Here is a 57,671-nt window from a genome sequence, read left to right on the forward strand (position 1 = left end):
TGTCGGTCTAGACAAAAGCTATCTAAGTCAGCCGGCGCGCCAGCTCAGTGGTGGTCAGCTCCAGAGGATTTGTATCGCCCGCGGTCTGCTTTTAAAGCCAGATATTCTCATCTTTGATGAGGCTCTAAGTGGACTGGATCCCATTGTTCAAGGCAGGTTATTGCGCCTCCTGTATGATTTATGGGAGAAATACCAGCTGACCTATCTTTTCATTTCTCATGACTTTAAGCTGAGCTACGCTCTCTGCCATCGGATTTTGGTCATGGCAGACGGGGAAATCGTCGACGAGATAAAGGACTTTGAGCTTCCTATCCAGGCTCATCACCCTGTGACAAAAAAATTGATAGGCGACAAAGGACATTTCAGCTGACGAATATCTTAACTAGCTGATCTATTTTAAAATTAAAAATAAAGGAACATATATGAAACGTACTTTTGAAACGAGAAAACTTTACTTCGGCTTTCCAGTCTTCTTTTTAGGCTATAAGGATGATGTGCACGGCTATAATATTTCAACCTCAAGCTCGGTTTATTCCTTGGGCAGTATGATGGTTATTGCCATGCGTACCAAGGGGAATGCCATTACAGAGATTACCAAGCACCAGCAATTCACTGTCAATGTCCCTGAGAAGGATTTGACCAAAGAGTCTGAAATTGCTGGCTTCAACAGCCGCAAGGACAAGTTTGCCCTGACCGGTCTTAGCTACACAATCGGCGAGACCGTGGATGCTCCGCTGGTAGACCAATGCCCTGTATCCATTGAGTGTCAGGTGCTGGATATGGTCGAATGCGGTGCCTTGACCAATGTCATCGCCCGTGTCACTCGGCGCGTGGTAGATGAAGACTTGATTGATGAGCATGACGCTTTCCGCAGCGACCGTTTTTCTCCTATCAGCTACATGGGAGATGGAGATGGCCGGCTTTACCGCTATTTCAGCGACGAGTCAGTCAAGATGGGCTCTATCATCAAAGAAATCCGCAAACAAGAAGAAAAATAAAGAAACCGCTGAGATTCCTACTATCTCGGCGGTTTAGTTTTTTATCACAAGCTTTTCTTCTAGGCCAAATTTCTCTAGGAAACGGCCTTGCTCTTCTTGGATTTGCGGAGTTGGATTTTTGATGCCCATGACCAGTTCTATCATTTCTGGATGGACTTCACGCACCAGCTGACCCAGAGCCCAGATAGCCGTAGCGACATGAATCGGATTTTGCCCCTTGTCGATAATTTCCAGCATTTTGGGAATGGCAGAGCGATCATTGGCATTGGCCAGAGCGATGATGGCATTGCGCTGCAGGATGTTTTTTCCCCGCCAGCTGCCGGCCACATGACCGAATTTCTCCTTAAACTGACCGTTGGAAAGCTCCAAGAAAGGCAGGAGCTCCGGATGAGAAAGGTCGGGGTCAATTTCTGTTGCGAGCGGATTGTCCAAGCCTTTATTATAAGGACAGCAGATTTGGCAGATATCACAGCCATAGATGACCGTCTTAATCTTCTTGCGAAATTCCAGATCCATGACGCCCTTGTCCTGAGTCTGAAAGGACAGACAGCGCTTGGCATTCATGCTGCCATCGCCAATCAGGCAGGAAGTAGGGCAGGCTGTCACGCAGCGATTGCAGTCTCCGCAGCCGTAGTCGACAGGCTGATCAGGCTCGATGTCCAGATTGGTGATGAGCTCTCCCAAAAACATATAAGAACCAAATTCCTTGGAGATGACCAAGCCGTTCTTGCCGATAAAGCCGATTCCTGCTCTTTGGGCTACAGCAGTATCGACCAAGGCGCCCGTGTCCACCATGCCCTTGTACTCAAAGTCGGCAGTCAACTCCTCGATTCCTCGTGCCAGCCGGTCCAGCTTGTCCTGCAGGACATAGTGGTAGTCTAGTCCCCAGCTGTTAGGGGTGAATTTGCCCCGCTTGTAGGTTGTTTTCTGAGGCTGCTGCTTGAGCTTGTGGGGGTAAGCGACTGCGATAGAGATGATGGTCTTGGCTGAGGCTAGACTCAGCTTAGGCTTAATCCGCTCCTCAATGTTCTTATGTTCAAATCCTGAATTTCGCCCTTCGTCTACAGCCAAGCGCAGCGACTTCTCCAGATAGTCAAAATCATCCGCTGTCGTAAAGCCAATCTTAGAAATCCCGATTTCTTTTGCTAAGTTAATAATTTCTTCTTTGATGTTCATCCTTACTATTATAGCGGAAAAATGCCAACTTGGCGAATGATTGAGAAAGGGCTGCCTCCTATATAGATATACCAATATTTTATAAGACTTCCTAATCCTGTAGCCTATATGATATAATGAAATGTGGAAATTTTTTATAGAAAGTTCCGCAAAGTTTAGGGAATTTTTTTAATAAATGGGAGTTATAATATGAAAAAGAGATATTATGAATTTTTGAATGTTCTTGTTACGGATTGTAATCCAATCAGAAACTTAGATTTTTATAAGGCTGGTTTAATTGAGTTGTTTTTTATCTCACTGGTATCTATCGTTTCGATTTTCTTACGCGGTGAGATGCATGAGCGGAGCATGATGGTCATGCATTTTACTATCGTTCACGCGCTTATTTTGTTCCTGGCCTTTTTACTCTTCCAAAAGTTTTTTGATACCAAGGTGCTGCAGGTCGTTCCGACCAGCTCTTACCTATTTCTTCATTTTGAATTGCTTTTTTGGGGTTCCATCTTTTTTGGTGAGAACTACTTAGCATTTTTTATGATTTTTATCATACTCAGCTTGTCTTATCAGCTGATCAATTTGCTCTATCAGATGGTAATCGTTTCAAAATTGAGATATTTTGAACAGAAACAAAAGATCAATATTTTGCAGATTCATGCCATCGTCCTGTGCTGCCTGTCAGCAGCAGTAGCAGTCATCACTCGCTTGTTTATGCTGTCAGGAATCTATATGATTATTGCCTTAGTAGGCTTGAGCATCGCATTGACGCCCTTGTATCTATTGGGCTATGCACAAGTTTTCACAGGCTGGAGAAATCAAGTGCCTGAAAAATGGTAGAATTGAAGGGGATTATCTGTCTAGTCTTGAATACGTTTGGTTTCCTCCAATACGTTTGTTGAGAAGATTAGAGTATATGCATTTTAATCAGTAAGGTAGAGAAATAATTTCTCTGCCTTTATTTTTTTACAAATTTGAAAGCGCTTCATTGACAAAGTCTGCCAGATAGTTTATAATATAATAACAGTATAGAAAATGGCAAGGAAGCCTGATTTGATCGCAATGAAGCGAGTGTTTCAGAATCAAAGGGGTTTTCTATGCCATTTTTTTGCGCACTATTATTTTTTATGGAGGATTGTTTCTATGCGGACAAAAGGAATTGTGCTGCTTTGTAGTTTGGCTTTGCTTCTGGGAGCTTGTCAAGCGGGGAATAATAAGACGACGACTGAGTCATCCTCGGCTAAGACGGAGACAACAGATAAGGACAAGGCTAAGACTTTGGATAAGGGCGTCTGGGAAGACAAGCTTTATGCCCGTCTGACCAAGCTCATCAAGGAAAATGGGAACACCAGCTCTACCTATGATAAAAATAAAAAACCTTATGCCGTCTTTGACTGGGACAATACGACAGTCATTAACGATATTGGCGAAGCAACCTTTACCTATCAAATTGAAAATCTGGCCTTTAAGATGACGCCGGAAGAATTTGACCAAGCAGTGCGGACCAATATACCGAGCGACGATTTTGTTGAAGATTTCCATAATAAAGATGGTGAGCCAGTGAACATTGACAAGATTGCGGCCGACTTGCTTTCTGACTACACGGCTATTTATAATAGCTATAAGGGAATGCAAGGGGACAAGTCTCTGGAAGAAGTCAAAAAGACCGATGAATACCAAGACTTTGCTGCTAAACTCCGCTATCTTTACGAAGCGATTGGTGACACCTTCAGTTCGGATATTAGCTATCCATGGGTGACCTACCTCTATGCAGGTATGACTTCTGAAGAAGTTCAAGCCCTATCTGAAAAGTCTATTGACAAAGCTCTTGAGGACAAGCTGACTTCTGAAACTTGGGAAAGTCCTGAAGGCTTGAAAGGTGAGTCAGGCCAAGTCACTGTAACCTTTAAGCGCGGTGTTCGCTCAGTCAAGGAAATGCAAAATCTCTACAAGACTCTGATGGCCAACGGCATTGATGTCTATATCTGCTCAGCGTCTTATATCGATGTGATTATCCCTTATGCTAGCAATTCTAAGTATGGCTACAATATTCCTAAAGAAAATGTCACTGCTATGCGCCTGAAAAAGGATGATAAGGGTGTGATTCAGCCAGAATACGATACCAATTATGCTCAGACTCAAGGTGAGGGCAAGACAGAAACCATCAAGAAGTTGATTGCTGTCAATCATGACAATCAAGAACCAATCCTGATTGCTGGTGACAGTAATGGCGACTATGCTATGCTCAAGGACTTCCCTAAACTGCAAATGGGTATCATCTTCAATCTTCTGAGAGATCCTAGCAAGGGAATCGGTCTTTTGCAAACCAAGGCAATTGAAACTTACGGCCAAGAAGATGCCCTTTACTATCTGCAAGGCCGTGATGAAAATAAAGGTGTACTGCTCAATGGCAGGGAAACTATCAAACTAGATAGTAAGGAAGCCCAGCTCAGCAAATAGCGGGCAGTTCCCTGTCATAGAGAGGAATGGATGCAAAATATGAAAAAAATCATGTTTGTCGGTCCAGTCGGAGTGGGTAAGACTACTCTGACCCAGCGACTGAAAGGCTTGGAGCTAAGCTACTTTAAGACTCAGGCTATTGAGTTCTATGATGCCATCATTGACACGCCTGGAGAATTTCTCCAGCATCGTAAGTATTATAATGCTCTGAACGTGACAGCAACAGAAGCTGATGTGATTGGTCTATTGGTGGCGGCTTCCAATCAGATGCAGACCTTTCCTCAAGGCTTTTCTTCCCTCTTCAATAAAGAAGTGATTGGCATTGTCACCAAGATTGATATGGCTGAACAGCCGGAGCAAATCGAAAAAGCACGACGGCAGCTGAAAGCGGCTGGAGCCAAGGAAATTTTTGAAATATCAGCGACGGAAAATGAAGGAATTGACCGTCTCCAGGCTTATCTGGAGTCAGACTAGGGACGAAAAGCCGAATATGGTATACTAGATTCTAACAAGGAAACGAGGAAGGAATGTCTATTTATGAAAGTAGAGCACGGGGGAAATGCGGCAGCTTTGGCTGAGGAATTGGGTTTTTCTCTAGAAGACTGTCTGGATTTCAGTGCCAATATCAATCCTCTGGGGATTTCTCAAAAGCTGAGGGCTTGTCTGACCGAGTCCATTGATTGGCTGGTTCATTATCCAGACATCAGCTACAGCCACTCCAGAGAGCTTTTGGCACATCATCATGGACTAGAAAAGGACAATGTCCTGCTGGCAAATGGTGCGGTAGAAGTCTTTTATGAGCTGGCCCGCTTCCTGCGTCCAAAGACAGTCCTGACTCTGAGCCCTACTTTCATGGAATATGAGAAAGCTTTCTCGCAAGTGCAGGCCAAGGTGGAGCGCTTTAGCCTCCCTTCCCCATCCTATGAGTGGAATCTAGATGACATGTTGCCAGCCTTGGATTCACTAACTGCAGGAGACGCTGTACTCATCTGCAATCCCAATAATCCGACGGGTACCTTGATTCGGCGTACTGAGTTAGAAAAGCTGGCTGAGGACCTGCAGGAACGGCAAATCTTTTTGATACTAGATGAGGCTTTTATAGACTTTCTGAACGATGAGGAGGACTATAGCTTCGTCTCCTGTCTGGCCACCTATCCAAATACAGTAGTGGTGCGGTCTCTGACCAAGTTTTATGCTATTCCTGGTCTGAGATTGGGCTATGCTCTCAGCTGTCATCCAACTTGCTTTGATGAGATAGAGGGGAACCGCGCTCCTTGGTCGGTCAATGCTATGGCGGATCACGCCCTGCCTGTCCTTTTGGAGGATCAGGCCTATCAGGAAGCTACCAAGGAGTGGCTTCGAGTAGAAAGAGATTTCCTTTTTCAAGGAATGACTGCATTTTCACAGATTCGGCCGGTCAAGCCTAGTGTCAACTATATCTTCTTTGAATATTTAGGTCGGCAGGATCTGCGTCAGGAGCTTCGGCAGAGAAAGATTTTTATCCGTTCCTGTCAAAATTATCATGATCTGACAGACTGGCATTACCGCATAGCCATCCGCAACCATCAGGAAAATGAACAGCTTCTGGCTTGTCTGACAGAGGTCTTGGCGAAAGAGGCTCCTTATGACTAAGGGAATTGTTTCCTGTCCAGGTTCCTGCGGTGAATTATTTCAAGGTTTAGTAGGAGAGCAGGAGATCTTGCTCTCCTATGGGATTGAGAAGCGAAGTCGAGTGAGATTGGACGGAGCTTCGTCTCTCGCTGGGAGACCCCAAGGTGAAAAGGTAAGGCGAGCTTTGGAGCTCCTGCCTGTGGCCAATGCTTTCTCTTTTGTTCAGGAGTCAGACCTGCCTATCAGCAAGGGCTATTCTAGCAGCACTGCTGATATGATTAGCTGCCTGCAGGCAGCTGCTCTGGGACAAAAGCAGCTTCTAAAGGCATCAGATTTGACTCGTTTCTGTGCCAAGATTGAGCCTACTGACTCGGTGGCTTTTGCGGACTGGACGGTCATTAATCCCCTGACTGGTCAAGTGGTCTGGCAGACAGACTGGCGACCGGAGCTCTATGTTTATATCTTGGAGCCTGTGGAGATGGTGACAACTCTTGACTTGGTTCGGATGAAGGACAGTCCTAGCTATCCGGCTGAGGAGTCTAAGCGTTTGCTTCCTCTCTTTCAGGAGGCTTGTCAGGAGAAGAGTTTGGAAAAGATTGGCCATTTAGCGAGCTATAGTGCTTTGTTGAACAACCAACGGCTGCCCAAACCCTATCTGAAAGAATTACTGAATTTGGTAAAAGAACACCAGTGTTTAGGCCTCAATGTTGCCCATAGTGGTACATTGGTTGGTCTGTTGCTGAACAGGGAACAGCTAGAAATCTTGCCCAAGCTAGAGGCTGAACTAGCTCGCTCAGCCAGTGGCGCTTATTATCAGACTCGGACCTTGAGTAGGATTATTTTTGAAGGGGTGCAGCCGGTCAGGGAGGAGACAGACTAGTTTGAAAGACTTAGAAAAAATTATTGAGCAGATTCTTCCGATAGATAAAGACAAGCTTCAAGAAGGCCAGCGCTACTGTGATCAGCTAGGAAAGCCGCCGGGCTCCTTGGGAAAGCTTGAGACCATCTATGCTCGCTTGTATGCTATATTTTCTGGTCCCATTGATTTGGAGAAGAAGATTGTTCTCGTCTACGTGGCAGATAATGGCATTGTGGCTGAAGGCGTTTCTGCCAATCCTCAGGAAACGACCTATACTGTTGCTCGCAATATTCTAGCAGGGAAGTCAGGCTTGTGTGCTATTTCCAAACATGCAGGTTCTGACATCTGTCTGGTAGACATTGGCTGCAAGAAGGATATCTTTGAGGAGAATGAGGATAAGGTCTGTCATGGGACGCGTAATATGCTCGAGGAGCAGGCCATGACTCGCGAGCAGGCTATAGCGGCAATTCTAGTCGGCTACAAGAAGACAGTGGCCTTGATCAAAGACGGCTATCGTCTCTTTGGAACAGGAGAAATGGGGATTGGCAACACCACCACCTCAGCTGCTGTCATTGCAGCGGTTCTCGGCCTTAAAGCAGAAGACGTCACAGGCTATGGAGCTGGTCTGACTCAGGATATGAAGGCTCATAAAACAGCCATTATTCAGCAGTGTCTGGATCGTCACGCTCCTTATGGAGATATTCTGGATCTGACCGCTAAGCTTGGTGGGCTAGATATGCTGGCTATGGCAGGCACTCATCTTGCCTGTGCCCACTATCAGTTGCCTTGTGTAGTGGATGGTCTTATCTCTCTGACGGGGCTTTTGATTGCCCATCAGCTGACTCCTCATGTCTTGGACTATAGTTTTGCTTCTCATGCATCGACGGAGCCTGCTTACAGACTGGTCAGTGACTTTCTAGGACTGGAGCCCATGCTTTTGCTGGACATGCGACTGGGTGAAGGCTCGGGTTGTCCTTTGGCTTTCTTTCTGCTGGAAAATGCTGTTTATACCATGGAGCACATGCCAACGTTTGCAGAAGGCAGCTTGAAAGAAGAAGATTATGTTGATATTCGCAAAAATGTGACTTAAAGGAGGAAAAATATGCAACTCTATACAAAAACAGGTGATAAGGGCTTGACCAAGCTAGTTGGTGGCCAAAGTGTCGCCAAGGATGCGGAACGAGTTAATGCTTACGGAACCATTGATGAGCTGAACTCTTGGATTGGTTATACTATTACCAAGCTGGACAAGGATGATAAGCTGAGAGATGAGCTGCTCCAGCTGCAGCATTATCTCTTTGACTGTGGTTCAGACCTCTCTACTCCTCAAGGAGTTTACCCTTACAAAGTCGATCAGCAGCTGATTGACTGGATTGAGGAGAGGATTGATACCTACGCAGAAATTCCACCGGCTCTGGAAAGGTTTATCCTGCCAGGCGGTGACGAGATTGCTTCCATGATTCATGTGGCTCGGACCATTGCAAGACGGGCAGAGCGTCATATCGTAGGGGCTATGTGGACTACAGAAATTAACAATAATGTCCTGATTTTTGTCAACCGTCTATCAGATTACTTCTTTGCCTTGGCTCGAGTAATCAACTTTACTAAAAACCAGGAAGACATCGCCTATGAAAGAGGTGCCAAGGTCTTCCACAATATCACCAAGGCGGATGTTGAGCGTTGGGCAAGCAAGCGCCAGTGATAAAAAGAAACAGAAAAAGTTCTGTCTTTCCAAATTGACTCCTACTGAGTCTTGGAAGGACAGAACTTATTTTGATTTTCTAAAAAAAAGAAAGCTGCCTATACATCATTGTATCTTCATGCTAAGCTTCGTTGATTAGCACTAGCTTTCCAATTATTGACTCTGCTCCTTTGCAGAAAGACAAGTGAAACCTCATCTTTAGAAAATTAACGTACTTAAACGTAGAGTCAATAATGGAAACTAAGCTAAAATGTTTGTTCCAAACTGACATCACTACCTTACATCGAGGCATGAAATCTACTAAAATTTAAGAATAAAGACCTGACTTAAAGCTGAAAAGCTTATCACAGTGGCGGGACCGCGCTGGATTTGCACCAGACTTCCATATCCTTAAAAGTACTAAAATCAATTTCCTAGTAACTAAATTATAACACCTTTCACAGGGAATTACAAGGAAAATGAACTAAATTTTAATAAAAATTTAATTCTTCAAATAAGCTTGGCTTTGTAAGGAGATGCGGCACTAAAAACTTCTTATATTAATGACTTTTTCATTGCCTTGAAAGCGCTTTTGTGTTATAATTCAATATAGTACAAAGGGGTACTGAAGATAAATAAGCAATGAAGCTATATGAAAATGCTGTGACGTGTGTAGGGGAGCAGTCTTATTTTCATATAGTTTCTTTTTGTTTAAAAATAGATACAACAGAAAGGAGAAAAGATGTATAAGATTTCCTATAAGACTGAATTGCATGTGGGCAAGGGCGCTCTGCAGCAATTAAGTCATTATAAAAACGAGCATATTTTAGTCGTTGCCGATCCTTTTTTGAAGACATCTGGCACGCTGGATGCTATCTTAGCCAACTTTGATGACAGCAATGATATTGTTGTTTTCACAGATATTGTGCCTGATCCGCCAATCGAAACGGTTGTGGCTGGTATCAAGAGTGCAGGAGACAAGCCAATCAGCATTGTGCTTTCTATTGGCGGAGGCTCTGCCATTGATGCCTCCAAGGCTATGTATTATTTTGCCAAGAAGCAGGGTGCTTTCTCAGAGGCCATTCTCATCGCCATTCCGACGACAAGCGGAACTGGATCTGAAGTAACGTCCTTTTCTGTCATCACGGATGCAGAGAGAGGTACCAAATATCCTTTAGTGACCAAAGAAATCCTTCCGGATGTTGCGATCTTAGATGCGGATTTGGTTCTGTCACTTCCTGGTAACATCACGGCTGACACTGGAATGGATGTACTGACCCATGCCATTGAAGCTTATGTCTCGACCAAGGCTACGGACTTCTCTGATGCCTTGGCTGAAAAGGCAATCAAGCTGGTCTTTGAATACCTGCCTAAAGCCTACAAAAATGGTCAGGATGTAGAAGCGCGTGAAAAGATGCATGCAGCATCCACTCTGGCTGGTATGGCCTTTAACACAGCTTCCTTGGGTATCAATCACAGTCTGGCACATGCGGCAGGTGCTAAGTTCCATGTACCTCATGGTCGTTTAAACAGTATTTTAATGCCCCATGTCATTCAATATAATGCTGGTATCGAATTCAACAATCGGAACCGGCAGGCGACAGACAAGACTGTAGCAAGCCGCTATCAGGATATTGCCAAACTACTGGGATGCAGTGCTTCAAGCCCTGTGTCAGGAGTAAGACAGCTGGTTGAAGCCATCAAGAAACTGCAAAGAAAGCTGGAGATGCCAACTTCTCTCAGAGAATATGGTGTGAAAGCAGATGCTTTTGCTCAGTACAAGGTAGAAATTTCAGAAGCTGCTCTGCATGATGGCTGTACTCCGACTAACCCTCGTGTCCCTACGGCAGAAGAGCTGCTTAAAGTATTAGAGAAAGCGTTTTAATCCTCTGAATTGCTGTTATGCCAAAATTATTGTATAATGATTAAGAGCATGCAGTACACTTCTGAAGGTTTAAAATCATGAAGAAGGTTTACTAAATTGGAAGAAAAACAAAGAATGATACAGGAATACGTTCCTGGGAAACAAGTGACCTTGGCGCACCTTATCGCAAATCCTGATGAAGTCATTTTTGAAAAATTGGGATTGCAGGCAGAAATCAAGGATGCGATTGGAATCTTGACGATCACTCCGAGTGAAGCGGCTATCATTGCGGTTGATATTGCGACCAAGGCTGCGGATGTTCAAGTTGGTTTTGTGGATCGTTTCAGCGGCTCTGTCGTGATGACAGGTGACGTTTCTTCTGTTGAGGCAGCTCTCATTGCCGTTTTACAAGGTCTGGAAGAGATTTTGGGCTTCTCCAGCACTGTCGTAACGCGGACATAAAAAATCAAACTGTCGAGGGGAAGTATGAAAGGCAGAATACTAATTGTTGATGATGATCCAATTGTAAGATTAGATATCCGAAATATATTAGAGGCAGCTGATTATGAAGTGGTGGCTGAGGCATCCGATGGCTTTGAGGCTATTGATTTGTGTCAGAAATATCGTTGTGACTTGGTCATGATGGACATCAAGCTTCCGCTTCTGGATGGCCTGACAGCGGGTAAGAAAATACTCGAAGACGCTTTAGCCTACAGTGTGATTCTACTGTCAGCCTACAGCGATGAACACTATGTTCAAAAAGCTAAAACCAATGGGATTAGTGCTTACTTGGTTAAACCTTTGGATGCCAAGTCCTTGATTCCAATGGTAGGGGTCTGCATTGAGAAGGGGCGCCAGCTTCAGCAGATGTCCAATGAAATGGTCAAGCTGTCGAAAAAGATAGACGATCGGATTGTGATTGAAAAGGCCAAAGGCTTGCTAATGGCTCGTGATCATTTATCAGAGCCAGAAGCTTTCAAGCGCATTCGGACAATTAGTATGCAAAAGAGAGTGCCAATGATTGAGATTGCTAAATTGCTGGTGCTCCAAGATGATGTGTAATGATGTATAAAGATAAGATAAAGCAGCTTTGTCAGGAACAGACAAATTTGGATGAGGCTGATATCGAGCATCTTGTCCAAGAGGCTGACGAATTATTGAAAAACTCAGCTTATGCTAATGAAGATGTCTTCATTGACGTAAAGAATATCTTTTCGGAACATGCCATTGTCATCTTTCACAAAAAACCGGAAAGCAAGCTCAGCTTGTACGAAAACTCGGTCGTAGGTGCTATGGCCTATCTGGAAAATGAGCCAGGTGTTATCCGGACCTTGGAGACGGGCGCTCCTTCGATAGGGCTTTCGGCCAGATCGCAGGAGGGCTTAGCCATCCACCAGACGGTCTTTCCAATAGTGAGAGAAGAGCGCGTCATCGGAACGCTGATTATCGAAAGAAATGCTCCTCAGACTTTACCGGACCACTTTTCTTTAGATAAAGAGAACGACAGTTTTGAGTTACGGAGCACTCCTGAGATTTCAGCTCAAGAGCAGTTTGTTTTATTTGATCATATTGACGAAGCTTGTCTGGTCTTTGACCAGCAGGGTTATCTCAAGTATTTCAATCAAGCAGCTGCCGACTCTTATCGTCATAAGCTGGGCTATATGGACTCGATTGAGGGAATGCACTACAGCAATTTAGTCTTAGACAGTCTGACTTTTGAAGAAATCCAGCAACTGGGACCGCAAGCCCCTCAAGAAAAACCTCACCAAGTTGAGGTACATTATGGCACTTATTGCTTTTTGGTCAAGCGCTACCTGCTGGCTGAGAGTGAAAATGTGGTCATGATCTGTAAGGATATTACAGACATCAAGGAAAAGGAAGCGCAGCTCTTAACCCATACAACTACCATTCGTGAAATGAACCATCGGGTAAAGAATAACTTGCAAACCGTTGTTTCCTTGCTGCGACTGCAGGCTCAGCAAAGTCCAGGAACAGACACCAAAAAAGCTCTTAATGACAGTATGAATCGTGTGCTCTCCATAGCGGCGACTCACGAGCTCCTGTCTTCTCAGCAGGATGACAGCATTCAGATTGAGCATCTGCTGAAGAAAGTTATCGAAAATGTTCAGCGCTGTTTTTCTGGGCATAGGGAAATAACCCTGACCTACAGTCTGGAACCGGAACTCTGTCTCGACAGCAGCCGGGCCACTTCACTGGCGCTAATCGTCAATGAATTACTGCAGAACAGCTATGAACATGCTTTTAAGGACAAAAAAAATCCAGAAAAACCGCAAATCCGTTTGCAGGTTGGACTTAAAAATGATATAATAACTTTAAAAGTACTGGATAATGGTAGCGGTTACAATCAAGAGCATTCCTTTGAGAATCATCTGGGTCTACTCTTGGTGGAGCGCTTTGTCCAAGGAAAATTGTTTGGAACCTTGTCTATCCACTCAGACCATGAGGGGACGACAACGACCATTCGTTTTAAAAAATAAATACTACCAGACTAACAATGATGTCAGTCGAAAAAGCAATGACGCTTGAAGAATGTAAATGAACTCTGTTTGTTTGCATTGCTTTGAGCGTCTTTTTTTGGAGGTTTTTAGTATGTCAGATAAAATTTTGAGTGTGGGGCTCGATATCGGGACAGCCACTACACAGCTGATCTTATCAGAGCTTACCATCGAGAATATTGCTTCTGTGTTTACTATTCCTCGTGTCTATATTACAGATAAAAAAGTTCTTTATAAAAGTGAAATTATCTTCACGCCAATTTCGGATCAACTTTTGATCGAGGTGGATAAGATCAAAAACTTTGTCCTGAATGAGTATGCGAAGGCAGGCATTCAGAAAAAAGATATTCAGATGGGGGCAGTCATCATTACTGGTGAGACAGCTCGAAAGGAAAATGCCAGTCAGGTGCTGCAAGCCCTGAGTGGCTATGCTGGTGACTTTGTCGTTGCGACGGCCGGCCCAGACCTTGAGAGTATCATCGCTGGTAAAGGGGCCTGCAGTCATCAGTATTCCCAAGAGCATCATACATCAGTCGTCAATATTGATATTGGTGGGGGGACTTCCAATCTGGCAGTTTTCCGAGAAGGAGATGTGATTGATACAGGGTGTTTTGATATCGGAGGTCGGCTAATAAAGATGGATCCGCAGACCCAGCGGATTAGCTATATTGCTCCAAAACTGCAGACTATCATTGCAGAGCAGGGGCTTCAGCTGGCAGTTGGTGAAACAGTCCATCGGGCTGATTTGGATCGGCTGATTCAAGAAATGGTCTCCGTATTAGAACAGTCTGTAGGAATTGACAATCACAGTCCTTACTATGAGCTCCTACAGACCAACCACGGTCTCAAGTTGAACTATGATCTCCACTGCGTATCTTTCTCTGGTGGTGTAGCTGATGGAATATACTTGGAAACGACCTCGGCGGATGATTTCCGCTATGGGGATATCGGTATCCTGCTAGGCAGGGCACTGAGCAAATCCAAGATTTTTGATCAAAAGAAAGTCATCCAGTCAGCTGAGACCATCCGGGCAACCGTTGTTGGAGCGGGCAGCCATACGACCGATGTCAGCGGCAGTACCATTACCTACATCTCCGATATCCTTCCTATTAAGAACATTCCAGTTCTCAAACTGGCTGCTTCTGATGAGCATGAGGACAAGGAGGGACTGCAGCAGATTATCAGGGACAAGGTAGCCTGGTTCACACTGGAAAATGAAGTCCAGCAGGTGGCTTTGGCAATCAATGGAGAAAAAAGCCCAAGCTTCGCCCGAGTTTTGGAATACGCAGAGGCTATTGTCAGTGGAATGAGCGAAAGCATTGAAAAGAAAATTCCGTTGCTAGTGGTGGTCAGAGAAGATATGGCTAAGGTTTTAGGTCAATGTCTCTTTGCTCAGTTGCCTAAGGATTATCCATTTGTCTGCATTGACTCAGTGGATGTCCAGAATGGTGACTATATCGATATTGGTAATCCAGTCATTGAAGGCTCGGTCTTACCGATTGTCGTGAAAACATTGGTGTTTAATTAAACTTTTATTTACACAAAGGAGGAAGTAATCCATGATTTTGAAAACAAAATTGTTTGGTCGGCTTTACGAATTTAAATCCGTAAAAGAAGTGCTGGCCAAATCCAATGAGTACAAATCCGGGGATCAGCTAGCCGGAGTAGCAGCAGAATCTGCCGAAGAGCGTGTCGCTGCTAAGGTTGTACTAGCTCAGCTGAAACTGTCTGATTTGTTCAATAATCCAGTAGTGCCTTATGAAGAAGATGAAGTAACACGGATTATCATTGACGACGTCAATCTTCGTACTTACGAAAAGATTAAGAACTGGACAGTAGAAGAGCTGCGTGAATGGATCTTGGATAACAAGACTAAGAACGTGGACATTCAGTGGCTGTCTCGTGGGTTGACTTCTGAAATGGTAGCAGCGGTTGCTAAGTTGATGACCAACTTGGACTTGATTGTAGCTGCCAATAAGATTGTCATTACCAAACATGCCAATACAACGATTGGTATGCCGGGAACATTCTCTTCTCGTCTTCAACCAAACCATACCACAGACGATCCAGACGGGATTATGGCTTCTACTATGGAAGGTTTTGCCTATGGATGTGGGGATGCTCTCTTAGGATTGAACCCAGTAGACGACTCAGTAGAAAGCGTCAAGCGGGTCTTACATAAGTTTAACGACTTTATCGAAGAGTACAAGATTCCAACTCAGCACTGTGTGCTAGCTCACGTTACTACTCAGATTGAAGCCATGAATCAAGGTGCTCCGACAGGATTGGTCTTCCAGTCTATCGCTGGATCTGAAAAAGGAAATGAAGCTTTTGGTTTTGATGCTAAAATCATTCAAGAAGCTTGGGATACAGCTCTGAAAGTGGGAACAGCTGCTGGACCGAATGTCATGTACTTTGAAACAGGTCAAGGTTCTGAACTTTCATCTGACGCTCACCATGGAGCAGACCAAGTGACTATGGAAGCTCGTTGTTATGGTTTCGCTAAACGCTTCGATCCATTCTTGGTAAATACCGTTGTTGGATTTATCGGACCTGAATATCTCTATGATTCTAAGCAAGTTATCCGTGCTGGTTTGGAAGACCATTTCATGGGCAAACTGACTGGTATCTCAATGGGTTGTGATATCTGTTACACTAACCACATGAAGGCTGACCAAAACGACGCTGAAAATCTCTTGGTTCTTCTCGGAGCAGCTAATGTTAACTACATCATGGCGATTCCTCATGGTGACGATATCATGCTTAACTATCAAACAACTGGTTACCATGAAACAGCAACCATGCGTTCACTTCTCAATAAACGTCCAATCAAGGAATTTGAAGAGTGGATGGAAAAGATGGGCTTGATGGAAGATGGCCACCTGACAGAAATCGGCGGAGACGGCTCCATCTTTATGAGACAAAATTAGCAAGGAGGAAATCATTGTGGATGAATTGCAATTAAAAGAAATGATTCGCTCATTGTTAAATGAGATGGGCGGCGACTCAGCTGCTAAAGAAACAGCAGCGACTGACCAGAATAAAGTTGAAAAATCTGCAGTTTCTCTGCAGGAAGAAGTCAAACAAGACACTTCAGTGATAGAAGATGGCGTCATTCCAGATATAACAGAAGTAGATATCCAGGAACAGTTCTTGATTCCGAATGCCATCAATGAAGAAGCCTACCGGAAGATTAAGAAATTTACTCCGGCACGTCTGGGCTTATGGCGGGCAGGTGATCGCTACAAGACACAAAGTGTTTTGCGTTTCCGTGCAGACCATGCGGCAGCTCAGGATGCGGTCTTCTCCTATGTATCAGATGACTTTGTCAAGGAAATGGGCTTCATTCCTGTACAGACCAAGGCAGCAACTAAGGATGAGTACTTGACACGTCCAGATTTTGGCCGCATCTTCCCTGAAGATCAGCAGGCGATTATCAAGGAAAAATGCAAACCTAATGCCAAGGTTCAGATTATCGTTGGTGATGGTCTTAGCTCATCAGCTATCGAGGCTAATGTCAAAGACTTCCTGCCAGCTCTGAAGCAAGGTCTGAAAATGTTCGGACTGGACTTTGGTGAAGTGCTCTTTATCAAGCATGCTCGGGTTGCGGCTATGGACCAAATCGCAGAGCTGACTGGTGCAGAAGTTATCTGTATGCTGGTTGGTGAGCGTCCAGGTCTGGTAACAGCTGAGTCCATGAGTGCTTACTTGGCTTACAAGCCAACAGTTGGCATGCCGGAAGCGAAACGGACCGTTGTTTCCAATATTCATAAAGGCGGAACACCAGCCGTTGAAGCTGGAGCCTATGTAGCAGAAATCATTAAGAAGATTCTTGATAATAAGAAATCAGGAATTGATTTGAAATAATAGGAGGTAGTGGCTTTGAAAAATGATCGATTAGGTGCAAGTGTATTAAGTGCCCTTCTGATTTCGAACGTGGATGCAGGTTTGGCAGCTTCTTTGGAGCTTAAACCACATCACAGAAGCCTGGGAATTATCACTTCTGACTGTGATGATGTCACTTATGTAGCCTTGGATGAAGCAACCAAGGCAGCAGATGTCGAAGTAGTCTATGCTCGCAGTATGTACGCTGGTGCAGGCAACGCTTCAACTAAGCTGGCTGGTGAAGTCATCGGTATCTTGGCTGGTCCAAACCCAGAAGAAGTTCGCAGCGGTCTGGATGTAGCAGTCTATGAAATCGAAAATGGGGCTAGCTTCTACAGTGCCAATGATGATGACAGCATTCCTTATTTTGCTCATTGTATCTCTCGTGCGGGCTCTTACCTGTCAGAGGGAGCTAATGCAGAAGAAGGAACAGCAATTGCTTATTTGATTGCTCCACCGGGTGAAGCTATGGTGGCACTGGATGCAGCTTTGAAAGCGGCAGATGTGCAGGTTGGCGCCTTCTATGGACCACCGAGCGAAACCAACTTTGCCGGCGGCCTTCTGGTCGGATCACAGTCAGCATGCCGAGCTGCCTGCGACGCATTTGCGAATGCAGTTATCGCAGTAGCAAATGATCCTAAAAGTTATTGATTAGGGGTTGATTAAATGGCAGATAGAGCACTAGGTTTAATTGAAGTAAAAGGTTATCTAGGTGCTGTAGTTGCGGCAGATGCGGCTTTGAAGGCTGCCAATGTATCATTGCTTAATATTGAAACGGTCAAAGCTGGTTTGAATACAGTTCAATTAATAGGCGATGTTAGTGCAGTCCGCTCAGCGGTTGATGCGGCAGTTGAGTTGGTACAGGATAAACCTTACTATCTGGCCAGCCATGTAATTTCTAGGTTGGATAACCAGACAGACATTCTCTTTGCACCAAAGAGAAATAGTAAAACAGCTAAAAAAGAGATTGCTTCTACGGCGGAAACAATCCCTTCAGAAAAAATCGAAGAAAAGCCTCAGCCTGTAAAGGAAACTAAGGCTAAACCAGCAGAGAAGCTTGAAGGAGAGACAAGGACCTACACCAGAGAAAAACTGGAAAAACTAAAAGTCGTCGAACTACGCAGCCTTGCCTATCATCAAGAAGGTATCCGTCTCAGCAAGAAAGAAATAAAATTTGCCAACAAGAAACTTCTCGTTGAGACTTTGATGGAAACAATAGGAGAGGAGTAATTGCGGATGTTTTTAGAAGATAAAGATTTGGTATCGATTCAGGAAGTAAGGAATTTGATTCGGGATGCAAAGAAAGCCCAACAAGAACTTGCTAAAATGAGCCAAGAGCAAATTGATACCATTGTAAAAGTAGTAGCGAAAGCTTGTTATGATGAGCGTGAACGCCTAGCAAAAATGGCGGCTCAGGAAACTGGCTTTGGCCGCTGGGAAGACAAGGTATTGAAAAATGCTCTTGCTTCCAAAGGTATTCTTGAAGAAATCAAGGATATGAAAACGGTTGGGGTTCTCAGCGAAGACAAGGAAAAGAAAGTCTTGGAAGTTGGGGTTCCAGTCGGTGTCATTGCTGGCTTGATTCCATCAACCAACCCGACATCAACGGTTATGTATAAGGCTTTGATCGCCTTGAAGGCAGGAAACAGTATCGTCTTCTCTCCTCACCCAAATGCTCTTAAGTGTATTGAGGAAACAGTGGAAATCATCAAGAAAGCTGCTAAATCGGCTGGATGTCCGGATGGAGCTATCAGTGCGATTCATCGGGTATCCATCGCAGCTACAAATGAGTTGATGCGACACAAGGATACAAATCTGATTTTGGCGACTGGCGGAAATGCCATGGTCAAAGCAGCTTACTCATCTGGTACACCAGCAATCGGTGTAGGTCCTGGTAATGGTCCAGCCTTCATCGAAAGAACAGCAGATGTGCCAAAAGCTGTTCGTCAGATTTTGGATTCTAAAACCTTTGACAATGGTGTGATTTGTGCATCTGAGCAGTCCATCATCGTCGAAGAAGATATGAAAGAAAAGGTTGTAGCAGAATTCAAGAAACAAGGTGCTTACTTTGTTCCAGCTGAAGATGCTAAGAAACTAGGCTCCTTCATTATCCAGCCGAGTGGTGCGATGAATCCGAAGATGGTTGGTAAAACACCGCAAGTGATTGCTGAGTTAGCTGGTATTTCAGTTCCAGCAGATGCTCGGGTCTTGATTGCAGAAGAAACTGGCGTCGGTAAGCAGTATCCATATTCTATGGAAAAACTGGCCCCGGTCTTGGGCTTCTACACTGTCAAGGACTGGTTGGAAGCTTGTGAGCTGAGTATTAAGATCTTGCATCATGAAGGTGCAGGCCACACTCTTGCTATCCACAGTCAAAATGAAGAAATTATTCGTGAATTTGCACTGAAAAAACCAGTATCTCGTCTGCTGATTAATACGCCAGCAGCTCTAGGTGGTGTCGGTGCAACGACTGGTCTCTTCCCAGCCTTTACTTTGGGTTGTGGAGCTGTGGGTGGCAGCGCGACATCTGATAATGTCAGCCCGCTCAATCTCTTCAATATCCGTCGTGTAGCTTACGGAACAGCTGAACTGTCAGACCTGCGACAAGCAGAAAATATGGCAGTGGAAGAACCAAAAGCAGTAGCAGTTGACGGATCAAACGAAGAAGAACTGGTAACCTTGTTGGTTCAACGCGTATTGGAAAAACTAAAATAGTCAATATTAAACATTAAAATTGGAGGATACAATCATGGCAAACGCAAATGCATTAGGAATGGTAGAAACAAAAGGACTCGTCGGCGCAATCGAAGCAGCTGATGCAATGGTTAAAGCCGCTAACGTAACTTTGATTGGTAAAGAACAAGTCGGTGCTGGATTGGTAACTGTAATGGTTCGTGGTGATGTCGGCGCAGTCAAAGCAGCGACAGATGCTGGAGCAGCTGCAGCTGAAAACGTTGGTGAATTGATTTCAGTTCACGTAATTCCACGTCCACATGCTGAAGTGGAAGTTATTCTGCCCAAATAATCTGGGACAGATAAATATTTGCTGAAGGGGTCTGTATTATAGCGTTTAGGCCTGATACAGGCCCCTGAGGCAAATAGAATACTCAGTGAAAATGAAGCTTATGGGCGGTAGCTCTATACTTAAAAGGAAATGTTGATTTTCGGAGAGTATCAGATTGATTTTCACAGAGTATCAACGGAGTAGAAGGATGTGAATACATGTCAGTTTTTACAGAAGCTAAGATCAGAAAGCTTTATAGAGAATCCGTTCTCGCTGATAACGGTGTCTTTGAATTAAACAAAGATGAAAAACTGACGCCAGCAGCCAGAGGTTTTCTCAATGATCACCATATTCGAATTATCTGTTCAGGTCAGGCCAAAGGGAAAACAGCCTCAGCTGTTGATGCTATCAGGGTACCGATTACAAACCTTGAGGACTCTGCTGTGTATCCACGACTATTTAGACTGACTAAACTTTATACTTGCTTTTTGAAGAACCAGAGAGATTTGCATCAGGCTTTTCAGGATGAAAAGTGTGAGCAAGTTGGCCAACTATTGAACATAGTAGAACAAATCGTTGGTCAGCATATTCTGGATGATATTTCTGATTACCAGACAGACCTGCCTAGCAATGCAGAATTGCAGGCCGTTCGGGTCAGTCGACAGCTCGATCAAGAGACGGTTATGATGAGTTATCAGGAGCCGACTTGGCAGCTGAATTGCTATGAAACATATATCGAAACGACCCTCCTGCGCAAAGAATTGGAGCAGGCTGCTGATGGTGACAGAGATCAATTTGCTTGTAAGGTTTCTCAATTATTAAAATCAATTGAAGTCTTGCTCTGGTTGATAGCAAGCTAATAACAAGAGAAAGAAGAACAGCAATGACTTTAGAAAATTTGGTAAATAAAGTAATTGATAAAGTTCAGGAAGAATTGCAGGGGTCATTTGAGGTAGAAGCGAGCGGACGTCATGTCCATTTGAGTCAGGAAGATTTGGAAGCCTTGTTTGGTCCCAACTATCAATTAACAAAAGCAAAAGACCTATCACAGCCAGGCCAGTTCGCTAGTCAAGAAAGGCTGACGGTTGTCGGTCCAAAAGGCGCTTTTCACAATGTGGTTATTCTGGGACCTGTTCGCAAACATTCTCAGGTAGAAGTTTCCCTGACAGACTGTTTGCAGCTGGGTACCAAGGCACCCATTCGCGAAAGTGGCGATATTGAAGGAACACCGGGTGTTATCTTGGCTCATGGAGACAAGGCAGTTTGTCTGGATAAGGGTCTGATCGTAGCTAAGCGTCATGTTCATATGACACCGGAAGATGCCGAACGTCTGAATGTAAAAAATCACGAGATTGTACAAGTCAGAGTAGAAGGTGCTCGTCCGCTGATATTTGATGATGTGGTCATCCGTGTTAGTCCTAAATTTGCAACCTATATGCATATCGACTACGATGAAGCCAATGCTTGTGGTTTCAAAAAAGGAACACGCGGACGGATTATTAAAAAATAAGTCCTATGAGCAAATAAAAGGTAGGTAAAGAATGGAAAATCTAGATCATTTGGTAGATTTGATTACAGACCGCCTGATGGAAAAGTTGAAGAAAAAGCCTCAGAAACCCTCGGTATACGTCATTGGAGGCGATAAGATTCCTGACTTATTAGAAGGGGAAGGCTTTCAAGTCGTAAAAGATTCTTGCACAGCAGAGATTGTTGTTGTTGAGTCGCTTGGTTTTGATGCTTTTCTAAGACTCTCATCCCTTTGCCCTTTAGCGGTGGAGGAAGCAGTCATTTTAAAGAGTCTTTTGAAAGGCAAAAAAGTCCTCGTATCAGACAGCGCCTTTGCTATTCAGCAGTACAAGCAATCTTCTAAAGTGTACTTGTATCAGGAACTGCAGGGACAGCGAGAAAAGCTGATTCGCTACGGTCTGCAATTTTATAAAGAAGGCCAACTCTTAGCACTCCTAGAAAGCGATCAGGCTGAAGAGCCTCGCCCGGAAGTGAAACGGGCGGTGGCAGAAGAAGTCAGCCAGAAGACTAAGGCTCCGAGCAAGCCGGTTTTGCTTACAGAGAAGAGGCTGAGAGAAATGGGCTTACCTGAAAATGGAAACTTTAAAATAGAAAAAGGAATGATTGTGACAGCCTTGGCGAGAGATTATCTAAAACGTCAAAAAATAGAAATCATAGAATAAAGGAGTGGGTAGAGATGTTTGTTGGTAAAGTAAAAGGAAGCCTTTGGGCGACTAGAAAAGACGAAAATTTAAATGGTTTGAAATTTTTAGTGGTCGAACGGCAGCTAAATGAACATCAAAGTGACCCAGCTCTGCTTATTGTGGCCGACTGCATCGGTGCAGGCGAAGGAGACCAAGTAATGGTAACCACTGGCAGTTCTGCCCGGATGAGCCTAAATAAGACGAATATCCCTGTGGATATGGTCGTTGTGGCTATCATTGACAAGGTTGACTATCACAGTGATGAAGAATATTAGAAACTAAGGTAATGTTATGAGTATCAATGAAATTATCATTTATATCATGGTTCTATTCATGCTGATCGGTGCAGTGGATAAATGTATCGGTGGCAAACTAGGACTAAGTGAAAAATTTGAAGAAGGTATCATGGCTATGGGAGCTTTGGCTCTGTCTATGGCTGGGATTATGGTAATCGCTCCCCTCTTGGCGGATGTCTTGAAACCGATTGTCGTGCCTTTGTATGGCTTGGTAGGCGCTGACCCGTCTATCTTTGCGACAACCTTCATTGCCAATGATATGGGAGGAGCTCCTCTGGCTCTCAGTCTGGCTCAGGATCCGGCGGTAGGAAATTTTGCTGCCTTTGTACTGGGCTCTATGATGGGGCCAACCATCGTCTTTACGATTCCAGTTGCCTTGGGTATTATCGAAAAAGATGACCGTCCGCTTTTGGCTCGCGGAATCCTATACGGTTTGGTAACTGTTCCGATTGGCTGCCTCCTCGGAGGAATTTTCGTGCCAGGTCTGCCTTTTGGAACCTTGGTTGTCAATCTTATCCCGATTATCATTGTATCTGCTCTGATTTTCATAGGATTGCTTTTGGCACCTAATGCCATGATTAAAGGTTTTGAAGTGTTTGGTCAGATTATTGTTATCTTGGCAACGCTTGGTTTGGCTTTTGGTGCAGCGCAGCTTCTGACTGGAAATGAATGGCTCATCAGCATCTATCCAAAAGGTGCTGAGACACTGAAAGAAGCCTTTGAAGTTGTCGGAACGATTGCCGTAACCTTGGCTGGAGCCTTTGGTCTGGTAGCTGTCTTTACCAAGGTAGCCAACAAACCGCTTTCTGCTATCGGAAAATCCCTAGGAATGAACGAAGTTGGTGCAGCTGGTTTGGTAGCTTCTCTAGCTAATAACATTGCCATGTTCCAGATGATGAAGGATATGGACAAACGCGGTAAGATTATTAACGTAGCCTTTGCCGTATCTGCTTCCTTTGTTATCGGAGATCACCTAGGCTTCACAGCTGGTCAAAAACCGGAAATGATTGTGCCGATGATGATTGGTAAATTTGTCGGCGGTATCACAGCGGTATTACTGGCTTTCTTCTTAACGAAGAAGGAAGCTTAGACTTGGAGGTATGAAGTATGGCAGATATTAATCGTTCTGACCTAGAAACATTGGTTCGTAAGATTCTATTGGAAGAATTAGCCACTAAAGATGGTGGGAAAAAAGTCAGCAAGGCAGGCGTAGCTTCTATCGCTCTGCCTGGTCTTGATGTTCGTCCAGAAGATCGCTTGGATACAGGTGATTCAAGCCATCAAGTTTATACACGAGACTTGCTGACCTTAGACGAAAGCCCAAGATTGGGCTTGGGTCTGATGACTATGGAAAAGACAACTTTCCCTTGGCATCTGGACTATGATGAAGTGGACTATGTTATTGAAGGGCGTCTTGATATTATCGTTGGTGACGAAGTCATGACAGCTGGCCCTGGTGAAGTACTCTTCATCCCTAAAGGCAGTGACATTCAGTTCTCTGTCAGAGATAAGGCCCGCTTTATCTATGTGACCTATCCAGCTGACTGGCAAGGCTAGTTTGTCGGGGGGGCTTGAAGTATTAGGACCAATATTATAATTCCCCGCTAAGGGAAAGTGAAATACGGATGGTATCCCCATATAAAAAACCAGTGCCTTTGTGCTACGCTACAAAAGTTAGACATAAAAATCTAACTTTTTAGAGTCAGTACACTTTAGGTGCTGGTTTTCGTTTATATAACTGTCAGCCCGTCTAGTTCCGTAAGGTGCTAGCCAATAAATCATGCTATGCAGGTGCAAATTGAAGATTCCTCTAAAAAATCCAAATGCGATACAATTAAGATGTAAAAGCATACTCTAAACTGAGAGGAGAAAAATATAGATTAAAAAGCACGTAGTTAATCATGTATAAATCATCCTCGAATATCCTGACCTCTCCCAGTTCTGTAAGCACAGTCTAATGGAGCTTTTTTGCTTTTTTCATTCTTGAAAGATATAGGAAAACATGCTATAATGAAAAGAACATTCTAAAAATCAGAAAGATTATTATATAGTAAGGAAAAAAATGGCGAATATTTTAAAGACTATCATTGAAAATGATAAAGGTGAATTAAGAAAATTAGAAAAAATGGCTGACAAGGTCTTGGCTTATGAAGACGACATGGCAGCTTTGTCTGATGAAGAACTTCAGGCAAAAACAGAAGAATTCAAGAAGCGCTATGCTGATGGCGAAACTTTAGATCAGCTCTTATTTGAAGCTTTTGCGGTTGTCCGTGAAGGAGCTAAGCGAGTGTTGGGCCTTTTCCCTTATAAGGTTCAGGTTATGGGAGGAATCGTTCTCCATCATGGTGACGTTCCAGAGATGCGTACCGGTGAAGGAAAAACCTTGACTGCGACGATGCCAGTTTACTTAAATGCCCTTGCAGGCAAAGGAGTACACGTTGTCACAGTCAACGAATACCTGACTGAGCGTGACGCGACCGAAATGGGAGAACTCTACTCTTGGCTGGGCCTTTCTGTCGGTATCAATCTGGCTGCTAAGTCTCCATCTGAAAAGAAAGAAGCATATGCTTGCGACATTACCTATTCAACCAATGCTGAGATCGGCTTTGACTACCTGCGTGATAACATGGTAGTCCGCGCTGAAAACATGGTACAGCGCCCACTCAACTATGCCTTGGTCGATGAGGTGGACTCAATCCTGATTGACGAAGCTCGGACACCATTGATTGTATCCGGACCGGTTTCTTCAGATACCAACCAGCTTTATCATATGGCTGACCACTATGTCAAATCTCTGGATAAGGACGACTACATCATCGATGTTCAGTCTAAGACGATTGGTCTGTCTGACTCAGGGATTGATAAGGCAGAAAGCTACTTCAAGCTGGACAATCTCTACGATATTGAAAATGTTGCCCTGACTCATTTTATCGACAATGCTCTGCGAGCTAACTACATCATGCTCCTTGACATTGACTATGTGGTCAGTGAAGATCAGGAAATTCTGATTGTCGATCAGTTTACTGGTCGGACAATGGAAGGACGTCGTTACTCTGACGGTCTCCACCAAGCGATTGAAGCCAAAGAAGGTGTGCCGATTCAGGAAGAAACAAAGACTTCTGCTTCTATTACTTATCAGAACCTCTTCCGTATGTATAAGAAGCTGTCCGGCATGACAGGTACAGCTAAGACGGAGGAAGAAGAGTTCCGCGAAACATACAACATTCGTGTTATTCCGATTCCAACTAACCGTCCGGTAGCACGTATTGACCATTCTGACCTGCTCTACCCAAGTATTGATTCTAAGTTTAAGGCAGTTGTTCAGGATGTTAAAGAGCGTCATGAAAAAGGCCAGCCAGTTCTGGTCGGTACCGTTGCGGTTGAAACCAGTGATTATATTTCTAAGAAATTGGTGGAAGCTGGGGTTCCTCATGAAGTTCTTAATGCGAAAAACCACTATAAAGAAGCACAAATTATCATGAACGCCGGCCAACGTGGTGCGGTTACTATTGCGACCAATATGGCCGGACGGGGAACCGACATCAAGTTGGGTGAAGGTGTTCGCGAACTGGGCGGTCTCTGTGTTATTGGTACAGAGCGCCATGAAAGCCGCCGGATTGATAATCAGCTGCGCGGACGTTCAGGTCGTCAGGGTGACCCAGGTGAGTCACAGTTCTACCTGTCACTGGAAGATGAGCTTATGCGCCGCTTTGGATCAGAGCGCATTAAAGCCCTCTTGGATCGAATGAACCTTAGTGACGAAGATTCTGTTATCAAGTCTGGCATGCTGACCCGTCAGGTAGAGGCAGCTCAGAAGCGTGTCGAAGGAAATAACTACGATACGCGGAAACAAGTCTTGCAGTATGACGATGTGATGCGTGAGCAACGGGAAATTATCTATGCCGAGCGCCACGATGTCATTACTGCTGACCGTGACCTCAGTCCTGAAATCCAGGCTATGATTAAGCGGACTATCAACCGTATCGTTGATGGCAGCAGCCACTCTGATCAGGATGAAAAGATTGAAGCGATTTTAAATTTTGCTAAGTATAACTTGGTTTCAGAAGATTCTATTTCAGATAGCGATTTGGAAGGCAAATCTGACCAAGAAATCAAAGATTATCTGTTTGAACGTGCACTGGAAGTCTATGACAGTCAGATTGCTAAGCTGCGAGACGAAGAAGCAGTGCGTGAATTCCAGAAGGTCTTGATCCTGCGCGTAGTGGACAGCAAGTGGACTGACCATATCGACGCCCTTGACCAGCTGCGCAATGCTGTTGGACTGCGTGGTTATGCACAAAATAACCCAGTTGTCGAATACCAAGCAGAGAGTTTCCGTATGTTCAACGACATGATTGGCTCCATTGAATTTGATGTGACTCGTCTGATGATGAAAGCGCAGATTCATGAGCAAGAGCGTCCGCGGACAGAGCGTGCTATCAGTACGACTGCTACCCGCAATATCTCTGCTAAGGCGGCAAATATACCTGATAATATAGACCTGTCTAACGTAAAGAGAAACGACCCTTGTCCATGTGGCTCTGGCAAGAAGTTCAAGAACTGTCACGGCCGTAAAAAGTAAGCGTAAAAGAAGGAGAATAGATGACCTTTAAAGCAACCAGTCAACCCATTGATGTGGCAGAAGTTCGCCAACTTGCTAAGTTAGAAGGCGACATGCTCGCTCGCAAGGAAAAGCGTGACCGAGAGTTAGAAGCAATTCTGCGTGGTCAGGATGACCGCATTCTCTTGGTCATTGGTCCCTGCTCTTCAGATAATGAAGAAGCGGTGCTGGAGTATGCCAAGCGTCTATCTGCTCTCCAAGAAGAAGTAAAAGACCGTATTTTCATGGTCATGCGTGTTTATACTGCCAAGCCTCGGACGAATGGAGATGGCTACAAAGGGCTTATTCATCAGCCTAATGCGACGGCCGCTCCAAGTCTGATTAACGGCATCAAGGCAGTCCGCAATCTGCACTATCGGGTTATTTCTGAGACAGGTATGACCACGGCTGATGAGATGCTCTATCCAGAAAATCTGCCTCTGGTAGATGATTTGATTTCTTACATGGCTGTAGGAGCTCGCTCGGTCGAAGACCAGCAGCACCGCTTTGTAGCTAGTGGAGCGGATTTGCCGACTGGCTTGAAAAATCCGACGTCTGGCAATCTCAATGTCATGTTTAACGGCATCTATGCAGCTCAGAACAAGCAGAGTTTCCTCTTTTCAGGTAAGGAAGTCGAAACATCTGGAAATCCTTTGGCGCATGCTATCTTGCGTGGTGCCCTTAATGAATACGGCAAGAATATTCCTAACTATTATTATGATAATTTGCTGGATACCATTGCCCAGTATGAAAAAATGGGCTTAGAAAATCCCTTTATCATCATTGACACCAATCATGATAACTCTGGTAAGCAGTATCTGGAGCAGGTTCGTATCGTTCGCCAGACTCTGATTAACCGGGACTGGAATGAAAAGATTAAGGCTACAGTACGTGGCTTTATGATTGAGTCTTATCTGGAAGACGGTCGTCAGGACGAACCAGAAGTCTTTGGCAAGTCCATTACTGATCCTTGTCTGGGCTGGGCCAATACAGAACAGCTGGTTCGTGAAATTTATGATACATTAGGAAAATAGTATGGCATTTATAGAAAAAGGTCAGAAGATTGACATTGAGCAGATTAAGTCCAGAACCAGACTGACTGGTCAGGCCTTGGCTCATAAAAATAAGCGAGACCAAGAATTGGCTGAGATTCTCAGTGGTGAAGACGAGCGTATTCTCTTGGTGATTGGCCCTTGTTCATCGGACAATGAAGAGGCTGTGCTGGAGTATGCCCGCCGTTTGTCAGAGCTGCAGAAGAAGGTCGCGGATAAGATTTTTATCGTAATGCGCGTCTATACTGCTAAGCCGCGGACCAATGGGGATGGCTATAAGGGCTTAGTTCACCAGCCGGATACTTCTAAAGCACCTAGCCTTATCAATGGTTTGCAGGCAGTTCGTCAGCTGCACTACCGCGTCATTACAGAGACTGGTCTGACGACGGCTGATGAGATGCTCTATCCGTCCAATCTTGTGCTGGTAGATGACTTGGTTAGCTATCATGCTGTGGGTGCCCGCTCAGTTGAAGACCAGGAGCATCGTTTTGTGGCGTCAGGTATTGATGCTCCGGTCGGCATGAAAAATCCGACTTCTGGCAATCTGGGTGTTATGTTTAACGCTGTCTATGCGGCACAAAATAAGCAGACTTTCCTTTTTCATGGTCAGGAAGTAGAAACCTCTGGGAATCCTTTGGCTCACGTTATTCTGCGTGGGGCTACCAATGAATTTGGTAAGAACATTCCAAATTTCTACTATGAAAATATGCTGGATGCCATTTCCTACTATGAAAAGATGGGCTTGGAGAATCCTTTCATCGTCATTGATACCAATCACGATAACTCTGGCAAGCAATATCTGGAACAGATTAGGATTGTGCGTCAGACCTTACTTAATCGGGATTGGAACGAAAAGATTAAGAGAGCGGTTCGTGGTTTTATGATTGAGTCTTATCTGGAAGATGGCCGGCAAAATGAGCCGGAAGTCTTTGGTAAATCCATCACCGATCCTTGCCTGGGCTGGGACAATACTGTTCAGCTCATTGAAGAAATTTACAACACTTTAGATAAATAAGGAAAATTGAAAGGGACAGTCTTGACCTGTAAAGAGGACTAACTGTCGGGTGAAGACGAACTCAGCTGGCGGCCCAGCTGAGTTTTGTCGCCTTTCCAGAGAATGATATGATAAAAGGACACGGAATTGATATAGAAGAGTTGGCTGCCATTGAGCGAGCCTATCTGAAAAATGCCCGCTTTGCAAGGAAGGTGCTGACCGAGGCGGAGCTTTCTCGTTTTGAGGAGTTATCTGCCAAGCGGAAAATCGAATTTCTGGCTGGCCGGTGGGCTGCCAAGGAGGCTTTTTCTAAAGCTTGGGGAACCGGTATCGGTAAGCTTAGGTTTCAGGACTTGGAGATTTTAAATGACCGTCAGGGAGCGCCTTATTTCAGCCGGTCACCTTTTACTGGCAAGGTTTGGATCTCGCTCAGCCACGCTGCTGGCCTAGTTACAGCCAGCGTAATTTTGGAGGAAAATGATGAAAGCTAGTCTGCATAGACCCAGCAAGGCAGTGATTGATTTAGCTGCCATTGCTTTTAATATTAGACAACTGAGTGCCCATCTGCCTCAGACGACAGAAAAGTGGGCTGTCGTTAAAGCCAATGCTTATGGCCACGGAGCTATTGAGGTTTCTAAGCACATTGAGCCCCTCGTAGATGGATTTTGTGTGTCTAATATTGATGAAGCCTTGGAGCTGCGCTCAGCTGGCATTGGAAAAAAAATTCTGGTGCTAGGAGTGTCAGATTTGGCTGCGCTTCCGCTGGCTAGAAAGGGAAAGGTGTCTCTGACCGTAGCCAGTCTGGAGTGGTTGGATTTAGCTTTAGCTGCGGAAAAAGACTTAACAGGATTGAATTTTCATATCAAGATTGACTCTGGTATGGGGCGGATTGGTTTTCGTGATAGTCAGGAAGCTCAGGAGGCAATCCATCGCTTGCGGACTGCTGGGGCTGTCGCAGAGGGAATTTTTACCCACTTTGCAACGGCAGATGAAGCGGACCACCATAAGTTTGAAGCCCAGCTGGCTCGTTTTCATCAGATCTTATCTGAGCTAGACAGTGTGCCTCCTCTCGTTCACGCTAGTAATTCCGCCACCTCTCTCTGGCACAGCGAGACCGTTCTAAATGCAGTTCGGCTGGGGGATATCATCTATGGTCTCAACCCTAGCGGAAGAGTCTTGGAACTTCCTTATGAATTCAAGCCTGCCTTGACTCTGGTCTCAGAATTGGTGCATGTCAAGGAGGTTGAGGCTGGAGCAGATGTTGGCTATGGAGCCACCTACACCAGCAAGTCTCAAGAGTGGATTGGTACCATTCCTTTGGGTTATGCAGATGGCTGGACACGCGATATGCAAGGATTTGATATCTTGATTGATGGTCATCGCTGCCCTATTGTCGGCCGCGTTTCCATGGACCAGATTACAGTGCGCCTGCCTCAGGCTTATCCCCTTGGCACTCCGGTTGTGTTGATTGGAAATAGCGGAGCAGAGACCATTACAGCGACAGATGTGGCAGAAAAGCGTGGCACCATTAACTATGAGGTGGTTTGTTTGATTAGCGACCGTGTACCGAGGGTCTATAAAAACTAAGAGGATTAATGCAGGGAACAGCTTGGAGTATCTGATAATGTTCTAGCTTAGCCCCCCTGTCTGCGATATTAGCACCGCAGCAGTATCAGAACTGAAAGAGGAATTATGAATTTACACCAACCTTTGACGGTTCTGCCTGGTGTGGGACCGAAATCAGCAGAAAAATTTACCAAGCTGGGTCTAGAGACCTTGCAGGATTTGCTGCTTTATTTTCCTTTTCGTTATGAGGATTTTAAGAGTAAGAATGTCCTAGACTTGGAGGATGGAGAAAAGGCGGTTGTTTCTGGTCAGGTCGTGACTCCAGCTAATGTCCAGTATTATGGCTACAAACGCAACCGCCTGCGCTTTACCATCAAGCAGGGAGAAGTCGCTCTGGCAGTTAATTTCTTTAACCAGCCTTATCTGGCGGACAAGATTGAAGTGGGAGCTAATGTAGCCGTCTTTGGCAAGTGGGACAAAGCTAAGGCTAGTCTGACTGGCATGAAACTGCTGGCCCAGGTAGAGGACGACTTGCAGCCTGTCTATCGACTGGCTCAGGGAATTAGTCAGGTCAGTCTGGTCAAGCTGATTAAGACTGCCTTTGACCAGGGATTGGACTTGCTCTTAGAGGAAAATCTGCCCCAGTCCCTGCTGGAACGCTACCAGCTGGTGAGTAGAGTGGAGGCTGTACGGGCCATGCATTTTCCAAAGGACTTGACGGACTACAAGCAGGCTCTTCGGCGGGTTAAATTTGAAGAACTCTTTTATTTCCAGATGCAGCTGCAGGTCTTAAAGAGAGAAACCAAGGCTGTCAGCAATGGATTGAAGATTGATTGGCAGTCGGATGCTGTGGCCGAGAAAAAGCAGAGCTTGCCTTTTGAGCTGACTTCGGCTCAGGAGCGCAGTCTGACAGAGATTTTGCAGGATTTGCGGTCGCCTGGACACATGAATCGCCTGCTGCAGGGGGATGTGGGAAGTGGAAAGACTGTAGTCGCTGGTCTGGCTATGTATGCTGTTTACACAGCTGGCTTTCAGTCTGCTCTGATGGTTCCAACAGAAATTTTGGCTGAGCAGCATTTTGACAGCCTAGCTCAGCTATTTCCAGAATTGAAGCTTGCCCTGCTAACTGGAGGAATGAAAGCAGCTGAACGTCGGGAAACTTTGGCAGCGATTGAAAAGGGTCAGGTGGACATGATTGTCGGAACCCATGCCCTGATTCAGGAAGGAGTCCGTTACCATGCATTGGGCTTGGTCATTATTGACGAGCAGCATCGCTTTGGTGTGGAACAACGCCGGATTTTACGGGAAAAGGGAGACAATCCTGATGTCCTCATGATGACGGCGACACCTATTCCCAGAACCCTTGCTATTACAGCATTTGGTGATATGGATGTCTCTATCATTGACCAGATGCCGGCAGGACGCAAGCCTATCATCACCCGCTGGGTCAAGCATGAGCAGCTGGAAGTCGTCCTCGACTGGCTTAAAAAAGAGCTTCATAAGGGCGCTCAGGTCTACTTTATTTCTCCTTTGATTGAGGAGTCAGAAGCTTTGGATCTTAAGAATGCCATTGCCCTAGAAGAAGAATTGACAGCCTATTTTGGTCAGCAGGTACAAGTGGCCCTGCTTCATGGCAAGATGAAGAGCGAGGAAAAAGAGGCGATTATGCAGGACTTCAAGGAAGGACGGACTGATATTCTGGTCTCTACCACGGTCATTGAGGTCGGAGTCAACGTCCCCAATGCTACGGTGATGGTCATCATGGATGCGGACCGCTTTGGACTCAGCCAGCTTCATCAGCTAAGAGGCCGTGTCGGCCGAGGGAGCAAGCAGTCTTATGCCGTCCTTGTTGCCAATCCCAAGACGGAGTCGGGCAAGCGCCGCATGAAAATCATGACTGAGACGACCGATGGTTTCCTGCTGGCTGAAGAGGATCTGAAAATGCGAGGCTCTGGAGAAATCTTTGGTACTCGGCAGTCTGGTATACCAGAGTTTCAAGTGGCTGACATCGTGGAAGATTATCCGATTTTAGAAGAAGCCAGAAAGGTTGCCAGCCAGATTACAGCTGATCCGAACTGGCGGACAGATCCTAATTGGCACTTGATTGCTCTTCATTTGGACAAGCGAGATTACCTAGATTAAGAGTTCTTTGGATTAAGTTTCCTGCAAGTTATTTATAAGTAGGCTTTAAGTTTGAGGGATTATACTATTGTCAAATCAAAGAAAGAGGTAGGACCAATGACAATCTAAGCATCCCTTAAAATCCTGTAACCAAAGCTTGAAGACTAGAAGACTTGCGAGTTATGAGTTACTCAAAGAAATAGAATAATTTAGAATTTTTTCATCATCAATCTCCTAATAAATCACAAGCTTCACCCGATCGGTGAAGTTTTTTTGTATTTGATTGAAAAGACTTGTTCGTTTCAAATGGTAGATAAGGATTGCTGCTGGACTTCTTTGATTATAAGCTTTCCCTAAGAAATCTATAAGAGATTCTTAAGTTTAGGGCTGTATTCTTATATCCAAGTAAGAACAAAAAGATTAGGGACCAAACTTGAAGTCAAACGCTCCAAGAGTTTCGTTTTTGCTCTTAAAGGATTCATGATAAGCGAGGTAAAAGCTATGAAACTTACAATCAAAGTCCACTATCCGAAGACATTTAAGCAAGCTCAGAAAATGGAGGTGACCTATGGTAAGTGATTATATTTTTGAAATTCTAGAGTCTCTGTTTGAGGTTATCTTCTAAGCACAGCGATTCAATGAAGTTTTCCCAGTGTTAGAATATGAATGAGTCAAAAAAGTGCTAAGGTTACTTAGCACTTTTTGATTTAAAGAAAATAAATAGGGATTTTTTCAGCCTTTCATATAATCTCGGAGTTCTTGACCTTTGAGTCCAGCATTCAGGGCGATGAGCAGTTTGATTCTGGCTTTTTGGGCATTGAGCTCTTTGACGAAGAAGATACCAGCCTGGTGCAGCTGAACGCCGCCACCTTCATAAGCATAGACTGGCTCAGCAATTCCGTTAAAACAGCGAGAGACCAGAGCAACTGGCAGGCCGTCAGCTATCATATCAGCCAGTTTGTCAGCTACTTCCTTGGGGAGGTTGCCAGCACCGAATGCTTCTATGATGAGGCCGTCTATCTTGTCTAAATCCAGCATATCCAGCAACTCTGTCTTCATACCCGCATAAGCTGGAATGATGGGCACCAGGCCAGAGATGCTGTTCAAGTCAAAGCGGACTCGAGGCTCCGCTGCCTTAAAATAGAGAATCTCCTGCTTCATAATCAAGCCAAGCGGTCCGTGAGTCGGCGTTTGGAAGGTGCTGACATTGGTCGTATGGGTCTTAGTTACATACTTGGCAGCATGTGCCTCGTCATTCATAACGACAAGCACGCCTTTATCACTGGCTTTTTCATCACTAGCCACCCGCAGGGCTGTCAGGTAGTTATAGACTCCGTCGCTCCCCAGCTCATTGGAACTGCGCATAGCCCCGGTCAGAACGACCGGAATCTTCGGCAGCTGCATAGTATCCAGAAAGTAAGCCGTCTCTTCTAAAGTGTCCGTCCCATGAGTAATGACTACTCCGTCAAATTGGTCAGCACTGGCTTTGATTTTCTGGTAAAGTTTGAGCATGTGTTGGGGCGTGATATGAGGACTGGGAATATTAAAAAAGTCAATGACTTCCGTCTCAATCCCCTTTAGCGGGACTGTCACATGGTTCATAGGGTTATCAGCATTGGTGACGACAGCCCCAGAGCCGTTAGCCTGCATGGAAATGGTTCCTCCTGTGTGCAGGACCAAGATTTTCTTTGTCATAAATCCTTTTTCTCCTTATAGTTATGATGCAGACTCGAAAACTTACATTCTGTTTTCATGGAGTTTTCAATTCCGTTGCATAGATATTACTCCAGTTTTTCTTTTCTGCAATTCATGTGATTGTATGTCATTTTTGTGTTATAATTTATTGTATCATAAAAGGAAAGAATGAGAAAATCAATGGAAGTAAAGGCCGTCTTTTTTGATATTGATGGGACACTGGTCAATGACAGTCGAACGGTTTTGAAATCTACAGAAAAGGCTATTCAGAGTTTAAAGGAGCAAGGAATATTGGTCGGTTTGGCAACAGGCCGCGGTCCTTTCTTTGTCAAACCTTTTATGGAGCAATTGGACTTAGACTTTGCTGTGACCTATAATGGCCAGTATATTTTTTCAAGAGACAGAGTGATTTCTGCCACCCCCATTGACAAGCAGAGTTTGCGGGATTTAATCGCCTATGCTAAGAAGCATCGGAAAGAAATTTCCTTGGGAACGGCTGAGGCTATGCTGGGCTCCAAGATTATGTCCTTCGGCATGAGCCCGTTCTCTCAGTGGACTAGCCGCTTCATCCCTAAGAGAATGGCGCGAACAGTCAGTCATGGTTTTAATAAGGTCATCAGCAAGGCCTTGCCCCAGCATGAAAAGGATCTCCTGCAGCTGATTCAGGAGCCGATTTACCAAGCTTTGATTTTGGCCAGTCCAGAAGAAAGCCGCAAGATTGAAGCGGACTTTCCAGATTTGAAATTTACCCGCAGCAGCCCCTATGCGGTCGATATTATCAATAAAGACACGTCTAAGCTAGAGGGGATTCGCCGAGTCGGCAAGGAATACGGCTTTGACATTCATCAGGTCATGGCCTTCGGCGACTCTGACAATGACTTGGAAATGCTATCGGGAGTTGGCCTATCCATTGCTATGGGAAATGGAACCAGCTCGGTCAAGGAAGTGGCCAAGCACACAACTAGTAGCAATAGTCAGGATGGGATTCATAAGGCTCTGGAGCATTTTGGTATCCTAGCGAGGGAAAAGGTCTTTACCAGTAGCGACCATCACTTTAATAAGGTTAAAGAGTTCCATAGTGTCATGGATGAAAGCACTCAAGAAGAACCGATTGCCTGGACGCCTCAGGACGCTCGCTATCGGGCAGGCTTTAAGCTAGAAGAACTGGTCGAGTTTCTGCGAGCAGCTAGTAAGTCAGAGGAAGACTTTGACAGTTCTGTAGCCTACCTTCATCAGGCGCTTGACAAGGCTGCTGATAAAGTTCGCTCCAAGAGTCAGGCTGAGGTTTCTCTAGTCGGTCAGGTAGATGCCTTGATTGATACTCTATACTTCACTTATGGCAGCTTTGTCCTGATGGGAGTTGATCCAGAGCAACTGTTCGATATTGTCCATCGGGCCAATATGGGCAAAATTTTCCCAGACGGGAAGGCTCACTTTGACCCCGTCACCCATAAAATCCTCAAACCAGATGACTGGGAAGAAAAATATGCTCCTGAAGGAGCAATTAAAGAAGAACTGGAACGACAAATTCAGGCCTACCAGCGTAGCATAGAGCAGAAAGAAGAAAACTAGAGCAGTAACTGAACTGCTCTAGTTTTTATAAAGTCTTTTCTGAGTCTCTGACCACGAGCAAGTCAACCTTGGCGTGGCGCAAGATATATTCGGAGGAAGAGCCAACTAGCAGCCGTTCAAATGCATTGAGACCGGTAGCACCAACCATGATCAAATCTACCTTGTGCTCTTCTGGGATATCTGTAGCCAAGAGAGTCTTGGGATTGCCCATCTCAATGACAATGTCAACATACTTAATACCGGATTTTTGAGCCTTTTCTTTCAACTCAGCTGTCAGCTTTTTGGCATCTTCTTGTAAGTCCTCATAGACATCTGCATCAAAGGTTGAGACACTTTGCAAAGCCCGGGTGTCAATGACGTGGGCGATGGTGAGACGAGAGCCGTTTCGGAGAGCCACGTTAACGCCCTTTTCAAAGGCTAGTTCGGATTCGTGAGAACCATCTACAGCAACCATAATGTTTTCATATTTCTGAGTCATAGAGCTACCTCCTTTTAAAATGGTCGGCAAAGGACGTCGCATCATTCACAGAATGATTAGGCTGACCGAAAATCAATCAGTCCATAACGTCCGAGTGATTTGCAACTATTTTCTTGTTTCTATTGTAACCCTTTTCAGAAAAAAAGTAAAGATAAAATGGAAATGCTGTCAGAAAATTGCAAGCTGAGAAAGAGTCCGTTACTTTGAGGAATTAGAAGGAGAATAGCGCTTTGTATCCTAAAATTCTCTTTTTAATTATATGAAAAGTGAGTTTATTTTTTGTTGTCAATCGCTTTTTCTGGTGGTATAATGATAACATTCTGATGAATAGAGGAAAAATAAGAATGAAAGAATTTGACAAGTCCAGCAAGCTGGAACATGTTGCCTATGATATTCGCGGTCCAGTTTTGGATGAAGCTATGCGCATGCGGGCCAATGGTGAAAAGATTCTCCGCCTCAATACAGGGAATCCGGCTGAATTTGGTTTTACCGCTCCAGATGAGGTCATTCATGATTTGATTATGAATGCGCGTGACAGTGAGGGCTACTCTGACTCCAAGGGGATTTTTTCAGCCCGCAAGGCCATTATGCAGTACTGCCAGCTTAAGAATTTTCCTAATGTAGATATTGATGATATTTATCTGGGAAATGGCGTCAGCGAGCTGATTGTCATGTCCATGCAGGGATTGTTGGATGACGGGGACGAGGTGCTGGTGCCAATGCCAGACTACCCACTCTGGACGGCTGCAGTCAGTCTGGCTGGTGGGAATGCTGTTCACTATGTCTGTGATGAGCAGGCAGAATGGTATCCAGATATTGACGATATCAAGTCAAAAATCACATCTAATACCAAGGCTATCATTATCATCAACCCTAACAATCCAACGGGAGCACTTTATCCTAAGGAACTTCTGCTGGAAATTGTGGAAATTGCTCGCCAAAATAATCTCATTATCTTTGCGGATGAAATCTATGACCGCATGGTGATGGATGGCAATGTCCACACCCCTGTGGCTAGTCTAGCTCCGGATATCTTCTGTGTCAGCATGAATGGTCTTTCTAAGTCGCATCGCATTGCAGGCTTCCGGGTTGGCTGGATGGTGCTATCTGGGCCTAAGCATCATGTTAAGGGTTATATTGAAGGGTTAAACATGCTCTCCAACATGCGCCTGTGCTCCAATGTCTTGGCTCAACAGGTCGTCCAAACTTCACTTGGCGGTCACCAATCTGTGGATGAACTGCTCTTGCCAGGTGGCCGTATCTATGAGCAGCGTAATTTCATCTATCAGGCTATTCAGGATATCCCGGGGCTATCAGCTGTAAAACCTAAAGCCGGTCTCTATATTTTCCCGAAAATTGACCGGAACATGTATCGCATCGACGATGATGAGCAGTTTGTGCTCAATTTCCTCAAGCAGGAAAAAGTCCTTCTCGTCCATGGACGAGGCTTTAACTGGAAGGACCCAGATCATTTCCGAATCGTTTATCTGCCTAGAGTAGATGAGCTAGCTCAAATCCAAGAAAAAATGACGCGCTTCTTACAACAATACCGTCGTTAAAATTGAAAAAATGATAAGAAAATAAGGCTGGACAATGTTCCAGTCTTTTTCTTCTTTATTATACTTAATTTATTTTACCTTTATAGCTGAATTGGAATTGAAACAAAAAAATTTAGATGCTCTGGAAATTCAATTTGAGCCTGTTTGGTAAAAATTATAGGTGCTTTTACCGACATTTTTTAGGATTTTGTCCAACATTTTTTATATATCTGTCCAAAAATGCTTAAAAAAATGTGTTAGCGTCTTCCTTCCAGAAGACAAACATGGTAGAATGTGTTTGTCAATGTTTTTAACAATGATGAAAAAGTGGAGGAGATTATATTGACAATGAAAAAGACACTTAGTGCTTTTTCTGTCAGTGCAGCGGCATTGTCTTTGGTGCTCGCAGAAGGAGTTCAGGCTGATCAATTAGTTGATAATCAGTCTTATTCTGATGCGCCCGTTAGTCAAAGCCAACCACAGGCAGAAAACACACAGAAGGATGAATCTGTTTCGAAAGAACAGGTAGACGCTGCTCAGGCTCTTGTACAAGAAGCCGACAGCAATGTTGCACAAGGGAAAGCTGATTTGGCTCAGGCTCAGGCAAATACTGCTGCGGCTCAAAGTCAGGTCGAGCAAGCACAAGCTGAAGCTAACCGGGCACAGGAGGCAGCTGATAAAGCTGGTCCGGAAGCTATTGAAACAGCTAAGCAAGAAGAGAGCAATCAAAAAGCTCAAGTGGACAGCAACAAGTCAGAACTGGCTAAAGCTGACCAAGCAACCAAGACGGCTGAAGCTGAGCGCGATGCTCAGGCAGCCAAGACTAAAGAAGCTCAAGAGCAAGCGAAAACTCAAGAAGGACGACTTGCTAAAGCGCAAAATGACGTGAAGGAAGCTCAGGCCAACCTAAGCGGTGAAGCTACAGCTAAGGCAGAAAAGAATGTGAAAGCAGCCCAAGATAAGGTGGCAGCTGACCAGTCTGCTGTTGAAACAGCTCAAGCAAAAGTAGCTACAGCTCGTCAGACTGACAGTCAGAAGCAGGCTGAGGTTGCAAAAGCTCAGACCAACCAGACTCAGGCTAAGACGGCTCGTGATGCTTCTCAGAAGAACTTGCAGGAAAAAACTGCTGCAGCTGAGAAGACTCAGTCAGACTTGAACCAAGCTCAACAGGCTTTGAAAAAGGCTCAAGCTGGAACGATTACTACTGAAGCTTCTAGCAATAAAAACCGTGTGTCTATGACTCCGGAATACATTGCAGCCTTGAGAGAGCTAATTGCACCGAATTTATCAGAGCAAAAAACTAATGAGATTCAAAATAGACTGGCTGCACTTAATGCCAGTGCTAAGGCTCTCAATCGTTATGTGGCTGAACCTACAGATAGCAAAGCTTTGATTGATACCAACAATATTCCACAGAATGTTCGTCAGGAACTTTCACAGTTTGCTTCAGAACTCATCAACCAGCTGCGTGCTCAGATGGGAACAGGTGAAGTAGTTGTGACACCATCTTCAATTGATTTCGCTGATAAAGTGGCAACAGAATACCGCAAAGACAACTGGAACTGGGATTTGATGGAAAAATACCATCACGACGCTCGAGGAATTAACCGCGTAGCGCGTGAATATGGTTTGATGACCACAAGTGCTGAGCAGGAGAGTAAAGGTCTCCAATATTATGAAAACGCCTATATCTGGAGAGAAAATGCTAGTCAAATGAGTGTGGCTGAAATGAAGAGACGGGTTTATGATTCCGTTGTTGAATTCATGTTTAATGGCTACGAATGGCTGCATGCTACATCAATCTCTGGTCTCAATACTGGTCGCCAGAAAAACTATCTGGGAGTTGATTTCTCAATGGAAGGCGACATCACTATGGCTCATTTCACCATGGTGTCAGAAGATCAAGTCAAATATGCTAGCAAAAAGAACTTCAATGCCAGCCCTATTACAGGAAAAGCTCCAACAGCAAAAGTAGATCCGCAAGAAGTAGCCAAGGCTCAAACAGCCTATGATGCTGCCTTCAAGGCCAATCAACTGGCTCTGGCATCTAAGGGAGTTGCCCAATCTACTTATAATCGGAGAGCTGCAGCTTTAGAGCAAGCCAACCAGCAACTTGCTCAGGCGCAAGCTCAAGCAGGTGAGTCAGCAACTGCTCAGGCTCAAGCAGCTCTTGCAGCAGTTCAAGAGAAGTTGGCAGCTGATCAAGCAGCTTTGGCAGCAGCACAAGCGGCTCTGCAAAACTCAAACTTGGATGACAAGACTAAAGCGGACAAATTAACTCAGGCTCAAGAAGCTCTGACTGCTGTTCAAGCAACAGTTGCCGCAGCTCAAGAAGCTCTAAAAACTGAATCAGATAAGTTGGCTCAGCTAGACGCAGCTTTGAATGCAGCAAAAGAAAGAAAGACTAACCTTGAAAATGCTCTTACAGCAGCTGAAGCAGCCTTGCAAACAGCTAAAGAGTCATTGTCAAATCTTGAAAATGCAGAAGAAAACTTGGAACAAGCTAAAAGCAAGTTAGCTGTAGCTCAGGCAGCTTACCAAGCGGCTCTTACAGCTCAAACAGATCAAGAAGCAAAAGTAGCAGTTTTAACTGCAGTTCAAGCACAAGCTAAGGCGACATACGACTTGCTAGCTCAAACTTATGCAGAACAAAATAAGGAAGAAGATATTCGCTATTACCAGTCTGTTTTGGCTCATACAGAGGAGCGCTTCGCTCGCTCTCTGCCAACTGGACAAGCAAGAGCTCCTCAACATACGACTGTTTCAACTACTGGAACTGGAATTATTGAAAGTGGAACTGTTGGAACTGGAACTGCTGAAAGTGCTAGCCCTGTAAACCATAAACAGGCAGTTGCTTCAGGTCATGTCTTGCCTAAGACAGGAGAAAACTCTTCTTGGCTTCTTCTAGCAGGCCAAATGCTTCTGCTCATGGCTATGAAATTGTTCTACAAGAAACGTTCTCTTGATTAGAAAGAACAAAATCAATCAAAAACAGTCAAATTCTTGACTGTTTTTTATTTAATATGGCTTGATATATCAAGTCATATACTTGAAAAATTCTTTATTTTATCGAATTGTATGTAATTGTTTTTCAATAAAAAATTTTCAGATAATTATTGAAATTTTACTGCTTTTATGTTACAATGAAGCTAATAAATATGAGGTAAAAACATGGCCAATTTACTAGAAAAAACACGAAAAATTACGTCTATTTTGAAGCGCTCGGAAGAGCAGATGCAGGAAGAACTACCTTACAATGCTATTACGCGTCAGTTGGCTGATATTATCCACTGCAATGCCTGCATTATCAACAGCAAGGGCCGTCTTTTAGGCTATTTCATGCGCTACAAGACCAATAATGACCGTGTGGAAGCTTTTTTCCAGGATAAGAATTTCCCAGAGGAATACGTTCACGAAGCCAATCTGGTCTATGAAACAGAGGCTAATCTGCCAGTTGCACATGATTTGACGATTTTCCCAGTGGAGACCAAGGATGAGTTTCCAGATGGGCTGACCACCATTGCTCCTATTCATGTGTCAGGGATTCGTCTGGGTTCATTGATTATCTGGCGCAATGACAAGGAATTTGCGGACGATGATCTGATTTTGATTGAGATTGCCAGCACAGTGGTTGGTATCCAGCTGCTTAACTTCCAGCGGGAAGAGGATGAGAAAAATATCCGCCGCCGGACAGCAGTGACCATGGCAGTCAATACCCTGTCTTACTCAGAACTGAGAGCTGTTTCAGCTATTCTGGGCGAGCTCAATGGCAATGAAGGCCAGCTGACAGCATCTGTCATTGCTGACCGTATTGGGATTACCCGCTCAGTTATTGTTAATGCCTTGCGCAAGCTGGAAAGTGCTGGGATTATTGAAAGCCGCTCACTGGGAATGAAGGGAACTTATCTGAAAGTCCTGATTCCGGATGTCTTTGATGAAATTAAAAAGAGGGACTACTAATGGCTAAAGCACTGATTTCTATTGATTATACAGTTGATTTTGTCGCAGATGAGGGCAAGTTGACAGCAGGAGCGCCAGCTCAGGCGATTTCTGAAGCCATTGCTCAAGTAACAAAGTCGGCTTTTGAGCGAGGAGATTATATCTTCTTTGCTATTGATGCCCATGATGAGAATGATGCCTTTCACCCTGAGAGCAAGCTGTTCCCGCCTCATAACATAAAAGGGACTAGCGGTCGCAATCTTTATGGTCCTTTGGCTGATTTTTATGACAAGCATCAAGCGGACTCTCGGGTCTTTTGGATGGATAAGCGCCATTATTCTGCCTTTTCCGGCACGGATTTAGATATTCGATTGCGAGAAAGAAAGGTAGATACGGTCATTTTGACAGGAGTCTTGACGGATATTTGCGTCTTGCATACAGCGATTGATGCCTATAATCTGGGTTATCAGATTCAGGTGGTAGAGTCGGCAGTGGCTTCTCTGTCAGAGGAAAATCACAAATTTGCCTTAAACCACTTGCAAAATGTCCTGGGTTCGACTATAATAGATACAATTTAAGAGTAAAAGAGAAGCAGAGTAGGCTTGCTGACTTGCACAGAGAGTGCTGATAGCTGAGAGCAGCACCAAGAAAGCAAAAATCGAAGAACATGTTTCGTAATCTTTTGTGTGATTAAGCACAAACGTCGCTCACGTTACGAGCTCAGAGGCTGCCTTTTAGGGCGGCGAATAACAGTGGTACCACGGCTTTCGTCTGTTTTAGAGACGGAAGCTTTTTATTTTGCAGTAGGTCAGGTGAAGACGATGGAAAACTGCGGCAAATATCCTGAACAACAGGGCGGAGCTACAAATTGATTTGAGAGGGAAAGAACATGAAAGAAATCTTTATCGGAAACTATGGTTTAGAGCAAGTCGGACAGACCATGACCGCGACTGGCTGGGTGGCCAATGTCCGCAATCACGGCAAGCTAGCCTTTATCGAGCTGCGAGATCGCGAAGGTTTGCTTCAGGTCTTTGTCGGCGGTGAGATTGAAGACTTTGCTAAGCTGGAAGTCATTGGCAAAGAGGATGTCATAGCAGTGACGGGGCAAGTGGTTCAGCGGGAAGAGCGTTTTGTCAATAAGTCCATCAAGTCTGGTCAGATTGAGCTGAGGGCAGAGAAGATTGAGGTTATTGCTAGCAGCAAGGCCCTGCCTTTTGAGCTGGACCAGCATGCCCATACAGGGGAAGACCTGCGTCAGAAATACCGCTACCTGGACTTGCGCCGTGAGAAGATGACACAGAACCTCAAACTTCGTCATCAGGTCACCTCCACCATTCGGGAATATTTGAATGGTTTGGACTTTTTGGAAGTGGAGACGCCATATCTGACCAAGTCAACACCTGAGGGGGCTAGGGATTTTTTAGTTCCTAGTCGGGTCTTTAAAAATCAATTCTATGCGCTGCCGCAGAGCCCGCAGATGCTCAAGCAGTTGCTGATGGGGGCTGGTCTCGAGCGCTATTATCAGATTGTCCGCTGCTTCCGTGATGAAGACTTGCGGGGCGACCGCCAGCCAGAGTTTACCCAGGTGGACTTAGAACTGAGTTTTGCCAGCGAGGAAGAAATCCGAGCTCTGGTTGAAGCTATGCTCAAGGCTGTTGTCAAGAAAACTCATGGTTTAGAGCTGATGGAAGCTTTTCCGACTATCAGCTATGAAGAGGCTATGAGCCGCTTCGGCTCTGATAAACCAGATACGCGCTTTGGTTTAGAGCTGAAGAGTTTGACGGATTTGTGTCAGTCCAATGATTCGCTTCTCATCAAGAAAGCCTTGGACAACCAAGAGGAAGTGATGGGAATCTGTGTGCCAGATGCAGCTAGTGCTTTTAGCAAGAAACAGCTGAGTCACTACTATCAGGAAATGAAGGAATTTGGCTGCAGTCGTTTTGCCAGTCTAAAGGTTGAAAATGGTCAGTTGGTTGGGGATTTGGCTAGCACCTTTGAGGCTGAGAGTCAGGAGTTACTGACACGTTTTGAGGCCAAGGATGGAGATTTGATTCTGCTAGTCATGGCTAAGAAGCGTCGGGCTCAGGAAGCTTTGGGACATTTGCGCATAGAAGTCGCAAAAGCTTTAGATTTGATTGATCCGAGTCTGCTTCATTTCCTCTGGGTTGTAGATTGGCCGCTGCTGGAGTGGAATGAAGACCAAAACCGCTATCAAGCCATGCACCATCCTTTCACACAGGGGATTTTTGAAGATGGACGGGAGCCAGACCAATTCCGCAGCCATGCCTATGACATCGTCTTGAATGGCTATGAGATTGGCGGAGGGAGTCTGCGGATTCATGATCGGAAGGCTCAGGAAGCGATGTTTGAGCTGTTGGGCATGAGTCGGGAAGACTACGAGCGGGACTTTGGTTTCTTCCTAGAAGCCTTAGAGTACGGCTTCCCACCACACGGGGGCTTGGCTCTGGGCTTGGATCGCTTGGTTATGATTTTGGCTGGGGAAGAAAATATCCGCCAAGTCATCGCTTTTCCAAAAAATGGTACTGGCTTTGATCCTATGCTGGAAAGTCCAAGTTTGGTGGATCAAAGACAGCTCAAAGAACTGCATTTGGAATTGAAGAATTAGCCTGAAATATGGTAAAATGAAATGATGCGAATTCCTGAAGAATAGCAGGAAGAAGCTGAAGAAAAGAGCTAGCGGATGTCAAATAAATCAGCGTCCCTGGCTTGTCAAAGTAAAGGTGAGCTGAAGCTTGGAAATAAAGATATCATCTAGAAATTGTTATTTTCAGTCGCTAAAGCTCACATATCTTATGAAAGGAATCAGAGATGAAGATTACTCAAGAAGAAGTAAGTCACGTTGCTAAGCTGTCAAAACTGGCTTTTTCACCAGAAGAAACTGCTGAGTTTGCGACGACCTTAACCAAGATTGTCGACATGGTCGAATTGCTCAATGAAGTGGACACGGAGGGTGTGCCTTTCACTTCTAATGTAGCTGCTAATATCAACTATATGCGAGAAGATGTGGCTCAGCCAGGCTGGAACCGGGAAGAGCTTTTCCAAAATGTACCTGAAAAAGAGCGGGGCTACATCAAAGTGCCTGCCATCCTAGATGACGGAGGAGATGCCTAATGACTTTTAATCACAAGACCATTGAAGAACTGCATGACTTGCTGGTCAAGAAAGAAATTTCTGCGGTAGAGTTAACTCAGGCAACTTTGGCAGACATCAAAGAACGTGAAGCGGCTGTGGACAGCTTCATTACTGTCAGCGAAGAGGAGGCTTTAGCTCAGGCTGCGGCTCTGGATGCTAAGGGCATTGATGCTGACAATCTTATGAGCGGAATTCCGCTGGCGGTTAAGGACAATATCTCAACCAAGGGAATCTTGACAACGGCTGCCTCTAAGATTCTCTACAATTACAAGCCGATTTTCGATGCAACTAGCGTGGAGAAGCTCTACGGTAAGGACATGATTATCGTCGGGAAGACCAACATGGACGAGTTTGCCATGGGTGGATCCAGCGAAAATTCTTACTTTAAGACGACTAAGAATGCTTGGGACAGCAGCAAGGTTCCTGGTGGCTCATCTGGTGGTTCAGCGACTGCGGTTGCTTCTGGTCAGGTCCGTCTGTCACTGGGTTCAGATACTGGTGGTTCCATTCGTCAGCCGGCTTCCTTTAACGGTGTAGTCGGCCTCAAGCCAACCTACGGACGGGTTTCTCGTTTTGGTCTCATTGCTTTTGGATCTTCTTTAGACCAGATAGGGCCTTTCTCTCAGACAGTTAAGGAAAATGCACAGCTCTTGAATGTTATTTCTGGTAATGATCCTAAGGACTCTACATCATCACAAGAAGCAGTACCAGACTTTACCAGCAAGATTGGCCAAGATATCAAGGGGATGAAGATTGCCCTGCCTAAGGAATACATGGGTGAGGGAATTGACAGCAAGGTCAAGGAAACGATTTTAGCAGCAGCACAGCACTTGGAAAGTCTAGGAGCTATCGTTGAAGAAGTCAGCCTGCCCCACAGCAAGTACGGCGTGGCTGTTTACTATATCATTGCTTCTTCTGAAGCCAGCTCTAACCTGCAGCGTTTTGACGGTATTCGCTATGGCTACCGCGCAGAAGGCATTGAAAATCTAGAAGATGTCTATGTCAAATCCCGCAGCGAAGGCTTTGGTGAAGAGGTGAAACGCCGCATCATGCTGGGAACTTTCAGCTTGTCATCTGGTTACTATGATGCTTACTTCAAGAAAGCTGGTCAGGTTCGGACCTTGATTATGCAAGATTTTGCTAAGGTTTTTGAAAAATATGACTTAATCTTAGGCCCAACTGCACCGACTGTTGCTTATGACTTGGGCAGTCAAAACCAAAATCCTGTGGCCATGTATCTGGCTGACCTTTTGACCATTCCAGTCAATCTGGCTGGCCTGCCGGGCATTTCAATCCCAGCTGGCTTTGCAGATGGTCTTCCTGTCGGCTTGCAGCTGATTGGGAACCACTTTGATGAAGCGACCATCTATCAGGCAGCCGCAGCATTTGAAGCGACGACTGACTACCACAAACAGCAGCCAGTTATCTTTGGAGGTGAAAAATAATGAACTTTGAAACAGTTATCGGACTGGAAGTCCATGTTGAATTGAAGACCAATTCAAAAATTTTCTCACCGGCTCCAGCTCACTTCGGTGAAGATCCAAATGCCAACACCAATATCATTGACTGGTCCTTCCCAGGTGTCCTGCCTGTTATGAACAAGGGTGTCATTGACTATGGTATCAAGGCTGCTCTGGCTTTGAATATGGATATTCACCAGAAGATGCACTTTGACCGCAAGAATTACTTCTATCCGGACAATCCAAAAGCCTATCAAATTTCTCAGTTTGATGAGCCGATTGGTTACAATGGCTGGATTGAGATTGAGTTAGAAGATGGCACGACCAAGAAAATCCGTATCGAGCGGGCCCACTTGGAAGAAGATGCCGGAAAGAATACCCACGGCAGCGATGGCTACTCTTATGTGGACCTCAACCGTCAAGGTGTGCCGCTGATTGAGATTGTATCGGAAGCAGATATGCGCAGTCCAGAAGAAGCTTATGCCTACCTGACTGCCCTCAAGGAAATCATTCAGTACACGGGCATTTCGGATGTCAAGATGGAAGAGGGCTCCATGCGGGTCGATGCCAATATTTCCATCCGTCCTTACGGTCAGGAAGAATTTGGTACCAAGACTGAGCTGAAAAACCTTAACTCCTTCAACTTTGTCCGCAAGGGTCTAGCATTTGAGGAAAAACGCCAAGCAGAAATCCTACGCAGCGGTGGTCAAATCCGTCAGGAAACCCGTCGTTATGACGAAGCGACTGGCGAAACCCTGCTCATGCGGGTGAAGGAAGGTTCAGCGGACTACCGTTACTTCCCAGAGCCTGATCTGCCAATCTTTGAGATTGAGGATGCTTGGATTGAGCAAGTGCGTAGCAGTCTGCCAGCCTTTCCAAAAGAACGACGTGCTAAGTATGTGGGCGATTACGGTCTGTCTGATTACGATGCCAAGCAGCTGACAGCGACGAAGGCTGTGTCAGACTTCTTTGAAGCAGCTCTTACCGCAGGAGGTGACGCTAAGGCTGTCTCTAATTGGCTCCAAGGAGATGTAGCCCAATATCTCAATGCCGAAGGCAAGACTATCTCTGAGATTGAGCTGACGCCCGAGAATCTGACTGAGATGATTGCTCTGATTGCAGACGGAACGATTTCTTCTAAGATTGCTAAGAAGGTCTTTGCCCATCTAGCTAAAAACGGAGGCTCTGCCAAGGAATATGTGCAAAAAGCAGGCCTGATTCAAATCTCAGACCCTGCCCAACTTCTGCCAATTATCCAAGAAGTATTTGCCAACAACGAAAAAGCCATCAATGACTATAAGGGCGGCAATAAGAATGCTGCCAAGTCTCTGATAGGTCAGCTGATGAAGGCTACCAAGGGTCAAGCCAACCCACAAGTAGCACAAAAACTGCTCAATGAAGAGTTGGAGAAATTGTAGAAATAAGTGGAAAACCAGTCAAGAGGCTGGTTTTTTTGTGGAGAAATCTAAAAAATTCAACTGTATAAAACGTTGACCAAGTGACAACTTTGGATTATAATTAAGGAGAAAACACAAATAAAATTGTCTTTTTAGAAAGGGAGATTATGGAAGGAAAAATTTTGTTGAAGGATATTTTTCAATTTGATGCCTTGTTGGCTAGGCCAGAGTTTAAAGGGCGTCGGATAAAGCTACGCTTTAATAAAAATTGGGGAGATTATAATTTTGTAGTAGATTATATTAATCAATCTGATGATTTTCTGCCTTGGATTTTGAGTGATGGTAGCGAGAAGAAAAGTAGAAATAGAAATGACGATATTCAATTTCAGTTTATTGAAGTAGAATATCATAAATGGCTTTTTGTTGGTGCTTATCTTATAAAGGAAAAAGATAGTCAAGTAAAGAAAGTGGCTTATGGCAACCGTGATGTGAAATATGCTCTAGCAGAAAGAATTGAAGATTACGATAAATATATAGAAAAATTAGTTGTAGACCATACAAATACAGGGCAATCTTGGTTTTATGTTGACCGTAGGCGGACTGATTTTGTTGAAGTTGCTGAGATAGCCAATCGTTCTTATTTTGAAAAAACAATAGATTTTCCCGGTTATGAAAATTTGTCTATGACTTACGAAAAGTTGAAGACACATTGGAATAATAGAACTTGGAGAGAACATCTTTCAACTGTTTATGGCGTTTATCTTATTACTGATACAAAAACAGGAAAACTTTATGTAGGCTCTGCTTATGGGGAAAATGGAGTTTATGGGCGTTGGTCAGCTTACTTGAACGATGGATATGATAAATTAGAGCTAGAAGATAATAAATATCCCAATAAGAGATTGAAAGAGATTGTGGATAAAAAAGGAATTGATTATATAAAAAAACATTTTCAGTATTCTATTTTAGAAATATTTTCTAAGAGTGAATTGGGAAAACAAAAAGCGCTTAATCGGGAAAAGTATTGGAAAAAGGTGCTACAGTCAAGAGAATTTGGCTATAATGCGAATTAGGATAAAAATAAAACGGGGGATAATATGGAAGATTGGGAAAAGAAAAGACTGATTGATGAATCAAATAGTAAAATTGATGAGCATAACCGCCTAATAGATGAAGGGAATAGAGCAAGAGAAGAACATTATCGTAAGATAGAGGCTCAAAGTGAGGAACTTTTACGTTTAGAGAAAAATAGAATAAGAGAAACAGCAGATAGAGAGCAAGAAAAAGAATACAAAGATAAAATTCTGGACTTAAAAAAGCGATGGGCTGAATCGAATGATACTAGTCAACAACAGCGGTATCAAATTTTAATTGCTGAAGCTGAGCAGGAATATAATGATTATTTAGTAGAGAAAGAAAGAATAAGACAAATTGAAGATGAGAAGAGACAGCAATCCTTAAAACAATATGAACAAACACTTCAGAAAATTAAAGAAGAAAAGCAGCAAACAGTTAAAATAGAACGCAGAAAAAGTTTCATTAAGCGAGTTATCATAGGAAGTGTTTTTCTTATATTTCTTGTAATAGCCTTAACTACTTGGAAGTCAAATAAATTAAGTAGTAAAAGTGTACGTGATCAAGCTTCATCTATGAGTTCTAATGCTAGTTCTTTATCAAAGAAGGATTCAAAAATAGACAAGACAAAAAATAATAGTGCTCCAAGTGTAACTAATCAAAAAACTTTTACTATGGAGAACTATGTCGGTCAAGCAAAATCTGCTGTAGTTGAAAATCTGAAAACAAACTATAATGTTTCTGAGAAATTGATTGAGATTGTTGAGGAGGAATCGGACGAGTACGAGCCAGGTCAGGTCATTCGCCAGTCACCAGCAGCAGGTTCGACCTATGATTTGTCTTCTAATCATAAAATCAAGCTGACCGTAGCGAAAGAAGTGCCTAGTGTGGCCATGCCTGACTTTGGCAGCATGCAGTACACCTATGCCAATTCTCGTACTTACTTAATTAAAATGGGAGTTTCTTCATCTCGGATTGAGCGGGTTGTTGACCGAAAGGTTACTTCGACACAGGCAGACTTGGTGACCTCTCAGTCGCCAACGGCTGGTAAGACAATTGACCTCAAGTCAAATGAAAAAATCACTCTTTACGTGACAGAAGCAACGACACCATCGTCAACAAGCTCGTCATCATATTCTAGCGGCTTTAAAAACAGTTCATCATCTGATGATGAAAACCATTCTAGTAGCTCTAGTTCTTCCGAGCATTGATTATAAATATCAGTTAACGAATGGAATTGTTAATTTGTAATATGTATGCTATTGATATTTTTGCTGTTTTATAATTCCCTTATTTGTAGTCTCAAGTTTTCTATGTTAAAATAATTAAAAAAACAAAGGGGTCTTTTATGTCAGAAATTAAAATCAAACGCGAGACAGGTTTTGTAGGGATTATTGGTAAGTTTCCAGTCTTTATCGATGGTCAGAAAGTTGGCGCAATCAAAAACGGAGAAGAGGTTGTTTTTCCAATTGCGGCTAATGAAGCAGAAGTCCGTGCGGGATCTGCTCCTATGAAAACCAAGCCAGTGACAGTTAAAGCAGGCCAAACCTTGCTGATTGAAACTAATTTTACTAATTTTTCCGTTTATTTGGGAATTTTAGTGGTTGCTTTTCTATTTGGCGGATTGATTCGTGCGATTCTCTTGATTCTTTGTATTAGCTTCCTGTTCCTTCTGCCTTTTTATACGGCTAGAATTGCAGAATAAACTTGATACCAGCAGATGCTGGTTTTTTGTATGTTATTTTTTGAAAATGTAGCTAATCTTTTGACAAGATTTCTGAAAGGGTTTACAATAAAACTAACAAATTATAAAGTGAGGTATGTTTATGGCAAAAATGAATGCTGCGCGTTGGTATGGCGCTAAAGATGTTCGTATTGAAGAAGTGGATGTACCGGAAGTCAAACCGCATCAGGTTAAAATTGCTGTCAAGTTCACAGGAATCTGTGGAACTGACTTGCATGAATACTTGGACGGACCGATTTTTATTCCGACAGAAACAGAGCATGTCTACTCTGGGCAGAAAGCGCCTGTGACATTGGGACATGAGTTTGCTGGAGAAATTGTTGAGGTCGGCAGTGCCGTGACACGGGTCAAAGTTGGCGATCGAGTGACAGTTGAGCCTATTTTGGCTAAACATAATCTTGTCGGTGATTACAATCTGGACCCTAATCTAAACTTTGTCGGTTTGGCGGCAGACGGTGGTTTTGCCAAATACTGTGTTTTGGACGGAGACATTGTTCACAAAGTTCCAGACAGCCTTAGTTATGAGCAGGCAGCTTTGACAGAACCTGCTGCTGTGGCTGTTTACGCAGTCCGTCAGTCAGCTCTTAAGACGGGCGATACAGCGGTTGTCTTCGGTTTGGGGCCAATCGGGCTCTTGATAGTTGAGGCTTTGCGAGCAGCCGGTGCCTCTAAGATTTATGGAGTTGAATTATCTCCAGAACGCCAAGCCAAGGCAGAGGAGCTTGGGGCTATCATTGTGCGACCAGAAGAAGGCGAAGACGTGGTAGCTGCTATTCATCGTTTAACTGGTGGCGGGGCAGATGTGTCTTATGAAGTAACTGGAGTGCCGGTTGTGCTGGGGCAGGCTTTGGCTGCTGTCCACAAGGCCGGAGAATGTATGGTGGTTTCTATCTGGGAGCGAGAAGCCAGCGTCAATCCTAATGAATTTGCCATTCAAGAAAAAACGCTCAAGGGTATTATTGCCTATCGGCATATTTTCCCTAAGGTGCTGGAACTGATGGAGCAGGGTTATTTCTCTGCTGACAAGCTTGTGACCAAGAAGATTAAGCTAGAGGATATTGTGCAAGAAGGCTTTATCGAGCTGACTCAGGACAAGGCGCAGATCAAGATTTTGGTATCGCCAGAGTAAAATCTTTGCTTAATCATGAGATGAAAATCAGTCAAAACTGGCTGATTTTTCTTTATGGTTTGTGTTGTAATAAGCAAAGATATATAAAGAGGTTTGGAATGTCAAAAGTTTTGAAAGGGACCATATTTTTGAACCGCACCCCAAAAGTTAGATTTTTTCTGTCTAACTTTTGGGGTGCGGTTCAATTCAACTTCTTTTTATTTGGAGACCATTTTCCAGAAAAAATCAATGATATAAGTTAGTCCGTAGGTATAGATGATGAGAGTGACGGGCTTGCAGAGAAGGATAATTAGCATGTACTTTTTGAAAGTCATCTTGGTCAGGGCCGCCAGCATGCAGAGAAAGTCGGCTGGACTGATGGGCCAAATCATCATGAAGATAAAGAAGCGCTCAAAGCGATTACCCTTATCCAGCCAGCCGATGTATTTATCATAGGTGCGCTTGCTGACGACAGACTGAACAAAGGCCGGACCGTAGGTGCGCGCCAGATAAAATATCAGGGCGCAGCCAATGACAATACCGATATAGTTATAAATGGTGCCGATGATATGGCCGTAGATGAAAACGCCAGCGACAGAGGTCAGGGCGCCAGGGATAATGGGTACGACCGTCTGTAGAATCTGCAGGAAGATAAAGAGAGGCGGTCCCCAGATGCCAGCCTGCTGGATAAAGGCTGAGAGAGTTTCCTTGGACTGGAGAATGCCTGCGAAATAGGCCCAAAGACAAAAGGCCACCGTTCCTAGAGCGCCAATGGCGGACGACCAGTTGATAATTTTTTGCAAAAGAGGGGAAACAGCCTGCATCTGTCTGTTTTTTTCTGCCATACAAACCTCCAGGACATTTATACTATCACCACTATAATATCATCTTTTGTCCTTTTTGTAACCTTTGAGGCTGAAGGTGTCAAAAAGCCCATTTTATGCTATAATAATGAGAATACGAATTTTTGGAGTGAGATGTGGCGATTGAAGATTATATGCCGGACTTTGCGGTCGAGGCAGTTTACGATTTGACAGTAGAGAGTTTGAAAAGACAGGGCATCAAAGCGGTTTTGGTGGATTTGGATAACACCTTGATTGCTTGGAATAATCCTGACGGAACCCCAGAGATGAAGAAGTGGCTCCATGATTTGCGGGACGCAGGCATTCGGATTATCGTAGTGTCCAATAATAACCAAAAACGGGTCAAGCGGGCTGTTGAAAAGTTTGATATTGACTATGTCTACTGGGCGATGAAACCCTTCACTTGGGGAATTGACCGGGCGCTCAAATTTTTTCATTTTGAAAAAAATGAAGTGGTCATGGTGGGCGATCAGCTCATGACGGATATTCGGGCAGCTCATCGGGCCGGGATTCGTTCGATTTTGGTTAAGCCACTGGTTGAGCACGACTCTATCAAGACCCAGATCAATCGGGCGCGTGAACGCCGTGTGCTTAAGAAAATTACTGAAAAATACGGCCCTATTCAATACAAAAAAGGAATTTAAGCATGGAAGAACTTCTCTGCATTGGCTGCGGAGCCACTATTCAGACAGAAGATAAGAGCAAGCTAGGCTACACGCCCCAGTCGGCTCTAGAAAAAGGCTTGGAGACAGGCGAACTCTATTGCCAGCGCTGTTTCCGCCTGCGCCATTATAATGAAATCAGCGACGTCCAGCTGACGGATGATGACTTTCTGCGGCTTCTCCATGAGGTTGGAGATAGCAACGCCTTGGTCGTCAATGTTGTCGATATTTTTGACTTTAATGGATCGGTTATTCCTGGCCTGCCTCGCTTTGTCGCAGGAAATGATGTTCTCTTAGTTGGGAATAAAAAGGACATTCTGCCTAAATCGGTCAAGGATAGCAAGGTGACCCAGTGGCTGACGGAGCGGGCTCACGAAGAAGGCCTGCGTCCAGTCGATGTGGTCTTGACCTCTGCTCAGAACAAGCAGGCAATCAAGGACTTGATTGACAAGATTGAGCATTGCCGCAAGGGACGTGACGTTTATGTGGTTGGCGTGACCAATGTGGGCAAGTCTACTTTGATTAACGCCATTATTCAGGAAATCACGGGTGATAAGGATATTATTACGACTTCGCGCTTCCCTGGAACAACTCTGGATAAAATCGAGATTCCTTTAGCGGACGGCAGTCATATCTATGATACACCGGGCATTATCCATCGTCACCAGATGGCTCATTATCTCTCTGCTAAGAATCTCAAATACATCAGTCCTAAAAAGGAAATCAAGCCCAAAACATACCAGCTCAATCCTGAGCAAACCCTCTTTTTGGGTGGTTTAGGCCGCTTTGATTTTGTGGCAGGTGACAAGCAGGGCTTCACAGCTTATTTTGACAATGAGCTTAAGCTCCACCGGACCAAGTTGGAAGGTGCTAGCGATTTTTATGACAAGCATGTCGGCGGTCTCTTAGTGCCGCCAGTTGGCAAGGAAAAGGAAGAATTTCCAACCTTGGTCAAGCATGAATTTACCATCAAGGACAAGACGGATATCGTCTTCTCTGGTCTGGGCTGGATTCGCGTCAGTGGACCTGCCCGAGTAGCTGGTTGGGCGCCAGAGGGTGTAGCGGTTGTCACTCGGAAAGCTATTATATAATACTCAAGAAACCAAGGGGAATAAATCCCCTTAAAATAAGGAAGGAAAAGGCCGTGAACAGTGATGAGACAAGCAAGTCCCAACTGACTCAGGCCTTATAGAAGAACATGACACTAACATCAAAACAACGCGCCTTTCTCAACAGTCAGGCACACAGTCTCAAACCCATCATTCAGATTGGGAAAAATGGACTCAACGACCAAATCAAAACCAGCGTCCGTCAGGCACTGGATGCGCGAGAGTTGATTAAGGTTACGCTCTTGCAAAACACGGATGAGAATATTCACGAGGTCGCGGAAATTCTGGAAGAGGAAATCGGAGTAGATACAGTGCAGAAGATTGGTCGAATCTTGATTCTCTACAAGCAGTCCAGCAAGAAGGAAAATCGCAAACTCTCTGTCAAAGTCAAGCAAATTTAAGGAAAAATTTCTGTGGAGATATCAGCCTATGGCTATTGAATTACTGACCCCCTTTACCAAGGTAGAATTAGAACCAGAAGTTAAAGATAAAAAACGCAAGCAGATTGGCATACTAGGTGGGAATTTCAACCCTGTCCACAATGCTCATTTGGTCGTGGCGGATCAGGTCCGCCAACAGTTAGGCTTGGATCAGGTCCTGCTCATGCCAGAGTACGAGCCGCCACATGTGGATAAGAAAGAGACCATTGATGAGCAGCATCGGCTGAAAATGCTGGAGCTGGCTATCGAGGGCATTGCAGGATTAGGGATTGAGCCCATTGAGCTGGAACGCAAGGGAATTTCTTACAGCTATGACACCATGAAGCTGCTGACAGAGCAGCATCCAGATACGGACTATTACTTTATCATCGGTGCGGATATGGTGGATTATCTGCCTAAGTGGTACCGGATTGATGAGCTGGTTGAGCTGGTTCAATTTGTCGGTGTTCAGCGGCCGCGCTACAAGGCGGGAACTTCTTACCCTGTCATCTGGGTGGATGTGCCCCTTATGGATATTTCCTCCAGTATGGTGCGGGATTTTCTAGCTCAGGGACGGACTCCTAATTTCCTGCTGCCTCAGCCAGTGTTAGACTATATCGAGAAAGAAGGGCTTTACCTATGACCTATGAAAGCTATATCCGCATGAGCCGAGAGGCCTTGCTGGCTAAGATGGAAACAGTCATGCCCGAGAAGCGCCTGCGGCATTGTCTGGGTGTGGAAAAGGCTGCCCGAGAATTAGCGGAGCGCTTCGGTCTTGACGTCGAAAAAGCGGGTCTGGCAGGACTCCTACACGACTATGCTAAAAAGGTCTCGGATGAGGATTTTCTGGCCTTGATTGACAAATACCAGCTGGATCCTGACCTGAAAAACTGGGGCAACAATGTCTGGCATGGCATGGTGGGCATTTACAAGATTCAGGAAGATTTAGGTGTGAAAGACGCTGATATTCTGCGAGCCATCGAGATTCATACAGTGGGCAGTGATACCATGTCTGAGCTGGACAAGGTGGTCTACGTAGCTGACTACATTGAGCACAATCGGGACTTTCCGGGAGTGGATAAGGCTAGAGAGCTGGCTCAACGGTCGCTCAATCAGGTTGTGGCCTACGAAACAGCAAGGACAGTAGAGCATTTGGCTCACAAAGGAATGCCCATCTATCCGCAGACCTTGGAGACTTACAATGCCTTTGTAGGATATTTGAAGGAAATAGAAGAAAATTAAAGAGGAACTATGAAAGAACAAGAATTATTAGAACTGGTCGTGAAGGCGGCCGATGAAAAGCGTGCAGAAGATATTGTGGCTTTGGACTTGCAAGGTCTGACAACCGTGACAGATTATTTTGTCATCGTTAGCTCTATGAACAGTCGTCAGCTGGATGCAGTCGCTGAAAATATCCGTGAGAAAGCTGCGGCGGCGGGTGTTTCTGCTGGTCATGTTGAGGGAGATGCAGCTGGCGGCTGGGTGCTCTTAGACTTGGGCGGCGTGGTTGTCCATGTCTTTTCAGAAGAAATGCGGGCGCATTACAATTTGGAAAAGTTGTGGCACGAAGCAACGGGTGTGGATGTTGCTACCTTATTGGAAGAAAAAAATAAGTGATTTTTTGCCCTTTGGCAAGAAAGCAGAATTCGGCTCAGTCAGCCTGCTGGCTGGGCTATTTTTGAAAGGAAAAATATGGCAACTTATGAAACCTTCGCGTCGGTTTACGATGCGATTATGGATGATTCTTTGTATGAGAAGTGGACGGATTTCAGCCTGCGCCATTTTCCCAAGGATAAGAAAAAGCTGCTGGAGCTGGCCTGTGGTACGGGCATTCAGTCTATTTATTTTAAGTGGGCAGGTTTCGAGGTGACGGGGCTGGATCTGAGTCAGGAAATGCTAGATTTGGCAGAGAAGCGTAGCAGAGAGGCTGGTTTGGACATTCCCTTTATACAAGGGAATATGCTGGATTTGAGTGGCGTCGGTCAGTTTGATTTGGTGACTTGTTATTCGGACTCGATTTGCTATATGGAGGACGAAGTCGATGTTGGTCAGGTCTTCACTCAAGTTTACCAGCATCTAAATGAGGGTGGCCGCTTTATCTTTGATGTGCACTCGATTTACCAGATTGACGAGGTTTTTCCAGGTTATTCCTATCATGAAAATGCTGAAACCTTTGCTATGGTATGGGATTCTTATGCGGACGAACCGCCTCATTCTATCGTGCATGAGCTGACCTTCTTTGTCCAAGAAGAGGATGGGCGCTTCACGCGCCATGATGAGGTGCATGAGGAGCGGACCTATGAGATTCTGACCTATGATATCTTGCTGGAGCAGGCTGGTTTTAAGAATGTCAAGGTTTACGCAGACTTTGAGGACAAGGAGCCAACTGACAAGAGCGCTCGCTGGTTCTTTGTGGCGGAGAAATGAGATGACAGTTACCGGTATTATCGCAGAGTTTAATCCTTTTCATAATGGGCACAAATATCTGCTGGAGCAGGCTTCTGGTCTGAAAATTATCGCTATGAGCGGCAATTTTGTTCAGCGAGGGGAGCCGGCTATCGTGGACAAGTGGACTC

Annotated in this window: 56 protein-coding genes, 1 pseudogene and 1 riboswitch (2 of these 58 running past the window's edge); of the genes and pseudogenes, 53 read left to right on the forward strand and 4 right to left on the reverse strand. The window is 44.6% G+C overall.

Features of this window, described 5'->3' with window-relative positions; genetic code table 11:
- On the forward strand, positions 1-370 hold the 3' portion of the coding sequence (locus QZ169_RS00540) for an ABC transporter ATP-binding protein (RefSeq protein ID WP_295504111.1). Its footprint begins 341 nt before the window's first position; 370 of the gene's 711 nt are visible here — the last part of the coding sequence; its start codon lies off the left edge, out of view; the stop codon is at positions 368-370.
- Between the two features lie 52 nt (positions 371-422).
- Positions 423-998 (forward strand): flavin reductase family protein, encoded by a 576-nt coding sequence (locus tag QZ169_RS00545; protein WP_049544282.1) that lies wholly within the window; start codon positions 423-425, stop codon positions 996-998.
- A gap of 33 nt (positions 999-1,031) precedes the next feature.
- Here the strand turns inward: QZ169_RS00545 and queG are convergent, their stop codons facing one another.
- On the reverse strand, positions 1,032-2,174 hold the full coding sequence (gene queG, locus QZ169_RS00550) for a tRNA epoxyqueuosine(34) reductase QueG (protein WP_295504114.1): 1,143 nt from the start codon (positions 2,172-2,174) through the stop codon (positions 1,032-1,034).
- A 189-nt stretch (positions 2,175-2,363) separates the two neighbouring features.
- On the opposite strand from queG, the gene QZ169_RS00555 reads away from it, so the two are divergent.
- The 30 genes from QZ169_RS00555 to recG all read left to right on the forward strand — a co-directional run bounded on the left by QZ169_RS00555 (position 2,364) and on the right by recG (position 32,905).
- The gene (locus QZ169_RS00555; protein WP_295504116.1) at positions 2,364-3,005 is read left to right on the forward strand and encodes a lantibiotic ABC transporter permease; all 642 of its coding nucleotides are present in this window, start codon (positions 2,364-2,366) and stop codon (positions 3,003-3,005) included.
- A 303-nt stretch (positions 3,006-3,308) separates the two neighbouring features.
- On the forward strand, positions 3,309-4,625 hold the full coding sequence (locus tag QZ169_RS00560) for a haloacid dehalogenase-like hydrolase (protein WP_295504118.1): 1,317 nt from the start codon (positions 3,309-3,311) through the stop codon (positions 4,623-4,625).
- Between the two features lie 39 nt (positions 4,626-4,664).
- A complete protein-coding gene (locus QZ169_RS00565; RefSeq protein ID WP_080558718.1) occupies positions 4,665-5,099 on the forward strand; it encodes a EutP/PduV family microcompartment system protein in 435 nt (144 codons plus the stop codon).
- Between the two features lie 63 nt (positions 5,100-5,162).
- Positions 5,163-6,257 carry a threonine-phosphate decarboxylase CobD gene (gene cobD / locus QZ169_RS00570; protein WP_295504121.1) on the forward strand — a complete coding sequence of 365 codons (1,095 nt, stop codon included), beginning with the start codon at positions 5,163-5,165 and terminating at the stop codon, positions 6,255-6,257.
- Positions 6,250-7,116 (forward strand): kinase, encoded by an 867-nt coding sequence (locus QZ169_RS00575; RefSeq protein ID WP_295504123.1) that lies wholly within the window; start codon positions 6,250-6,252, stop codon positions 7,114-7,116. The genes cobD and QZ169_RS00575 overlap by 8 nt, the downstream gene beginning before the upstream one ends.
- 1 nt (position 7,117) lies before the next feature.
- A complete protein-coding gene (gene cobT / locus QZ169_RS00580) occupies positions 7,118-8,185 on the forward strand; it encodes a nicotinate-nucleotide--dimethylbenzimidazole phosphoribosyltransferase (RefSeq protein WP_295504125.1) in 1,068 nt (355 codons plus the stop codon).
- Positions 8,186-8,197: 12 nt separating this feature from the next.
- Positions 8,198-8,797 (forward strand): cob(I)yrinic acid a,c-diamide adenosyltransferase, encoded by a 600-nt coding sequence (locus QZ169_RS00585; protein WP_002898218.1) that lies wholly within the window; start codon positions 8,198-8,200, stop codon positions 8,795-8,797.
- A gap of 262 nt (positions 8,798-9,059) precedes the next feature.
- Positions 9,060-9,208, reverse strand: a riboswitch (adenosylcobalamin (AdoCbl) riboswitch).
- A 310-nt stretch (positions 9,209-9,518) separates the two neighbouring features.
- A complete protein-coding gene (locus QZ169_RS00590; RefSeq protein WP_002896393.1) occupies positions 9,519-10,661 on the forward strand; it encodes a 1-propanol dehydrogenase PduQ in 1,143 nt (380 codons plus the stop codon).
- Positions 10,662-10,757: 96 nt separating this feature from the next.
- Positions 10,758-11,102 (forward strand): BMC domain-containing protein, encoded by a 345-nt coding sequence (locus QZ169_RS00595; protein ID WP_002898216.1) that lies wholly within the window; start codon positions 10,758-10,760, stop codon positions 11,100-11,102.
- 24 nt (positions 11,103-11,126) lie between these two features.
- Positions 11,127-11,702, forward strand: coding sequence for an ANTAR domain-containing response regulator (locus QZ169_RS00600; protein WP_295504127.1), 576 nt, complete (start codon positions 11,127-11,129; stop codon positions 11,700-11,702).
- Positions 11,702-13,138 carry a sensor histidine kinase gene (locus QZ169_RS00605; protein ID WP_295504129.1) on the forward strand — a complete coding sequence of 479 codons (1,437 nt, stop codon included), beginning with the start codon at positions 11,702-11,704 and terminating at the stop codon, positions 13,136-13,138. Before QZ169_RS00600 ends, QZ169_RS00605 begins: the two co-directional genes overlap by 1 nt.
- Positions 13,139-13,250: 112 nt before the next feature.
- Positions 13,251-14,684, forward strand: coding sequence for an ethanolamine ammonia-lyase reactivating factor EutA (gene eutA / locus QZ169_RS00610; RefSeq protein ID WP_002915830.1), 1,434 nt, complete (start codon positions 13,251-13,253; stop codon positions 14,682-14,684).
- A 31-nt stretch (positions 14,685-14,715) separates the two neighbouring features.
- On the forward strand, positions 14,716-16,086 hold the full coding sequence (locus QZ169_RS00615) for an ethanolamine ammonia-lyase subunit EutB (protein ID WP_295504131.1): 1,371 nt from the start codon (positions 14,716-14,718) through the stop codon (positions 16,084-16,086).
- Positions 16,087-16,102: 16 nt separating this feature from the next.
- Complete coding sequence (gene eutC / locus QZ169_RS00620; protein ID WP_295504133.1) at positions 16,103-17,023, forward strand: ethanolamine ammonia-lyase subunit EutC; 921 nt, start codon at positions 16,103-16,105, stop codon at positions 17,021-17,023.
- A 15-nt stretch (positions 17,024-17,038) separates the two neighbouring features.
- Positions 17,039-17,692, forward strand: a complete 654-nt coding sequence (gene eutL / locus QZ169_RS00625; protein ID WP_032913438.1) for an ethanolamine utilization microcompartment protein EutL — start codon at positions 17,039-17,041, stop codon at positions 17,690-17,692.
- 15 nt (positions 17,693-17,707) lie between these two features.
- Positions 17,708-18,271: a BMC domain-containing protein gene (locus tag QZ169_RS00630; RefSeq protein ID WP_072073503.1), complete on the forward strand. Its 564-nt coding sequence runs from the start codon at positions 17,708-17,710 to the stop codon at positions 18,269-18,271.
- Positions 18,272-18,277: 6 nt separating this feature from the next.
- The gene (locus QZ169_RS00635) at positions 18,278-19,756 is read left to right on the forward strand and encodes an acetaldehyde dehydrogenase (acetylating) (protein WP_295504136.1); all 1,479 of its coding nucleotides are present in this window, start codon (positions 18,278-18,280) and stop codon (positions 19,754-19,756) included.
- Positions 19,757-19,790: 34 nt separating this feature from the next.
- Positions 19,791-20,066 carry a propanediol utilization microcompartment protein PduA gene (pduA, locus tag QZ169_RS00640; RefSeq protein ID WP_002896373.1) on the forward strand — a complete coding sequence of 92 codons (276 nt, stop codon included), beginning with the start codon at positions 19,791-19,793 and terminating at the stop codon, positions 20,064-20,066.
- A gap of 197 nt (positions 20,067-20,263) precedes the next feature.
- Positions 20,264-20,905: a hypothetical protein gene (locus QZ169_RS00645; protein WP_295504138.1), complete on the forward strand. Its 642-nt coding sequence runs from the start codon at positions 20,264-20,266 to the stop codon at positions 20,903-20,905.
- 23 nt (positions 20,906-20,928) lie between these two features.
- Entirely contained in the window at positions 20,929-21,555 is a 627-nt protein-coding gene (gene eutD, locus QZ169_RS00650; RefSeq protein WP_002896361.1) for an ethanolamine utilization phosphate acetyltransferase EutD, read from the forward strand.
- A gap of 31 nt (positions 21,556-21,586) precedes the next feature.
- Complete coding sequence (locus QZ169_RS00655; protein ID WP_002915823.1) at positions 21,587-22,234, forward strand: hypothetical protein; 648 nt, start codon at positions 21,587-21,589, stop codon at positions 22,232-22,234.
- 14 nt (positions 22,235-22,248) lie between these two features.
- A complete protein-coding gene (locus QZ169_RS00660) occupies positions 22,249-22,530 on the forward strand; it encodes a EutN/CcmL family microcompartment protein (RefSeq protein ID WP_002896356.1) in 282 nt (93 codons plus the stop codon).
- Positions 22,531-22,546: 16 nt separating this feature from the next.
- On the forward strand, positions 22,547-23,641 hold the full coding sequence (locus QZ169_RS00665) for an ethanolamine utilization protein EutH (protein ID WP_002910474.1): 1,095 nt from the start codon (positions 22,547-22,549) through the stop codon (positions 23,639-23,641).
- Positions 23,642-23,658: 17 nt separating this feature from the next.
- Positions 23,659-24,108 carry a cupin domain-containing protein gene (locus QZ169_RS00670; RefSeq protein WP_002898196.1) on the forward strand — a complete coding sequence of 150 codons (450 nt, stop codon included), beginning with the start codon at positions 23,659-23,661 and terminating at the stop codon, positions 24,106-24,108.
- Between the two features lie 505 nt (positions 24,109-24,613).
- The gene (gene secA / locus QZ169_RS00675) at positions 24,614-27,133 is read left to right on the forward strand and encodes a preprotein translocase subunit SecA (RefSeq protein WP_295504141.1); all 2,520 of its coding nucleotides are present in this window, start codon (positions 24,614-24,616) and stop codon (positions 27,131-27,133) included.
- A 20-nt stretch (positions 27,134-27,153) separates the two neighbouring features.
- Complete coding sequence (locus QZ169_RS00680; RefSeq protein ID WP_002919532.1) at positions 27,154-28,185, forward strand: 3-deoxy-7-phosphoheptulonate synthase; 1,032 nt, start codon at positions 27,154-27,156, stop codon at positions 28,183-28,185.
- 1 nt (position 28,186) lies between these two features.
- The gene (locus QZ169_RS00685; protein ID WP_295504143.1) at positions 28,187-29,218 is read left to right on the forward strand and encodes a 3-deoxy-7-phosphoheptulonate synthase; all 1,032 of its coding nucleotides are present in this window, start codon (positions 28,187-28,189) and stop codon (positions 29,216-29,218) included.
- A 107-nt stretch (positions 29,219-29,325) separates the two neighbouring features.
- Entirely contained in the window at positions 29,326-29,688 is a 363-nt protein-coding gene (gene acpS / locus QZ169_RS00690) for a holo-ACP synthase (protein WP_295504145.1), read from the forward strand.
- Positions 29,678-30,784, forward strand: coding sequence for an alanine racemase (gene alr, locus QZ169_RS00695; protein ID WP_295504223.1), 1,107 nt, complete (start codon positions 29,678-29,680; stop codon positions 30,782-30,784). The genes acpS and alr overlap by 11 nt, the downstream gene beginning before the upstream one ends.
- 105 nt (positions 30,785-30,889) lie before the next feature.
- Positions 30,890-32,905, forward strand: a complete 2,016-nt coding sequence (gene recG, locus QZ169_RS00700; RefSeq protein ID WP_295504147.1) for an ATP-dependent DNA helicase RecG — start codon at positions 30,890-30,892, stop codon at positions 32,903-32,905.
- 711 nt (positions 32,906-33,616) lie between these two features.
- Here the strand turns inward: recG and QZ169_RS00705 are convergent.
- On the reverse strand, positions 33,617-34,579 hold the full coding sequence (locus tag QZ169_RS00705) for an asparaginase (protein WP_295504149.1): 963 nt from the start codon (positions 34,577-34,579) through the stop codon (positions 33,617-33,619).
- A 180-nt stretch (positions 34,580-34,759) separates the two neighbouring features.
- Between QZ169_RS00705 and QZ169_RS00710 the strand changes: the two genes are divergently transcribed.
- Entirely contained in the window at positions 34,760-36,151 is a 1,392-nt protein-coding gene (locus QZ169_RS00710) for a Cof-type HAD-IIB family hydrolase (RefSeq protein WP_295504224.1), read from the forward strand.
- Positions 36,152-36,176: 25 nt separating this feature from the next.
- Here the strand turns inward: QZ169_RS00710 and QZ169_RS00715 are convergent, their stop codons facing one another.
- Positions 36,177-36,629, reverse strand: a complete 453-nt coding sequence (locus QZ169_RS00715; protein WP_101772078.1) for a universal stress protein — start codon at positions 36,627-36,629, stop codon at positions 36,177-36,179.
- A gap of 344 nt (positions 36,630-36,973) precedes the next feature.
- On the opposite strand from QZ169_RS00715, the gene QZ169_RS00720 reads away from it, so the two are divergent.
- The 12 genes and pseudogenes from QZ169_RS00720 to QZ169_RS00775 all read left to right on the forward strand — a co-directional run bounded on the left by QZ169_RS00720 (position 36,974) and on the right by QZ169_RS00775 (position 52,063).
- On the forward strand, positions 36,974-38,188 hold the full coding sequence (locus QZ169_RS00720) for a pyridoxal phosphate-dependent aminotransferase (protein WP_268684372.1): 1,215 nt from the start codon (positions 36,974-36,976) through the stop codon (positions 38,186-38,188).
- Positions 38,189-38,461: 273 nt separating this feature from the next.
- The gene (locus QZ169_RS00725; protein WP_367113031.1) at positions 38,462-41,137 is read left to right on the forward strand and encodes an SEC10/PgrA surface exclusion domain-containing protein; all 2,676 of its coding nucleotides are present in this window, start codon (positions 38,462-38,464) and stop codon (positions 41,135-41,137) included.
- A gap of 201 nt (positions 41,138-41,338) precedes the next feature.
- Positions 41,339-42,127 (forward strand): GTP-sensing pleiotropic transcriptional regulator CodY, encoded by a 789-nt coding sequence (codY, locus tag QZ169_RS00730; protein ID WP_002903941.1) that lies wholly within the window; start codon positions 41,339-41,341, stop codon positions 42,125-42,127.
- Positions 42,127-42,684 (forward strand): cysteine hydrolase family protein, encoded by a 558-nt coding sequence (locus QZ169_RS00735; protein WP_295504155.1) that lies wholly within the window; start codon positions 42,127-42,129, stop codon positions 42,682-42,684. The genes codY and QZ169_RS00735 overlap by 1 nt, the downstream gene beginning before the upstream one ends.
- A 311-nt stretch (positions 42,685-42,995) precedes the next feature.
- Positions 42,996-44,732, forward strand: a complete 1,737-nt coding sequence (aspS, locus tag QZ169_RS00740) for an aspartate--tRNA ligase (protein WP_295504157.1) — start codon at positions 42,996-42,998, stop codon at positions 44,730-44,732.
- A 203-nt stretch (positions 44,733-44,935) separates the two neighbouring features.
- Positions 44,936-45,238, forward strand: a complete 303-nt coding sequence (gatC, locus tag QZ169_RS00745; RefSeq protein ID WP_002896305.1) for an Asp-tRNA(Asn)/Glu-tRNA(Gln) amidotransferase subunit GatC — start codon at positions 44,936-44,938, stop codon at positions 45,236-45,238.
- Entirely contained in the window at positions 45,238-46,704 is a 1,467-nt protein-coding gene (gatA, locus tag QZ169_RS00750; protein WP_295504159.1) for an Asp-tRNA(Asn)/Glu-tRNA(Gln) amidotransferase subunit GatA, read from the forward strand. Before gatC ends, gatA begins: the two co-directional genes overlap by 1 nt.
- Positions 46,704-48,137 (forward strand): Asp-tRNA(Asn)/Glu-tRNA(Gln) amidotransferase subunit GatB, encoded by a 1,434-nt coding sequence (gene gatB, locus QZ169_RS00755; protein WP_295504161.1) that lies wholly within the window; start codon positions 46,704-46,706, stop codon positions 48,135-48,137. Before gatA ends, gatB begins: the two co-directional genes overlap by 1 nt.
- 146 nt (positions 48,138-48,283) lie before the next feature.
- Entirely contained in the window at positions 48,284-49,189 is a 906-nt protein-coding gene (locus tag QZ169_RS00760; RefSeq protein WP_295504163.1) for a GIY-YIG nuclease family protein, read from the forward strand.
- A gap of 663 nt (positions 49,190-49,852) precedes the next feature.
- Positions 49,853-50,401, forward strand: a pseudogene (locus tag QZ169_RS00765) (PASTA domain-containing protein); the annotation flags it as partial.
- A gap of 137 nt (positions 50,402-50,538) precedes the next feature.
- Complete coding sequence (locus tag QZ169_RS00770; RefSeq protein WP_295504165.1) at positions 50,539-50,895, forward strand: hypothetical protein; 357 nt, start codon at positions 50,539-50,541, stop codon at positions 50,893-50,895.
- A gap of 121 nt (positions 50,896-51,016) precedes the next feature.
- Positions 51,017-52,063: a 2,3-butanediol dehydrogenase gene (locus QZ169_RS00775; protein WP_295504167.1), complete on the forward strand. Its 1,047-nt coding sequence runs from the start codon at positions 51,017-51,019 to the stop codon at positions 52,061-52,063.
- A 197-nt stretch (positions 52,064-52,260) separates the two neighbouring features.
- On the opposite strand, the gene QZ169_RS00780 is transcribed toward QZ169_RS00775, so the two are convergent.
- Positions 52,261-52,887 (reverse strand): TVP38/TMEM64 family protein, encoded by a 627-nt coding sequence (locus tag QZ169_RS00780; RefSeq protein WP_227964322.1) that lies wholly within the window; start codon positions 52,885-52,887, stop codon positions 52,261-52,263.
- Between the two features lie 134 nt (positions 52,888-53,021).
- Between QZ169_RS00780 and QZ169_RS00785 the strand changes: the two genes are divergently transcribed.
- From QZ169_RS00785 to QZ169_RS00820, 8 genes are all read left to right on the forward strand, one after another.
- The gene (locus tag QZ169_RS00785) at positions 53,022-53,549 is read left to right on the forward strand and encodes a YqeG family HAD IIIA-type phosphatase (protein ID WP_295504172.1); all 528 of its coding nucleotides are present in this window, start codon (positions 53,022-53,024) and stop codon (positions 53,547-53,549) included.
- Positions 53,550-53,551: 2 nt separating this feature from the next.
- Entirely contained in the window at positions 53,552-54,658 is a 1,107-nt protein-coding gene (gene yqeH, locus QZ169_RS00790) for a ribosome biogenesis GTPase YqeH (protein ID WP_295504174.1), read from the forward strand.
- Positions 54,659-54,765: 107 nt separating this feature from the next.
- Positions 54,766-55,077, forward strand: a complete 312-nt coding sequence (gene yhbY / locus QZ169_RS00795) for a ribosome assembly RNA-binding protein YhbY (RefSeq protein ID WP_002896287.1) — start codon at positions 54,766-54,768, stop codon at positions 55,075-55,077.
- Positions 55,078-55,105: 28 nt separating this feature from the next.
- Positions 55,106-55,738: a nicotinate-nucleotide adenylyltransferase gene (locus QZ169_RS00800; RefSeq protein ID WP_295504176.1), complete on the forward strand. Its 633-nt coding sequence runs from the start codon at positions 55,106-55,108 to the stop codon at positions 55,736-55,738.
- Entirely contained in the window at positions 55,735-56,337 is a 603-nt protein-coding gene (yqeK, locus tag QZ169_RS00805) for a bis(5'-nucleosyl)-tetraphosphatase (symmetrical) YqeK (protein ID WP_295504178.1), read from the forward strand. The genes QZ169_RS00800 and yqeK overlap by 4 nt, the downstream gene beginning before the upstream one ends.
- A 9-nt stretch (positions 56,338-56,346) precedes the next feature.
- Positions 56,347-56,712, forward strand: coding sequence for a ribosome silencing factor (gene rsfS / locus QZ169_RS00810; RefSeq protein ID WP_295504180.1), 366 nt, complete (start codon positions 56,347-56,349; stop codon positions 56,710-56,712).
- A gap of 75 nt (positions 56,713-56,787) precedes the next feature.
- Positions 56,788-57,522, forward strand: a complete 735-nt coding sequence (locus QZ169_RS00815; RefSeq protein WP_295504182.1) for a class I SAM-dependent methyltransferase — start codon at positions 56,788-56,790, stop codon at positions 57,520-57,522.
- Between the two features lies 1 nt (position 57,523).
- Positions 57,524-57,671, forward strand: the 5' portion of a protein-coding gene (locus QZ169_RS00820) for a nucleotidyltransferase (protein ID WP_295504184.1). It continues 947 nt past the right edge of the window; 148 of the gene's 1,095 nt are visible here — the first part of the coding sequence; its start codon is at positions 57,524-57,526; the stop codon falls past the right edge of the window.

This window comes from uncultured Streptococcus sp., from assembly GCF_905372115.1.
In the GTDB taxonomy this organism is placed as follows: domain Bacteria; phylum Bacillota; class Bacilli; order Lactobacillales; family Streptococcaceae; genus Streptococcus.

Coding starts and splice junctions, on each gene's coding strand:
- QZ169_RS00635 (WP_295504136.1), top strand. CDS start 18,278: ATGTTTTTAGAAGATAAAGATTTGGTATCGATTCAGGAAGTAAGGAAT.
- QZ169_RS00555 (WP_295504116.1), top strand. CDS start 2,364: ATGAAAAAGAGATATTATGAATTTTTGAATGTTCTTGTTACGGATTGT.
- acpS (WP_295504145.1), top strand. CDS start 29,326: ATGATAAAAGGACACGGAATTGATATAGAAGAGTTGGCTGCCATTGAG.
- gatA (WP_295504159.1), top strand. CDS start 45,238: ATGACTTTTAATCACAAGACCATTGAAGAACTGCATGACTTGCTGGTC.
- QZ169_RS00715 (WP_101772078.1), bottom strand. CDS start 36,629: ATGACTCAGAAATATGAAAACATTATGGTTGCTGTAGATGGTTCTCAC.
- QZ169_RS00800 (WP_295504176.1), top strand. CDS start 55,106: ATGGCTATTGAATTACTGACCCCCTTTACCAAGGTAGAATTAGAACCA.
- QZ169_RS00815 (WP_295504182.1), top strand. CDS start 56,788: ATGGCAACTTATGAAACCTTCGCGTCGGTTTACGATGCGATTATGGAT.
- QZ169_RS00590 (WP_002896393.1), top strand. CDS start 9,519: ATGTATAAGATTTCCTATAAGACTGAATTGCATGTGGGCAAGGGCGCT.
- QZ169_RS00655 (WP_002915823.1), top strand. CDS start 21,587: ATGGAAAATCTAGATCATTTGGTAGATTTGATTACAGACCGCCTGATG.
- QZ169_RS00685 (WP_295504143.1), top strand. CDS start 28,187: ATGGCATTTATAGAAAAAGGTCAGAAGATTGACATTGAGCAGATTAAG.
- yhbY (WP_002896287.1), top strand. CDS start 54,766: ATGACACTAACATCAAAACAACGCGCCTTTCTCAACAGTCAGGCACAC.
- QZ169_RS00615 (WP_295504131.1), top strand. CDS start 14,716: ATGATTTTGAAAACAAAATTGTTTGGTCGGCTTTACGAATTTAAATCC.
- gatC (WP_002896305.1), top strand. CDS start 44,936: ATGAAGATTACTCAAGAAGAAGTAAGTCACGTTGCTAAGCTGTCAAAA.
- codY (WP_002903941.1), top strand. CDS start 41,339: ATGGCCAATTTACTAGAAAAAACACGAAAAATTACGTCTATTTTGAAG.
- QZ169_RS00585 (WP_002898218.1), top strand. CDS start 8,198: ATGCAACTCTATACAAAAACAGGTGATAAGGGCTTGACCAAGCTAGTT.
- QZ169_RS00720 (WP_268684372.1), top strand. CDS start 36,974: ATGAAAGAATTTGACAAGTCCAGCAAGCTGGAACATGTTGCCTATGAT.
- QZ169_RS00735 (WP_295504155.1), top strand. CDS start 42,127: ATGGCTAAAGCACTGATTTCTATTGATTATACAGTTGATTTTGTCGCA.
- QZ169_RS00665 (WP_002910474.1), top strand. CDS start 22,547: ATGAGTATCAATGAAATTATCATTTATATCATGGTTCTATTCATGCTG.
- QZ169_RS00670 (WP_002898196.1), top strand. CDS start 23,659: ATGGCAGATATTAATCGTTCTGACCTAGAAACATTGGTTCGTAAGATT.
- QZ169_RS00710 (WP_295504224.1), top strand. CDS start 34,760: ATGGAAGTAAAGGCCGTCTTTTTTGATATTGATGGGACACTGGTCAAT.
- aspS (WP_295504157.1), top strand. CDS start 42,996: ATGAAAGAAATCTTTATCGGAAACTATGGTTTAGAGCAAGTCGGACAG.
- QZ169_RS00660 (WP_002896356.1), top strand. CDS start 22,249: ATGTTTGTTGGTAAAGTAAAAGGAAGCCTTTGGGCGACTAGAAAAGAC.
- QZ169_RS00545 (WP_049544282.1), top strand. CDS start 423: ATGAAACGTACTTTTGAAACGAGAAAACTTTACTTCGGCTTTCCAGTC.
- QZ169_RS00680 (WP_002919532.1), top strand. CDS start 27,154: ATGACCTTTAAAGCAACCAGTCAACCCATTGATGTGGCAGAAGTTCGC.
- QZ169_RS00605 (WP_295504129.1), top strand. CDS start 11,702: ATGATGTATAAAGATAAGATAAAGCAGCTTTGTCAGGAACAGACAAAT.
- QZ169_RS00780 (WP_227964322.1), bottom strand. CDS start 52,887: ATGGCAGAAAAAAACAGACAGATGCAGGCTGTTTCCCCTCTTTTGCAA.
- eutD (WP_002896361.1), top strand. CDS start 20,929: ATGACTTTAGAAAATTTGGTAAATAAAGTAATTGATAAAGTTCAGGAA.
- alr (WP_295504223.1), top strand. CDS start 29,678: ATGAAAGCTAGTCTGCATAGACCCAGCAAGGCAGTGATTGATTTAGCT.
- yqeH (WP_295504174.1), top strand. CDS start 53,552: ATGGAAGAACTTCTCTGCATTGGCTGCGGAGCCACTATTCAGACAGAA.
- QZ169_RS00705 (WP_295504149.1), bottom strand. CDS start 34,579: ATGACAAAGAAAATCTTGGTCCTGCACACAGGAGGAACCATTTCCATG.
- cobD (WP_295504121.1), top strand. CDS start 5,163: ATGAAAGTAGAGCACGGGGGAAATGCGGCAGCTTTGGCTGAGGAATTG.
- eutA (WP_002915830.1), top strand. CDS start 13,251: ATGTCAGATAAAATTTTGAGTGTGGGGCTCGATATCGGGACAGCCACT.
- secA (WP_295504141.1), top strand. CDS start 24,614: ATGGCGAATATTTTAAAGACTATCATTGAAAATGATAAAGGTGAATTA.
- queG (WP_295504114.1), bottom strand. CDS start 2,174: ATGAACATCAAAGAAGAAATTATTAACTTAGCAAAAGAAATCGGGATT.
- QZ169_RS00775 (WP_295504167.1), top strand. CDS start 51,017: ATGGCAAAAATGAATGCTGCGCGTTGGTATGGCGCTAAAGATGTTCGT.
- QZ169_RS00630 (WP_072073503.1), top strand. CDS start 17,708: ATGGCAGATAGAGCACTAGGTTTAATTGAAGTAAAAGGTTATCTAGGT.
- QZ169_RS00600 (WP_295504127.1), top strand. CDS start 11,127: ATGAAAGGCAGAATACTAATTGTTGATGATGATCCAATTGTAAGATTA.
- gatB (WP_295504161.1), top strand. CDS start 46,704: ATGAACTTTGAAACAGTTATCGGACTGGAAGTCCATGTTGAATTGAAG.
- recG (WP_295504147.1), top strand. CDS start 30,890: ATGAATTTACACCAACCTTTGACGGTTCTGCCTGGTGTGGGACCGAAA.
- rsfS (WP_295504180.1), top strand. CDS start 56,347: ATGAAAGAACAAGAATTATTAGAACTGGTCGTGAAGGCGGCCGATGAA.
- QZ169_RS00565 (WP_080558718.1), top strand. CDS start 4,665: ATGAAAAAAATCATGTTTGTCGGTCCAGTCGGAGTGGGTAAGACTACT.
- QZ169_RS00560 (WP_295504118.1), top strand. CDS start 3,309: ATGCGGACAAAAGGAATTGTGCTGCTTTGTAGTTTGGCTTTGCTTCTG.
- QZ169_RS00645 (WP_295504138.1), top strand. CDS start 20,264: ATGTCAGTTTTTACAGAAGCTAAGATCAGAAAGCTTTATAGAGAATCC.
- QZ169_RS00770 (WP_295504165.1), top strand. CDS start 50,539: ATGTCAGAAATTAAAATCAAACGCGAGACAGGTTTTGTAGGGATTATT.
- pduA (WP_002896373.1), top strand. CDS start 19,791: ATGGCAAACGCAAATGCATTAGGAATGGTAGAAACAAAAGGACTCGTC.
- yqeK (WP_295504178.1), top strand. CDS start 55,735: ATGACCTATGAAAGCTATATCCGCATGAGCCGAGAGGCCTTGCTGGCT.
- QZ169_RS00760 (WP_295504163.1), top strand. CDS start 48,284: ATGGAAGGAAAAATTTTGTTGAAGGATATTTTTCAATTTGATGCCTTG.
- QZ169_RS00575 (WP_295504123.1), top strand. CDS start 6,250: ATGACTAAGGGAATTGTTTCCTGTCCAGGTTCCTGCGGTGAATTATTT.